At 36.1% G+C, this 57424-nt stretch carries 65 protein-coding genes and 1 riboswitch (2 of these 66 cut by a window edge); all 65 genes read right to left on the reverse strand.

The features are described from left to right. Positions 1 to 809, reverse strand: partial view of a flagellar biosynthesis protein FlhF gene (flhF, locus tag ACMW72_RS00825; protein ID WP_418366938.1) — the 5' portion only. The gene continues 316 nt to the left of window position 1, outside the view; the window shows 809 of its 1125 coding nt (coding positions 1-809); its start codon is at positions 807 to 809; its stop codon lies beyond the left edge, outside the window. Continuing rightward, positions 809 to 2788 carry a flagellar biosynthesis protein FlhA gene (gene flhA, locus ACMW72_RS00830; protein WP_418367371.1) on the reverse strand — a complete coding sequence of 660 codons (1980 nt, stop codon included), beginning with the start codon at positions 2786 to 2788 and terminating at the stop codon, positions 809 to 811. The genes flhF and flhA overlap by 1 nt, the downstream gene beginning before the upstream one ends. A gap of 72 nt (positions 2789 to 2860) precedes the next feature. Further along, positions 2861 to 3946: a flagellar biosynthesis protein FlhB gene (gene flhB, locus ACMW72_RS00835; RefSeq protein WP_418366939.1), complete on the reverse strand. Its 1086-nt coding sequence runs from the start codon at positions 3944 to 3946 to the stop codon at positions 2861 to 2863. A 1-nt stretch (position 3947) separates the two neighbouring features. Further along, complete coding sequence (gene fliR / locus ACMW72_RS00840) at positions 3948 to 4727, reverse strand: flagellar biosynthetic protein FliR (RefSeq protein WP_418366940.1); 780 nt, start codon at positions 4725 to 4727, stop codon at positions 3948 to 3950. 6 nt (positions 4728 to 4733) lie between these two features. After that, positions 4734 to 5003, reverse strand: a complete 270-nt coding sequence (fliQ, locus tag ACMW72_RS00845) for a flagellar biosynthesis protein FliQ (protein WP_418366941.1) — start codon at positions 5001 to 5003, stop codon at positions 4734 to 4736. Positions 5004 to 5015: 12 nt separating this feature from the next. Then, positions 5016 to 5777 (reverse strand): flagellar type III secretion system pore protein FliP, encoded by a 762-nt coding sequence (gene fliP / locus ACMW72_RS00850; RefSeq protein ID WP_418366942.1) that lies wholly within the window; start codon positions 5775 to 5777, stop codon positions 5016 to 5018. Next, the gene (locus ACMW72_RS00855) at positions 5770 to 6255 is read right to left on the reverse strand and encodes a flagellar biosynthetic protein FliO (protein ID WP_418366943.1); all 486 of its coding nucleotides are present in this window, start codon (positions 6253 to 6255) and stop codon (positions 5770 to 5772) included. The genes fliP and ACMW72_RS00855 overlap by 8 nt, the downstream gene beginning before the upstream one ends. Before the next feature lie 13 nt (positions 6256 to 6268). Next, positions 6269 to 6631, reverse strand: a complete 363-nt coding sequence (locus ACMW72_RS00860; protein ID WP_418366944.1) for a response regulator — start codon at positions 6629 to 6631, stop codon at positions 6269 to 6271. A gap of 23 nt (positions 6632 to 6654) precedes the next feature. After that, entirely contained in the window at positions 6655 to 7848 is a 1194-nt protein-coding gene (fliY, locus tag ACMW72_RS00865) for a flagellar motor switch phosphatase FliY (protein WP_418366945.1), read from the reverse strand. Continuing rightward, positions 7845 to 8837, reverse strand: a complete 993-nt coding sequence (gene fliM, locus ACMW72_RS00870; protein ID WP_418366946.1) for a flagellar motor switch protein FliM — start codon at positions 8835 to 8837, stop codon at positions 7845 to 7847. The genes fliY and fliM overlap by 4 nt, the downstream gene beginning before the upstream one ends. A gap of 30 nt (positions 8838 to 8867) precedes the next feature. Beyond that, positions 8868 to 9311 (reverse strand): flagellar basal body-associated FliL family protein, encoded by a 444-nt coding sequence (locus tag ACMW72_RS00875; RefSeq protein WP_418366947.1) that lies wholly within the window; start codon positions 9309 to 9311, stop codon positions 8868 to 8870. Positions 9312 to 9340: 29 nt separating this feature from the next. Continuing rightward, positions 9341 to 9535 (reverse strand): flagellar FlbD family protein, encoded by a 195-nt coding sequence (locus ACMW72_RS00880; RefSeq protein WP_418366948.1) that lies wholly within the window; start codon positions 9533 to 9535, stop codon positions 9341 to 9343. Positions 9536 to 9594: 59 nt separating this feature from the next. Next, positions 9595 to 10512 carry a flagellar hook-basal body complex protein gene (locus tag ACMW72_RS00885; RefSeq protein WP_418366949.1) on the reverse strand — a complete coding sequence of 306 codons (918 nt, stop codon included), beginning with the start codon at positions 10510 to 10512 and terminating at the stop codon, positions 9595 to 9597. Between the two features lie 73 nt (positions 10513 to 10585). Continuing rightward, positions 10586 to 10975 (reverse strand): TIGR02530 family flagellar biosynthesis protein, encoded by a 390-nt coding sequence (locus ACMW72_RS00890; RefSeq protein ID WP_418366950.1) that lies wholly within the window; start codon positions 10973 to 10975, stop codon positions 10586 to 10588. 3 nt (positions 10976 to 10978) lie between these two features. Beyond that, complete coding sequence (locus ACMW72_RS00895) at positions 10979 to 11407, reverse strand: flagellar hook capping FlgD N-terminal domain-containing protein (protein ID WP_418366951.1); 429 nt, start codon at positions 11405 to 11407, stop codon at positions 10979 to 10981. A gap of 11 nt (positions 11408 to 11418) precedes the next feature. Beyond that, positions 11419 to 12774, reverse strand: a complete 1356-nt coding sequence (locus ACMW72_RS00900) for a flagellar hook-length control protein FliK (RefSeq protein ID WP_418366952.1) — start codon at positions 12772 to 12774, stop codon at positions 11419 to 11421. 37 nt (positions 12775 to 12811) lie between these two features. Then, positions 12812 to 13426, reverse strand: coding sequence for a MotE family protein (locus ACMW72_RS00905; RefSeq protein WP_418366953.1), 615 nt, complete (start codon positions 13424 to 13426; stop codon positions 12812 to 12814). A gap of 11 nt (positions 13427 to 13437) precedes the next feature. Next, positions 13438 to 13875 carry a flagellar export protein FliJ gene (gene fliJ / locus ACMW72_RS00910; protein ID WP_418366954.1) on the reverse strand — a complete coding sequence of 146 codons (438 nt, stop codon included), beginning with the start codon at positions 13873 to 13875 and terminating at the stop codon, positions 13438 to 13440. A 4-nt stretch (positions 13876 to 13879) separates the two neighbouring features. Further along, positions 13880 to 15199, reverse strand: a complete 1320-nt coding sequence (fliI, locus tag ACMW72_RS00915) for a flagellar protein export ATPase FliI (RefSeq protein ID WP_418366955.1) — start codon at positions 15197 to 15199, stop codon at positions 13880 to 13882. After that, positions 15196 to 16005, reverse strand: coding sequence for a flagellar assembly protein FliH (gene fliH, locus ACMW72_RS00920; protein WP_418366956.1), 810 nt, complete (start codon positions 16003 to 16005; stop codon positions 15196 to 15198). The genes fliI and fliH overlap by 4 nt, the downstream gene beginning before the upstream one ends. Further along, positions 15998 to 17008, reverse strand: coding sequence for a flagellar motor switch protein FliG (gene fliG, locus ACMW72_RS00925; RefSeq protein ID WP_418367372.1), 1011 nt, complete (start codon positions 17006 to 17008; stop codon positions 15998 to 16000). Before fliG ends, fliH begins: the two co-directional genes overlap by 8 nt. Positions 17009 to 17020: 12 nt before the next feature. Then, positions 17021 to 18616, reverse strand: a complete 1596-nt coding sequence (gene fliF, locus ACMW72_RS00930) for a flagellar basal-body MS-ring/collar protein FliF (protein ID WP_418366957.1) — start codon at positions 18614 to 18616, stop codon at positions 17021 to 17023. 31 nt (positions 18617 to 18647) lie between these two features. Continuing rightward, the gene (gene fliE, locus ACMW72_RS00935) at positions 18648 to 18944 is read right to left on the reverse strand and encodes a flagellar hook-basal body complex protein FliE (RefSeq protein ID WP_418366958.1); all 297 of its coding nucleotides are present in this window, start codon (positions 18942 to 18944) and stop codon (positions 18648 to 18650) included. A gap of 13 nt (positions 18945 to 18957) precedes the next feature. Further along, entirely contained in the window at positions 18958 to 19407 is a 450-nt protein-coding gene (flgC, locus tag ACMW72_RS00940) for a flagellar basal body rod protein FlgC (RefSeq protein WP_418366959.1), read from the reverse strand. Positions 19408 to 19410: 3 nt separating this feature from the next. Continuing rightward, on the reverse strand, positions 19411 to 19821 hold the full coding sequence (gene flgB, locus ACMW72_RS00945) for a flagellar basal body rod protein FlgB (protein ID WP_418366960.1): 411 nt from the start codon (positions 19819 to 19821) through the stop codon (positions 19411 to 19413). A gap of 348 nt (positions 19822 to 20169) precedes the next feature. Beyond that, positions 20170 to 20949: a GTP-sensing pleiotropic transcriptional regulator CodY gene (gene codY / locus ACMW72_RS00950; RefSeq protein WP_418366961.1), complete on the reverse strand. Its 780-nt coding sequence runs from the start codon at positions 20947 to 20949 to the stop codon at positions 20170 to 20172. Positions 20950 to 20966: 17 nt separating this feature from the next. After that, positions 20967 to 22355 carry an ATP-dependent protease ATPase subunit HslU gene (hslU, locus tag ACMW72_RS00955; protein ID WP_418366962.1) on the reverse strand — a complete coding sequence of 463 codons (1389 nt, stop codon included), beginning with the start codon at positions 22353 to 22355 and terminating at the stop codon, positions 20967 to 20969. A 14-nt stretch (positions 22356 to 22369) separates the two neighbouring features. Next, positions 22370 to 22915: an ATP-dependent protease subunit HslV gene (gene hslV, locus ACMW72_RS00960; protein ID WP_418366963.1), complete on the reverse strand. Its 546-nt coding sequence runs from the start codon at positions 22913 to 22915 to the stop codon at positions 22370 to 22372. Between the two features lie 66 nt (positions 22916 to 22981). Then, positions 22982 to 23878, reverse strand: coding sequence for a tyrosine recombinase XerC (gene xerC, locus ACMW72_RS00965; protein WP_418366964.1), 897 nt, complete (start codon positions 23876 to 23878; stop codon positions 22982 to 22984). Between the two features lie 48 nt (positions 23879 to 23926). After that, positions 23927 to 25258, reverse strand: coding sequence for an FADH(2)-oxidizing methylenetetrahydrofolate--tRNA-(uracil(54)-C(5))-methyltransferase TrmFO (gene trmFO / locus ACMW72_RS00970; protein ID WP_418366965.1), 1332 nt, complete (start codon positions 25256 to 25258; stop codon positions 23927 to 23929). Positions 25259 to 25285: 27 nt separating this feature from the next. After that, positions 25286 to 27358: a type I DNA topoisomerase gene (topA, locus tag ACMW72_RS00975; protein WP_418366966.1), complete on the reverse strand. Its 2073-nt coding sequence runs from the start codon at positions 27356 to 27358 to the stop codon at positions 25286 to 25288. Positions 27359 to 27509: 151 nt separating this feature from the next. Next, the gene (gene dprA, locus ACMW72_RS00980) at positions 27510 to 28604 is read right to left on the reverse strand and encodes a DNA-processing protein DprA (protein WP_418366967.1); all 1095 of its coding nucleotides are present in this window, start codon (positions 28602 to 28604) and stop codon (positions 27510 to 27512) included. Positions 28605 to 28884: 280 nt separating this feature from the next. Next, positions 28885 to 29796: a succinate--CoA ligase subunit alpha gene (gene sucD, locus ACMW72_RS00985; protein WP_418366968.1), complete on the reverse strand. Its 912-nt coding sequence runs from the start codon at positions 29794 to 29796 to the stop codon at positions 28885 to 28887. Between the two features lie 18 nt (positions 29797 to 29814). Continuing rightward, on the reverse strand, positions 29815 to 30975 hold the full coding sequence (sucC, locus tag ACMW72_RS00990) for an ADP-forming succinate--CoA ligase subunit beta (protein ID WP_418366969.1): 1161 nt from the start codon (positions 30973 to 30975) through the stop codon (positions 29815 to 29817). Positions 30976 to 31141: 166 nt separating this feature from the next. Next, positions 31142 to 31318 carry a hypothetical protein gene (locus ACMW72_RS00995; RefSeq protein WP_418366970.1) on the reverse strand — a complete coding sequence of 59 codons (177 nt, stop codon included), beginning with the start codon at positions 31316 to 31318 and terminating at the stop codon, positions 31142 to 31144. Positions 31319 to 31427: 109 nt separating this feature from the next. Beyond that, positions 31428 to 32978: a YifB family Mg chelatase-like AAA ATPase gene (locus ACMW72_RS01000; protein WP_418366971.1), complete on the reverse strand. Its 1551-nt coding sequence runs from the start codon at positions 32976 to 32978 to the stop codon at positions 31428 to 31430. Between the two features lie 186 nt (positions 32979 to 33164). Next, entirely contained in the window at positions 33165 to 34175 is a 1011-nt protein-coding gene (locus ACMW72_RS01005; RefSeq protein ID WP_418366972.1) for an ABC transporter substrate-binding protein, read from the reverse strand. A 1-nt stretch (position 34176) separates the two neighbouring features. Next, a complete protein-coding gene (locus ACMW72_RS01010; RefSeq protein WP_418366973.1) occupies positions 34177 to 34944 on the reverse strand; it encodes an ABC transporter permease in 768 nt (255 codons plus the stop codon). Further along, entirely contained in the window at positions 34941 to 35588 is a 648-nt protein-coding gene (gene thiE, locus ACMW72_RS01015; protein WP_418366974.1) for a thiamine phosphate synthase, read from the reverse strand. The genes ACMW72_RS01010 and thiE overlap by 4 nt, the downstream gene beginning before the upstream one ends. Next, entirely contained in the window at positions 35585 to 36397 is an 813-nt protein-coding gene (thiM, locus tag ACMW72_RS01020; protein WP_418366975.1) for a hydroxyethylthiazole kinase, read from the reverse strand. The genes thiE and thiM overlap by 4 nt, the downstream gene beginning before the upstream one ends. After that, complete coding sequence (gene thiD / locus ACMW72_RS01025; RefSeq protein WP_418366976.1) at positions 36388 to 37206, reverse strand: bifunctional hydroxymethylpyrimidine kinase/phosphomethylpyrimidine kinase; 819 nt, start codon at positions 37204 to 37206, stop codon at positions 36388 to 36390. The genes thiM and thiD overlap by 10 nt, the downstream gene beginning before the upstream one ends. 106 nt (positions 37207 to 37312) lie before the next feature. Continuing rightward, a riboswitch (TPP riboswitch) is annotated at positions 37313 to 37422 on the reverse strand. Between the two features lie 146 nt (positions 37423 to 37568). Beyond that, complete coding sequence (locus ACMW72_RS01030; RefSeq protein ID WP_418366977.1) at positions 37569 to 37928, reverse strand: YraN family protein; 360 nt, start codon at positions 37926 to 37928, stop codon at positions 37569 to 37571. Positions 37929 to 37931: 3 nt separating this feature from the next. After that, a complete protein-coding gene (locus ACMW72_RS01035) occupies positions 37932 to 38207 on the reverse strand; it encodes an EscU/YscU/HrcU family type III secretion system export apparatus switch protein (protein ID WP_418366978.1) in 276 nt (91 codons plus the stop codon). Continuing rightward, positions 38204 to 39487, reverse strand: a complete 1284-nt coding sequence (locus tag ACMW72_RS01040; RefSeq protein WP_418366979.1) for a hypothetical protein — start codon at positions 39485 to 39487, stop codon at positions 38204 to 38206. Before ACMW72_RS01040 ends, ACMW72_RS01035 begins: the two co-directional genes overlap by 4 nt. Before the next feature lie 13 nt (positions 39488 to 39500). Then, positions 39501 to 40103 carry a ribonuclease HII gene (locus ACMW72_RS01045; RefSeq protein WP_418366980.1) on the reverse strand — a complete coding sequence of 201 codons (603 nt, stop codon included), beginning with the start codon at positions 40101 to 40103 and terminating at the stop codon, positions 39501 to 39503. A gap of 36 nt (positions 40104 to 40139) precedes the next feature. Beyond that, entirely contained in the window at positions 40140 to 41015 is an 876-nt protein-coding gene (ylqF, locus tag ACMW72_RS01050) for a ribosome biogenesis GTPase YlqF (RefSeq protein WP_418366981.1), read from the reverse strand. 52 nt (positions 41016 to 41067) lie between these two features. After that, positions 41068 to 41613 carry a signal peptidase I gene (lepB, locus tag ACMW72_RS01055; protein WP_418366982.1) on the reverse strand — a complete coding sequence of 182 codons (546 nt, stop codon included), beginning with the start codon at positions 41611 to 41613 and terminating at the stop codon, positions 41068 to 41070. Between the two features lie 70 nt (positions 41614 to 41683). After that, positions 41684 to 42031: a 50S ribosomal protein L19 gene (rplS, locus tag ACMW72_RS01060; RefSeq protein ID WP_418366983.1), complete on the reverse strand. Its 348-nt coding sequence runs from the start codon at positions 42029 to 42031 to the stop codon at positions 41684 to 41686. A gap of 112 nt (positions 42032 to 42143) precedes the next feature. Continuing rightward, on the reverse strand, positions 42144 to 42884 hold the full coding sequence (trmD, locus tag ACMW72_RS01065) for a tRNA (guanosine(37)-N1)-methyltransferase TrmD (protein WP_418366984.1): 741 nt from the start codon (positions 42882 to 42884) through the stop codon (positions 42144 to 42146). A gap of 11 nt (positions 42885 to 42895) precedes the next feature. Then, a complete protein-coding gene (gene rimM, locus ACMW72_RS01070) occupies positions 42896 to 43420 on the reverse strand; it encodes a ribosome maturation factor RimM (protein ID WP_418366985.1) in 525 nt (174 codons plus the stop codon). 97 nt (positions 43421 to 43517) lie between these two features. After that, positions 43518 to 43745 (reverse strand): KH domain-containing protein, encoded by a 228-nt coding sequence (locus ACMW72_RS01075; RefSeq protein ID WP_418366986.1) that lies wholly within the window; start codon positions 43743 to 43745, stop codon positions 43518 to 43520. A gap of 50 nt (positions 43746 to 43795) precedes the next feature. Next, entirely contained in the window at positions 43796 to 44068 is a 273-nt protein-coding gene (rpsP, locus tag ACMW72_RS01080) for a 30S ribosomal protein S16 (RefSeq protein WP_418366987.1), read from the reverse strand. Positions 44069 to 44082: 14 nt separating this feature from the next. Then, complete coding sequence (gene ffh, locus ACMW72_RS01085; RefSeq protein ID WP_418366988.1) at positions 44083 to 45426, reverse strand: signal recognition particle protein; 1344 nt, start codon at positions 45424 to 45426, stop codon at positions 44083 to 44085. 12 nt (positions 45427 to 45438) lie between these two features. Next, entirely contained in the window at positions 45439 to 45777 is a 339-nt protein-coding gene (locus ACMW72_RS01090) for a putative DNA-binding protein (RefSeq protein WP_418367373.1), read from the reverse strand. Between the two features lie 87 nt (positions 45778 to 45864). Further along, a complete protein-coding gene (gene ftsY, locus ACMW72_RS01095) occupies positions 45865 to 46848 on the reverse strand; it encodes a signal recognition particle-docking protein FtsY (protein WP_418366989.1) in 984 nt (327 codons plus the stop codon). 11 nt (positions 46849 to 46859) lie between these two features. Further along, complete coding sequence (smc, locus tag ACMW72_RS01100; RefSeq protein ID WP_418366990.1) at positions 46860 to 50429, reverse strand: chromosome segregation protein SMC; 3570 nt, start codon at positions 50427 to 50429, stop codon at positions 46860 to 46862. A gap of 196 nt (positions 50430 to 50625) precedes the next feature. Continuing rightward, positions 50626 to 51348 carry a ribonuclease III gene (gene rnc, locus ACMW72_RS01105; protein ID WP_418366991.1) on the reverse strand — a complete coding sequence of 241 codons (723 nt, stop codon included), beginning with the start codon at positions 51346 to 51348 and terminating at the stop codon, positions 50626 to 50628. A gap of 23 nt (positions 51349 to 51371) precedes the next feature. Beyond that, on the reverse strand, positions 51372 to 52613 hold the full coding sequence (gene fabF / locus ACMW72_RS01110; protein WP_418366992.1) for a beta-ketoacyl-ACP synthase II: 1242 nt from the start codon (positions 52611 to 52613) through the stop codon (positions 51372 to 51374). Positions 52614 to 52702: 89 nt separating this feature from the next. Then, positions 52703 to 52936: an acyl carrier protein gene (gene acpP / locus ACMW72_RS01115; protein ID WP_418366993.1), complete on the reverse strand. Its 234-nt coding sequence runs from the start codon at positions 52934 to 52936 to the stop codon at positions 52703 to 52705. A gap of 64 nt (positions 52937 to 53000) precedes the next feature. Continuing rightward, on the reverse strand, positions 53001 to 53744 hold the full coding sequence (fabG, locus tag ACMW72_RS01120; RefSeq protein ID WP_418366994.1) for a 3-oxoacyl-[acyl-carrier-protein] reductase: 744 nt from the start codon (positions 53742 to 53744) through the stop codon (positions 53001 to 53003). A 5-nt stretch (positions 53745 to 53749) separates the two neighbouring features. Then, positions 53750 to 54682, reverse strand: a complete 933-nt coding sequence (fabD, locus tag ACMW72_RS01125) for an ACP S-malonyltransferase (RefSeq protein WP_418366995.1) — start codon at positions 54680 to 54682, stop codon at positions 53750 to 53752. A 13-nt stretch (positions 54683 to 54695) separates the two neighbouring features. Continuing rightward, on the reverse strand, positions 54696 to 55694 hold the full coding sequence (locus tag ACMW72_RS01130; RefSeq protein WP_418366996.1) for a beta-ketoacyl-ACP synthase III: 999 nt from the start codon (positions 55692 to 55694) through the stop codon (positions 54696 to 54698). 12 nt (positions 55695 to 55706) lie between these two features. Beyond that, complete coding sequence (gene plsX / locus ACMW72_RS01135) at positions 55707 to 56699, reverse strand: phosphate acyltransferase PlsX (protein WP_418366997.1); 993 nt, start codon at positions 56697 to 56699, stop codon at positions 55707 to 55709. Further along, positions 56683 to 57297 carry a transcription factor FapR gene (gene fapR / locus ACMW72_RS01140; protein WP_418367374.1) on the reverse strand — a complete coding sequence of 205 codons (615 nt, stop codon included), beginning with the start codon at positions 57295 to 57297 and terminating at the stop codon, positions 56683 to 56685. The genes plsX and fapR overlap by 17 nt, the downstream gene beginning before the upstream one ends. A gap of 110 nt (positions 57298 to 57407) precedes the next feature. Beyond that, on the reverse strand, positions 57408 to 57424 hold the final stretch of the coding sequence (gene rpmF / locus ACMW72_RS01145) for a 50S ribosomal protein L32 (RefSeq protein WP_418366998.1). 157 nt of this gene lie beyond the right edge of the window; 17 of the gene's 174 nt are visible here — the last part of the coding sequence; its start codon lies beyond the right edge, outside the window — the gene reads right to left on this strand; it ends in the stop codon at positions 57408 to 57410.

Consider the following 57424-nt stretch of genomic DNA (forward strand, 5'->3'; position numbering starts at 1 on the left):
GAGATATACATTTCATTGTGATAATTTCGACCTGCTGTATCCATAAAAATGAGATCATAATCTCTCAATTTTTCTAAAGCTTTTATTGTATCTTGTGGTGAGAATACGACTTCAATGGGGGCATTTAAAATATTGGCATAGGTACGAAGTTGATCGACAGCAGCAATTCGATAGGTATCAGCCGTAATAAAAGCAATTTTCTTACGATATTTTAGCACACTCTCTGCTGCTAGTTTTGCAATGGTTGTCGTTTTTCCTACACCAGTTGGCCCAACGACATGAATGATCTTCGTTTGCGATTGTATTTCTTTTTTAACGCCATTCTTTCTTATCTTTTCAATCATTTTTTGTAATGTAGCTTCATAAATATGAGTTTTTTGATTATGTTCTCCTAACCCTTCAATCACTTCTGAAATAATTTCTCCGGCAATTTCTTCTTCAACCCCTTGATTAATGAGGCGTTGATAAACTTCTTTAACTTCAGTTGAATAGTTGAAATTTAGGCCATCTTTTTTTTGATTCATCATGAGTTGTACCATAAGTTTTTTAATTTCTTTAACATCTTGTATAATAGAATCAGACTGAGTTATAGCCGGAACAGATTCATTCGTTGTATGTGAGACTTGTGATCGTGATGGAGTTTGATCAACTGCAGCAATCACTTCAACTTTTTCCTTCCCAAAAAATCCTAAAAAACCTCCAACCTTGATCTTTTTTGTATGCAATATCATCGCATCCTGTCCTAACTCCATTTTAATCTGTTCCATTGCTTGAGGTAGTGTATTGGTTACATAACGCTTTACCCTCATTATAAGTTCACCACTCCTACACTTTGCACTTCAATATGAGGCTCCAATTCATTGTAAGACAAAATTGGAACTTCCGGCATGAAACGTTCAACGATTTGTCTAACATACATTCTAATCAGGGGAGATGTTAAAAGAATGGGTTGACTCCCTGTTTGTACCATTCGATTGATTTGCTCACTCAAATTCCGATAAATGATTTGAGAAGTAGAAGGATCTAGAGCTAAATAATTTCCCTGTTCAGTATGTTGAATGCTCTCGCTAATCTTCTTTTCTAAATCAGGTCCAATCGTAATCACTTTTAAAGGTTTACCATTTTCCACATATTGTAAAGTGATTTGTCTTGATAGAGCTTGTCTTACATACTCTGTTAGTAGGAATGGATCTTTCGTGTAACTAGCATAATCAGCTAACGTTTCAAATATCACTACAAGATTTCGGATGGAAACTTTTTCTTTTAGTAAATTCGCTAGGACCTTTTGAATTTCTCCAATTGATAGTAAGTTTGGTACCAATTCCTCGATAAGAGCAGGTTGGGACTCTTTCAAATGATCGACAAGTGCACGAACTTCTTGTCTACCCAATAATTCATAGGCATGTCGTTTGATAACTTCCGATAAATGAGTTGCCACTACAGATGGTGCATCAACAACGGTATAGCCTGCCAACTCCGCTCTTTCTCTCATCTCTTCATTTACCCATAAAGCAGGTAGTCCAAAAGCAGGTTCTTTCGTTTCAATCCCTGTAATCGAATCATCTTCCACTCCGTGACTCATCGCCAAATAATGATCCAGTAAAATCTCGCCTTCTGCTACTTGATTACCGCGGATTTTAATAATATACTGGTTTGGTTTAAGTTGAATATTATCACGAATTCGAATAACTGGAACCAATAATCCCAATTCCAGAGCAATTTGTCTGCGAATCATGATGACTCGATCTAACAAATCCCCACCTTGATTGGTATCAGCAAGAGGGATTAACCCATATCCAAACTCAAATTCTATAGGATCGACAGAGAGTAATTGCATGACATTCTCCGGGCTACGAACTTGTTCCATCTCTTTTTCTTCTTCTATTTGTTCGTTTTTCACTTGTTCTTTGATTTGATTTTGTTGCATTTTATATCCACCTATTGCCAAAACTCCTGCAATGGGAAAGGTCGTGACCGGAGAAATAAAAAAACCTAAAACCATAATCGCAGCAGCAACAATATATAGGAGTTTCGGATAAGAAAAAATTTGACTGGTTACATCCTCGCTTAAATTCCCCTCTGAAGCAGCTCTTGTTACAATAATTCCTGTTGCCGTTGAAATCATAAGTGCAGGGATTTGGCTTACCAAACCATCACCAATGGATAATAATGTAAATCTAGCAGCAGATTGGGCAATATCAAGATGGAAATAAACCATTCCAATAATAAAACCGCCTATTACGTTAATAATTAGAATAATAATTCCAGCAATCGCATCACCTTTTACGAATTTGCTCGCCCCATCCATCGCTCCATAGAAATCAGCTTCTCTTTCAATTCTTTTTCGTCTTTCCCTTGCCTCTTGTTCTGTAATCATTCCTGCATTTAAGTCTGCATCAATACTCATCTGCTTTCCAGGCATGGCATCAAGGGTAAAGCGGGCAGCTACTTCCGCTACCCGTTCCGAACCTTTTGTGATCACCACAAATTGAATAACAACAAGAATAATAAATACGATAAAACCGACAACAGGATTGCCACCTACAACAAACTGACCAAACGCCTCAATAACTTTACCAGCATCACCATGCGTTAAAATTGAACGAGTAGTCGAAACGTTTAAAGCAAGTCGAAATAAAGTGGTAATCAATAGCAAAGAAGGAAAAATAGAAAACTGAAGTGGTTCTTTTGTAAACATGGAAACCAACAGGATTGTTAGTGATAACGAGATATTCATAATAAGTAGCAAACTTAATAACCATGTAGGAAGAGGAACGACCATCATCATAATGATGAGTACAATTGTGATTGGTATTGCAAAATATCGTAACTCTTTCAACTCTATTCTCCTCCCTAATTTTTACTTGGCCATCCCCTTCATTTTGTAAACGTAAGCTAAGACTTCTGCCACTGCTTGATATAATTCTGTGGGAATAAAATCATCAATGTCCAATTGATAGTATAAAGTTCTAGCTAACCATCTATTTTCAACAATAGCAACACGATGTTCCTTTGCTATTTCTTTTATTTTCAACGCTAAATAATCCATACCTTTTGCAACAACTTTCGGAGCTTCCATCTCATTTGGTTTATACGAAATCGCAACGGCAAAATGAGTAGGGTTTGTAATTACAACATCTGCTTGAGGTATCATTTGCATCATTCTACTCATTGCCATTTTTCGTTGTCTTTCTTTTATCTTCCCTTTGATAAAAGGATCACCTTCTGTTTTCTTAAATTCTTCTTTTATTTCTTGTTTTGACATGCGTAAGTTTTTTTCATAATCATAACGTTGGTAAACATAATCGAGTATCGATAAGATGATAAGTAAGATGGATGATTTTAACCCGATTTCAAGAACCATTTTACCGATAAATGTAAGAATTTCGATAAGATCAAGACGATATAGACTTAACAATTTTTCTTTGTTAGCCCATAAAACAGAGTAAATAATATAACCAACCAGAACAATTTTAAAAATCGATTTCAATAAGTCTACAATTGCTTTTTTGGAAAAAATTCGTTTTGCTCCTTCTAATGGATTTAATCGATCCAATTTTATCTTTATGGGTTCATTTACAATTAGAAATCCTACTTGTAACGAATTCCCAACAACACCACCAATGACTGCAATAGCAAAAATCGGAAGAATGACAAAAACTAAATCCGACAGTATTCCTATAAATAATGGTCGTAGATTATCCACAGTAACTTCATATAAAAGATATTGCTGTAATATCTTTTTATAAAGTTTGATAAAATGTTGTGATAAAATAGGCCCATATAAATAAAATAATAGAAACGAAAAAAGAAAAATAAGAGCAGAAGGGAGTTCAGGGGTTTTGGCGACTTGCCCTTTTTTTCGAGCCTCCTTTTTCTTCTGAGGCGTTGCCTTTTCCGTTTTTTCCTCTGCAAAATATTGTAAATTCATTCGCAGTTGATTCATATTATGACCCCATTAAATCGAGCAATTGTCTCATCGAGATAAATATCTCTTCAAAGAGTTGCTTTAAAATATAGATGAACCCTGGTGCAATTAGAAGCAACATTAAGAAGGTTACAATGATTTTTATCGGTAATCCAACAACAAATATATTTAATTGTGGGACTGTTCTTGAAACGATTCCTAATGCCATATCACTTAAAAATATCGTTCCAATGATGGGTGCAGCCATCTTAAATGCGATAATAAACATCGATTGAAAAATATCTAACCCAAAACGATTCATAGAATCGTGGTGAATCTGAGATAGCCAGTCCTTGGCAATAGGGATTTTGTAGAAACTTGATACAATCCCATCAAGAAAAAGATGGTGCCCATCTAAGGTTAATAATAATAGAATGGCAAAGATATATTTAAAATTTCCCATGAGCGGACTTTGAATACCCGTTTGTGGATCAATGACATTTGCTATCGCAAACCCAATTTGCATATCAAGTAATGAACCTGCAACTTGAACAGCCATCAAAAGCATTTGACCGATCCATCCTAAGACAAGACCAACCAATATTTCACGAAAAAGATAAACCAAATAAGTTCCATCTAATGTTAAATCTGTTACATTTACCTTAATCACAGGTAAAATGATCAGCGATATAAAAAAAGCAATTCCTAGTTTATATAATATTGGTATTCCTTTTGAAGAAAAAACTGGTGCTGTTACAAAAAATGAAGTTATACGAATAAAGATTAATAAGAATAAATAAAAGGCTGATAGGGTAATCATGAAACATCATCCTATGAAATTGCCTAGTTGACTAAAAAGTGCCTGTGTAAATTCTACTAACCTAGAGAGCATCCATGGTCCAAAGAAAACAATCGCAAGCAAAATCGCAACAATCTTAGGAACAAAAGCTAGTGTTTGCTCTTGAATTTGTGTCGTTGCTTGAAAAACACTTACCAACAACCCGACTAATAAACCTAGCCCGATAATTGGAGCACTTACAATTAAAATCGTATAAATGGCATTTTCAAAGAGATGAAGGATAAAGTTTTGTGACATTTTTTAACACTCCTAATGGAAGCTTTCTAAAAGAGATTTCACGACTAAATACCAACCATCAACTAAGATAAATAATAAAATCTTAAAAGGTAATGAAATCATAACAGGTGGCAGCATCATCATTCCCATAGCCATTAAGATGCTGGATACCACCATATCAATAATTAAGAAAGGGATAAAAATCATAAAACCCATTTGAAATGCTGTTTTTAACTCACTAATCGCAAACGCTGGAACTAACACGCGAAGGGGCATTTGCTCCACATTTTTAGGCTTATCCATTTTGGCATAATTCAAGAATAATAGAATATCTTTTTCTCGCGTTTGTTTAATCATAAAATGCTTAAAAGGCTTAGCCGCTTCCTCAATGAACTGTTGTTGGTTTATTTTCCCATTCATGTAAGGCTGAATCGCATTCTGATTTACCTCGTTAAACGTTGGCCCCATCACAAACAACGTTAAAAATAAAGCTAGTCCAATAATGACTTGATTAGGTGGCATTTGTTGTGTCGCCAATGCATTTCTTACAAAAGATAGAACAATGACGATTCTAGTAAAACTTGTCATCAATATTAAAATTGCAGGTGCCAATGATAGAACAGTTAATAACAACAAAATCTGAAGGGATGTCATTACATCCTCAGGTTGATTGGATGTTCCTACTTTAAAATCAAATCCAGGTATAACGATATTGGATTCGGCATAAACGGTGGTTGGAATAATGATCGAAAAAATAAATAAGCCTAATAGTATATAACCTATTCTCTTATCCATCTAAATCCCTTTTCTCTATTTTCTCTAAAGATGAGTCTTTTGAAGTTTCAAGGATTTCTTGCAAAGATAGAGTTCGCTCATCCCTTAATTGTCTCATTTTTTGATTAAGGAATTCTTCGAATGAGTCTTTTTTATGGCTTCTGTTTACCTTCACCCTCTTGAACCAATCTATGAATCTATCATTTGTTAGGGATAAAGAAGACATTGCATCTTTTATTTGCATAAGTTCTTCCTGGCTATCAATGATATGTAATAAACGGACTTCTTGTCCAATACCTAAAACATAAATTTTTTGACCTATTTCTACTAATTGAATCGATTTATTTTGCCCTAATGGAATCCCTCCAAGATGTTGAAAAGCATTTGAACGGAGGAAGCCATTTTTTCGAGAGAGAAAACGAAACAAAAAGTAGATCATAACTAAGATGAGAGATAAAAAGAAAATTAGTTTAAAAAATTGCCACCCTAGATTCGTCATATCCATTTCATCCTTAACCAAGTGCTTTCGTAATCGCTTCAAGGACACGATCTGACTGAAATGGTTTTACAATAAAATCTTTTGCTCCTGCTTGAATTGCATCAATCACCATTGCCTGTTGTCCCATCGCTGAACACATAATCACTTTTGCATTCGGATCAATTTTTTTAATTTCTCTTAGAGCTGTTATTCCATCCATTTCAGGCATGGTGATATCTAAGGTTACTAAATCTGGTCGGAGTTCATTATACTTTTCCACAGCCTGTATTCCATCGCTTGCTTCACCAATAACTTCAAAGCCGTTTTTTGTTAAAATTTCCTTAATCATCATTCTCATAAACGCTGCATCATCAACAACTAAAATTTTTTTCCCCATATTGTTCTCTCTCCTTTCATGACTTATTGTAATTTGCGAATTCGATCAGATTGACTAATAATATCTGTGACCCTCACGCCAAAATTTTCATCAATGACAACCACTTCGCCTTTCGCAATTAACTTATTGTTTGCAAGAATATCCACAGGTTCTCCAGCTAATTTATCTAATTCAATGATTGAACCCTGTGCCAATTCTAAAATCTCTTTGATCATTTTTTTTGTTCTACCTAATTCTACTGTAATTTGTAAAGGAATATCCATCAAGATTTCTAAATTAGGATCTAAGTTTTTTACAGATTTTTGCGAATCAAAATCTGCAAATTGTGCAGTTTGTATTTTGGGATTCTGATTTACTTGCTCTTTATTCGTTACATTTCTAGAAGAATGATAATAGGTATCTCTTTTTTCATAATGATCCATCGGTTTTGATTGATATTCAATCTCTTTTGGACGATCAATCACATCATGATGATAAGAAGAATCGTAATCATTATTATTTTCTTGAAGATTATAACTCTTAGTAGGAGTTGTACTTGAAGTATCCGTTCCTAATAATTGACCAACCATCTTTTTTGCTAAATCAACTGTTGTTATTTGCATGATATTCGAATCAATTAACGTCCCTATACGCAGACGGAAGGAAACTTTAATAAGAATATCATCATTTGGAATATTTTCTTCCCCTTTTCCCTCGGTTAAATTAAGAATATCAATTCCTGGCGGTGAAATGTCAACTTTTGTATTAAAAATCGTGGACATCGACGTTGCAGATGAACCCATCATTTGGTTCATTGCTTCTTGAACAGCACTAATATCCATTTCCGTTAAGTTATCGTCTAAAACTTGACCACTTCCTCCCATCATCAAATCGGCAATAATCTTAGCATCTGATGACTTGATAACTAGAACGTTCGTTCCTTGTATACCATCTGTATATTGAACATACACTGCAACATATGGGGTTGGAAATTCATTAGCCAAATTTTTTCTTTCTATAACTGATACAGTAGGTGTAGTAATTTCCACTTTCGTTCCTAATAGTGTTGATAAAGCAGTAGAAGCACTACCAAAAGAGATATTTCCGATCTCTCCCAAAGCATCTTGTTCCATTGGAGTCAAATATTGATTTATGTCTACTGTAAAGTTTTCTTGCTCATCTATTGTTTGTCTTAATAATGCATCGATTTCATCTTGGGATAACATCTCATTACTCATTTTGATTCCCCCCCTTCCTCTATATTTTCTATGATTTGTACTGCTATCCTTCCCTTTAATAACCCTGGTTGTACATAGTATTTTGGTACATCACCAACTGAAGCGACTAATGGATCTTTTACATTTTTATCCAATTGTATCACATCTCCAACATTTAATTGTAAAAGGTCGGAAATTGTTATTTCAGTATGTCCTAATTCCACTTTAATGGGTAATGTTGTGTAATGAATTTTTTTCTGCAGATTTTTGACATCTTCTTGGTTCGCAATTTTTTTTTGTTTTGAAAACCAATGATGTGACGATAATTTTGGCATGATCGGTTCTAAAACAACATGCGGCAGACAAAGATTAATCATTCCTGAAGTATCTCCGATTTTCGTATTAAAAGAGATTACTGCCACAGTATCATTGGGTGAAACAATTTGCATAAACTGGGGATTCACTTCAATCATTTCTAAACGAGGGTTGATCTCGATTATGTTTTTCCATACCTCTTGAAAGTAATCCAAAGCTTTGCTAAACATACTTTCCATAATCATTGTATCAATTTCGGTTAAATTTCCAATCTTATCTGGGGAAAATCCAGGGCCTCCTAAAACCCGGTCTATCATCGTATAAGCAATATTAGGATTTACTTCCATTACCATTCTTCCTTCAAGAGGCATCGCTTCAAAAATGTTCAAAATCGTCATTTTTGGGATCGAACGAATGAATTCCTCATATGGTAACTGATCAACAGAAACGACCGTAAACTGGACAAAGGTTCTAAGTTGTGCCGAAAAATGGGTGGTTAAGAGACGAGCAAAATTTTCATGAATACGTGTTAAACTTCGTATTTGATCTTTGGAAAAACGAAGTGCCCTTTTGAAATCGTAAACTTTTACCTTTTTCTGTTCTTCTTCTTCTTTCAGTTCTTCTGCATTCATTTCTCCAGAAGTTAATGCTGCTAATAGTGCATCGATTTCACTTTGTGAAAGAATCTCGCTCATTCTGATTCACCTTCCCATTTATGCGACAAACTATTGTAAAAAGATTTGAGTAATATCAACTTGAACCACTTTACCCTCTAATAAAATCTTATTCAAACGAGAGATGAGTTCCGCCTTAAATTGATTAATTTTTTCCTCACTCGCAAAAGATTTGGCAGTTTGGTTTTTTAATAGCAAATTTACTTTATCTTGAATTTGGAACATTCGTTTTTCAGCCTCAACCTTTGCGTCTTTATTATCCATTTGTAAAGTCATTTCAAGCACAATTGCCGTAGAATCTCCTAAATTTGTACTAATTTTAGGCACTTTTACAGTCAATGATACAATTTCGTCAATGGATGGTGATTTCACTTGATTACCTTGTACAGTTCGTACATTTTGAAAGGTAAATTGATATAAAAGGAAAGCGACCATAGCCAGTATCGTAATTAAAACAATAATTAATGTCATATTAAATAATTTGTTTTTAAACAAATTGAACCCTCCGAGTATGTAAACTAATCTTACTCACATTGTATCGTATGAGTTTTACGAATAAAATCCTCAAAAAGTTGAATGATTTCATCTACTGTTTGCTTTACAATTAATTTTTTGCCAGTAGTTAATGTGACAATCGTATCTGGGGTGCTTTCTACTGATTCGATCAATAAGCCATTAATGACAAATTCAGTACCATCTAATCGGTTGACTTTAATCATTTCTTTTGCCCCCCTTAGCTGGTAATACTGGGGAGAAACCTCCCCAGTTTAACCAACTACTATCGTTTCAGATTAACTAGTTCTTGAAGGATTTCGTCTGAAGTTGTAATAATCCTCGTATTAGCTTGAAAACCCCGTTGAGCTACGATCATTTCTGAGAATTCATTGGTTAAATCAACATTAGACATTTCTAGGGTACCGGTACGAATGCTAGTTCCTAATTCAGTTGGGACATTAATATCGTCAGCTTGAGCATTTAAAGTTTCGATATATAAACTATTTCCAGCTTTTTCAAGACCACCAGGATTGGTGATTTTCACAAGGCCAACTTTTACAAATTCAGTTGGATTAGTGCTCGTTGGATCTTTGGCTAATTTTATAACCGAGCCATTAGCTAGTGTAAGATCAATACCGCCGTCAGAAGCGATATTATAGGCAACCACTTTTTCCATTTGCTTTGATGCATTTGTATCGTAAGCTTCCTCAGGAATTTGAATGTTTGTCGGAATTGTATTTCCATTTGCATCGATTATGGCTTTTCCAGTATTATCAACAACTACCCCTTGTACATAATAACCTTGTGGAGTTACTAAGTACCCATTATCATCTAGTGTAAAATTCCCTGCTCGAGTAAAATAGGTTGTATTATTGGGAGCATCTAATACTTGAAAGAATCCATCTCCATCAATTGCTAGATCAGTAAGCACATTTGTGGTCTGAAAACTCCCAGGAGTATGTAAGGTATCAATAGAACCAACCATCGAACCTAATCCCACTTGTTTAGGATTCATACCTCCTCTTTGTCCAGCTATTGGCTGCATTGCACCACCGATCTTTTGACTTAATATATCTTGGAACATAACACGCCCAGCTTTGAAGCCAACGGTATTTACGTTAGCAATATTGTTACTAATGACATCAAGTTTAACTTGAAAACCTTTCATACCAGAAATACCAGAATATAATGAACGTAGCATTATCAATTAACCCTCCCTTTAATATCACCGTATCAATCGTTCAACGGCGCGAGGCCTCCCTTTTGGGTCCAGCCTAAATAATGATCGCACTATCAATTTGCGTAAACACATGATCTTTCATCGATAGCTTATCAAGGGCAGTAACTACGACTCGCTTAGGAATATTTACAATAAAAGCAACATCATTCATTAAAATCATTGAGTCTTTTGATCCTTTACTTTCAGCCTTTTTTACAGCCTCATTTAACTGCTGTATCAGGTTTGCTTCTAATTTGATACCACGACTATCCATTCTTTGCAAGGCATGAGCACTAAACTTCAATTCTTTTTGTTGAGAAAGAATTTGGTTAGTCAGAATGTCTTGAAAGCGAGATTCTTGTTGATGATGAGCTTTTCCTGTATTTTGTAAACCAATGATTGATTTTGGAAAATAGACTTGACCGATATTAAAGGATTCGCTCATCGACTACACTCCTGACTCTATTTTATATAGTTCTTGGATGGGAACTTCCTGATCACCAATAAGGGCATAATACTCTTGATCCTTTAATAGTACGCTATTAATTTCTCCAAAATGTTCTGTCCCTTCTTGATCTTCCCAATAACCGATTTTCCCGATCAAACTGGATAATACACTTAATGAATGTTGTTGTGCGTTTAGTAATTCTTTAATTTCTGCTAATTCCGTGGTCATATTTGTGATTTGTTCTAAACTGCTAAACTGAGCCATTTGAGCAATAAAATCCTTATCTTGCAACGGCTGTAATGGATCTTGATTTTTTAGTTGAGCAATAAATATTTTGAGAAAATCATCTTTCCCCAAAATGTCTTTTCGTATATATGGTTGATTTGCTATTTTTACTGTTGTTGCACCCGTTGTCGTATAGGTATTCATCTGATCCCTCCTTATACGGTAATGTCGATACCTGAAATTTGATAAGGTACCCCATAAAAATCCTCTTTATCTTCCGAATGCCTATAATGAGACGTATCCCCTTGTTTTGAACGATAATACTGCTTAGAGGATTGGTTTTGCCCAGAAAAGTGAAATCCACTTCTCATATCCAGAAATAAGTTTGAAATAGAAGAGGACGGCGTATATTGCACTTCCATCCGATCTACCTGAATTCCTTGTTGAATAAGGGATTGACGTAATTGGTGAATTTGTCCTTCTATTAATTCTTTTGCTACAGCTGTATCCACATTAAATTGGGCAGAAATTTGTCCTTGATGATTGATAATTTTTACATCAATTTGTCCCAATTCTTTTGGATGAAGTTGAATTTTTACCTCAGAGATTCCACTAGGAAATGGTGAATGTTTTATGATCACTTTTCCCAACTCTGATGGAAAATCTTGATTGTATGAAATCGTGATTGGTTGATTACGAGATAAAATTAAATTCAACTTTAAATCGTTATTTAGAAACGAAGGAAAAGACGGACTTGGATTAAGATTTGTTTTAGATAAATTAGTTTCTAGTAATTGTCTGTTTTTTAAAAGGTATGATGTGTCACGATTTTCCTTATCAAATGACACAAATTGTAATTGCCCCTCTTCATTTAAATGTTGTTCGTTAATTGACTTGAAGGTTAATACATGTTGTTTGGCAAGATTCGTTTCAACTTGTGGTTTTGCAAAATGTACTTCAACTTGATCCGCCTGAATTCCTTGTTGAATAAGGGATTGACGTAATTGGTGAATTTGTCCTTCAATTAATTCTTTTGCTGCTTCTGTATCCACAATGAATTGAGCAGATATTTGACCTTGATGTACAATCATTTTCAAATCAAGTTGCCCTAACTCTTTTGGCACAAGTTGAATGTTCAATTTGTAAATTCCATCTTTTGTCATTGGAACCAGATTTTTAATCTCTTTGTTTGGTTCATTTAAATGGTGGTTGGTATTCACAAATTGCTTTGTCGGTAATAATATCGGTAATAATAGTTGAAGTGGTAACAAATCATACATTATATTGATTTGATCATTTTGCTTTCCTTTTTGGCTAGTTTCATAAACGGGATGACTAACCATACTTAAATCAAGGTTCTGTTCCGTTAATTGTGGTAATTTGACGTTTTCATTTAAGGATAGTGGCAATATTGGCACTTGAACTACCTGGTGCTGATTTTCAGTCGCTGTCATCATCTCTTCCAATAATAAGGAAAAGATGTGACCATTATCCTCGTTTCCATTCTTAAGGATGAGATGAGGGGAAGACGAATTAGAGCTATAACTCATGATTATAGATAGACCATTCATTTTTTTCACCTCCTTTCCCATTTTTAATATTTTAACATTACTGACTTGAAGCTAATCCTTTCAATTTAGTCGAAATACTAGCTGCTTTTTTGGGATCCATTTTTTCCAAAATAGAACTTTTACTCTCGACACTCATCTGATTAATGATATTTGCAGCCTCTTGTTCATCTAAATTGGATAGGATATTTGCTGCATTTTTAGGATTCATATTTTCATAAATTTTCCCTAGATCTGCCCATACTTGTTCTTGCTTTAACGTAGTATTTGTTTCAATTTGCTTCGTTACATCATTTAGTTGTTGTTTTAATTGAGCTAATTCCGTATCCTTTGTTTTTATATTTGATTCTAATTGTTTAATTTGGTTATTCTTCTGTTCGATAGTAGTTTTTAGTTCTTGAATGGTTTGTTCCCATTGAGCATTTTGATTAGGTGCATTATTCCCATTCAATTGAGGATTAACTTGTGAGTCGGGAATGATCTTCTCAATAACAGGTATTTGGTTTAAATAGGTTAATATTTTCCCTTTTACATCAAAATCTAAAAACCAAAGTAGTATGATCGATAATATGGTAATAAATAAAATTGGAATAATAACAATATAAAAGAACCATTCCAACTTGCTATAGTTTCTTTCAGCAGTTGGCTTCATCATTGTTCCCCTCTCTAATAATAAGACCGATAGGTGGCTAGTTCATCGATTTGCTTTTGTTCATCTCGTTTCGATTCTAGTAAATATTCTTGTAATCTTTTATCTTTATAATGATGCCAGATTTTTTCCTCTATTTTTGCTTCTTTTAATTCATCTTTCTTTTCTTGCAATTGATGTTCTTGCTTTTTAATCATTTCTTTTTGCTGATTGATTTGGGATCTTAGAAAAGCTAAGTAATCATAAACTTGTTGTAACTTAATAATTGTAATTCCTTTTTTTTGCTCATCAGATAATTGCTTCTCTATTTGTTGTTTATCAGAGAAAAGATCAGCTAGTTTTTTTTCTTCTTTCTGTAAATCGTTTAAGATTTTCGTATAACTCCATTCTACTAGCTCACGATTTTTTTCTTTTATATCGATGACCTTTTGTAAATGGAATTGAAATTTTTTCATCGATTTATATCTCCTTAAAGTCATGGATAAGTTGTTGAATCGTATCAGTAAAATTGGCTTTTTCATTGATTTTTTGTTGTGTAAAACTACGAATCTTAGGAATGTATTGAATAGCTTTATCAATCAAAGGATTTGACCCCGATTGGTAAGCCCCAATATGAATTAAGTCTTCAGCATCTTTGTATGTAGCAAGTAACATCTTAAAATTCTCACTTGCTTTCAGATGCTCTTCTGAAACAATATCTTTCATTAATCGACTAACACTACTTAACAGATCAATGGCAGGAAAATGTCCTTTTTGTGCTAATTTTCGATCCAGAACAATATGTCCGTCCAAAATCCCACGAACTGCATCTGCGATTGGTTCATTCATATCATCTGAATCAACTAATACTGTATATAATGCTGTAATGGTTCCATGTTGATTCGTTCCAGAACGTTCAAGTAAACGCGGCAACATGGCAAAAACAGATGGAGGGTATCCTTTCGTAGCAGGAGGTTCACCAATCGCTAGACCTACCTCTCTGCCGGCCATTGCAAAACGGGTCACTGAATCCATCATCAAATTCACATCTAACCCTTGATCGCGAAAATATTCTGCAATACTTGTAGCAATAATGGCTCCTTTAATCCGTACTAAAGCAGGTTGGTCAGAGGTTGCAACAACTACAACCGACTTTTTCATACCTTCTTCACCTAAATCTCGCTCTAAAAAATCCCTTACCTCTCTCCCTCGTTCACCAATCAATCCTATCACATTTACATCCGCAGAAGTATTTCTAGCGATCATTCCAAGTAGAGTACTTTTTCCTACTCCACTTCCTGCAAAGATGCCAATCCTTTGACCTTTACCAACTGTTAATAGACCATCAATTGCTCTGATTCCTAATGTAATCGGTTCTTGGATCCTTGGTCTTGTTAACGGATTAGGCGGCATCTGATTGGTTGAATAAGACTCTAATCCCCGAGGTAATGGTATATCATCTAATGGTTCTCCTAACCCATTTAATACTCTTCCTAATAAGGTTTGTCCCACCTTTATATATAATGGGAAACGTGTATTTACCACGTCACAACCAGGACCAATTGCCCCTAGTTCTCCTAAAGGCATTAATAAGACACGATTATTTTTAAAACCAACAACTTCTGCTTTTATTGGTTCATTCTTATTCATCGGGTAAATCAAGCAGACATCCCCGATTTTTGCATCAGGACCTTGGGATTCAACTGTTAATCCAATCACCTGAGATACTCTCCCGTACATTCGTATGGGATTCGATTGCTCTATTGCCTTTTTTAATTGGTCAAGATCAAATGGAATCATGATATTCTCCTATTTATTACTTCTAATAAGACTTGCTTAAGTTCTTCTAGTTGAGTATCAATTCTTGCATCTAAAGTTCCATAGGAAGTTTTGATGACTACTCCTAAATCTTTAATCGATGCATCAGGGAAAATGGATAGATCTACATTTCCGTTTAATTCCATTAGCAACTCTTCCCTCGCACTTTGTAAGTAGGCGAAATGGTTGGGATGAACATAGATGATGATTTTTTCAAATTCTTTTGTTTTCCTTAATGTATCTTGTGCAATGTTTTTTATAATTTCTGGATCGATTTCAATCTCTTTCAAAATAATTTTTTTTGCAATAGTAACTGCAAGTTCGATCATAGTTGGTTCTGCTTCTTGAATAATTTGTTCCTTCAAAGAATAAGCCTCTTGCAAGATTTGGGACGCTTGTTGTAATTGATTTTGGTATTCTAGGTTTGCTTTCTCCATTCCCTTTTGAAACCCTTTATCAAAACCAGTTTGATATCCACGTTTTGATGCCTCTTCTTCAATTTGTTGCAACTCAATCTTTTTCTGATCCCACCACGATTGAATCTCTTTTTCGGTATTTCGTTTGATTTGTTCTGCATCTTTTTTGGCCTGTTCAATGATCTTAATCGCAGTTTCTTCAGCATCCTGAAGTATTTGCCTTGATTGACCTGAATCGACTTCAGCTAACATCGTCTGACCAGTTGCTGCTTTTTGCGTTTTAACATTTTGTTGAGAAACAATTAATGTGTGGGTAATAGTTTTTACTTCTTTCACATCATGTTCCTTGACAGATTTAAAAATTCTAGACAATGATATCATCGCCTCCACCACGAGCGATAATTATTTCACCTGCTTCTTCAAGGCGTCTAATGATAGCAACAATTCTTGATTGTGCTTCTTCTACATCTCGCAAGCGAACTGGTCCCATATATTCCATCTCTTCTTTAAAAGTTTCAACCATTCGTTTGGACATATTCCTGAAAATCGCTTCACGAACATCTTCACTAGCAATCTTTAGTGCTAATTGGAGATCATTGTTATCTACATCTCGAATCACTCGTTGAATAGAACGATTATCCAATTTGACAATATCTTCAAAGACAAACATTCTCTTCTTAATTTCGTTTGCTAATTCTGGATGATCCATCTCTAACGCATCTAAAATGGTTCGTTCCGTTCCTCGATCTACTCCATTAAGAATTTGAACAATACTTTCTATTCCACCAGTGTTTGTAAAATCTTGTTGCACCGTTGTCGATAATTTTTGTTCAAGCGCTCGTTCTACTTTGTGGATGACATCTGGAGTCGTCCCATCCATCAAAGCTATCCTTCTGGCAACATCAACTTGTTTGTCAGGTGGTAATTCTGACAAAATCATCGCGGCTTGATCTGGCTGTAGATATGATAAAACAAGTGCGATCGTCTGTGGATGTTCATTTTGAATGAAGTGCAAGATTTGATTTGGGTCAGATTTTCTAGCAAAATCAAATGGCCGAACTTGAAGAGAAGCTGTTAAACGGTTAATCACATCGATGGCTTTTTGTTGACCTAAGGCTTTCTCCAAGATTTCTTTTGCATACTCAATTCCACCTTGTGATATATAATCTTGCGCTACAGCCATTTGATGAAACTCATTTAATACTCTTTCTTTTTCCACACTATCAATCTTTCGCATATTTGCGATTTCTAAAGTAAGTAATTCTATTTCATCTTCACGCAAATGTTTAAATACCTGAGCTGAGACTTCAGGACCTAAGGTGATTAAAAGGATTGCTGCTTTTTGTTTCCCTGTTAATTCTTGAAACCTAACCAGGAAAAATCCCTCCTACTCGTCTGATAACCAAGTGCGAATTAATTTTACAAATTCATCTGGTTTCTTAGATGCTAATTTTTGTAATTCCTTACTAATCATCATCTCTTCAGTCATGTTTGGAGTAAAATCGATTTCTGGTACTTTTATTTCCATAGGTTGTGTCTCTTCTTCAACACTTTCGTCCTGTTTCTTTCTCCTTCTACTAACCAATGTATATCCTATTCCACCTACTGCAAAGACAGATAAACCAATAAGCCCATAAAGTAAATATGGATTCATACCACTTGAATTTTGTGCATTTTGTACTTGATTTGTAACGCTTTGAAAAGGATGAGCGATAACTGCAATTTTTTGATCAACCGTCGTGGGATCTGTAACTTTTTGTTGATCATTTAAGGCTGCTAATAAAATCGGTCGAATTAGATTTTTAATCGCTTCCTTGGTCTGACCTGTTTTCGAATTAGGATCATTATCCTCTGGCATATTAAGAGCAACATTAATACTGAGATCCTCAAGACGGTAAGGACTACTCACTATTTCTTTTGTAATCTCATTCACTTCATAATTGATTCTTTCCTCATTATGTTCGTAGTTTCCGTTATTATTTGTATTGGCTTGATAACCAGGTATTTGGGTATTTCCAGTACCAACTATTCCACCTGCAAAATTCCCATCACCTGTTGAAGATTCCTGAATTCTTTCTATACTTCTAGCAATTCCTTTACCATCTACTACAGGCTCTTTTAAATTTTCAACCGTTTTTTGCTGATCGAAATTCATTTTTGCAAAAACAGTCACAATCGCCTGATTAGGTCCTAAAACAGTGTTTAATACTCTTTCTAATTCCTTTTTTAAATCTTGTTGAAACTGAGCTTGGATTTTGCGTTGTTGATCAAAAGCCGTTATATTCGTAGAATTGTTATTTTGTGCATAATCAATATATTCTAAGGGTTCACTATATTGATTCACAATCGTAATATTTTCTATAGGTAAATTCGGAACACTCTTTGATATCAAATTATACATACTCTTAATTTGATTTTGATTTAATTCTATTCCTGGTTCAATATTGACAATAACAGATGCTGTTGCTTTTTGTTCATCTTCGGAATAAAAAACTTTTTCTTTTGGCAAAGTAATCATCACATAGGCATCTTTAATCCCTTGAATCCCATTTACAATCATGTCCCGAATTCCTTCTTCAATTGCACCTCGTTCCAATACTTGAAATTGGGAATCGGTCATTCCAAATGATGCGTTATCCCAAAATTTACTATAAATATTACCATTTCCTAAAACATCTTCTTGCGCTAATGTCACCTTTATTTTTGCCGCCTGTGATTCAGGGACAGAGATATTTGTCCCGTCTGCACTTAAACGGTAAGGAATCCCCATTTCTTCCAATTTCTTAATAATTAATCCTGCTTGTTTTTCGTTAACACCCACAAATGCAAGCTCAAATTTCGTACGAGTGAATAGATATGTAAAAATTGAGATCGATATTAGAAAAATGAAAAATGTAAGAATTAATAAGATTTTTTGGCGCTTTTCTAGAGGTTTCCACAAATTGATCATTCTTTCAGTATATTTATGAAGTAATTCATTCACTACTTAATCTCTCCTCGCTCACCAGAAGCTATTAAACTTGCATTCTCATAATTTCCTGGTAAGCTTCCACGATTTTATTCCTCACTTGCACAGTTAATTGCAATCCTAAACTGGCTTTCTCTGTCGCAATCATCACATGATGCAAGTCTTGTACATCCCCTATAGAAACTTTTTTGACTAAATCACTCGCTGTTTTGATATCTGTTTCCACTTGATTTAATGCATCTTTTAATATTTTTGAAAATGGTGTTACAATGTTTTTGGAGGATATGATTTTGTCTGTGGTTTGATTATTCATATTAATCAGTGGATTAATTCCATTTACCATTCTTTATCACTCCTTATCTACCAATTTCTAGTGCTTTTGTTAACATGGATTTTGTCGCATTTAGCGCTGTGACATTCGCTTCATATGCTCTTGTTGCCGAAATCATATCTACCATTTCTTTTAATAGATCAACATTAGGATAAAGCACAAATCCATTTTCATCTGCATCGGGGTGATTAGGTTGGTAGACTCTTTTATACGGGGTTGGATCATTAATAATTTTTGTAACTCGAACCCCTTCTGTAATGGATGAACCTAAATACCGACTTAATACTTGATTAAAGCTGTCCTGAGAGTAAGGTTCCATTACAACCATTTTTCTTGTATAAGGTTGCCACTTTCCATTTACCAGTTGTCCTCTTGTGGTTTCCACATTGGCAATATTGGAGGAGATGACATCCATTCTCAATCGTTGAGCGGTTAATGCAGATGCACTAATATCCATAGTTGAAAATAACTTCATTGTTTATCGTCTCCCTTCATTAATCACAAGACGTAACATGGAAAACTCTTTGTTTATTAATTGCGACAACGTATTGTACCAGATGTTATTCTCAGCTAATTTTGTCATTTCAAAATCAATATCTACGTTGTTCCCATTATTCAGCATTGAGGTGCGATTATCGGTAATAATTCTGTGCTGATAAGAATTCGACTGTGAAGTAATTTGAAAATGACTAGGATGAGTTCGATATCCTTTAAATGAAAAGTTATTAACGTTTGATTGTTCTTGTTTTAATATATCAGCAAAAGAAATATCTTTTGTTTTGTATCCAGGCGTTTCTATATTTGCAATATTACTCGTTATCAATCGCTGCCTTAAAGATGAAACGTCCATTGCACGTTCTAATGATTGTATCGATTGAAAAAGATTCATTATTAGATCCTCCTTTTTAGTTCAGGAGATTTGATATCAAGTAAATATATTTCCATATCGTGATACAAAATTCCTGCGTGTTTCGACATTTTTCTTTTAATCTTTTGTAAAAAATAGATTAAGTATGTATAAAAATGTCACAAATTAGATCATAACAAAGAAAAGTAAAATCAAACAGTCCTATATATCCTAATAAAAATATTTTATTTGGTATTTTTAGGTAATAATGCCTAGTATTTAAGAACTATTGGAGATATAGCAGTCAGAAGTTAAAAGATAAAGTAGCAAGAAAAGTTATTTTCGATAAAAAAAGACCTAACCTGACTTTGGCTAGGTCTTAAAACAGGATTAAGTTGTTCTTAGTTTCTCTAGTTCAGATAATAATTTTTCATTTAGTACTTTAATATAGGTACCTTTCATTCCAAGAGAGCGGGACTCAATCACACCTGCGCTTTCAAGTTTTCTTAGAGCGTTAACAATGACAGAGCGTGTAATTCCTACACGATCAGCAATTTTACTTGCAACAAGTAGACCTTCTTTTCCATCTAATTCTTCAAAGATATGTTCTACTGCTTCTAATTCACTATAAGAAAGGGATCCAATTGCCATTTGGACAACCGCTTTGCTTCTTACTTCCTCTTCCATCGCTTCAGATCGTTCTCTTAATATCTCCATTGCGATTACAGTGGCCCCATACTCAGCTAGGATTAAATCCTCATCGACAAATTGCTTGTTTAAGCGACCAAGAACGAGTGTACCTAATCGATCCCCACCTCCTATGATAGGTACTATAGCGGTGTAACTGTTTTTAAAAATATCCTTCATCTCAATGGGAAATGAGGATAACGGATTCTCAACCTCAATGTTTGAGACCGTTTCATCTTGCTTCAAAAGAAGTGAGTTATACTCTTCTGGAAATTGCCTTTTTCTTAACATTTCGGAGATGCGTTCATTGTCAATCTCTTGAGCAATCGCTACACCTAGCATTTTCCCTTTACGACTAACTACAAAAATGTTGGCTTCAATCACATCGCTAAGAACTTCTGCCATTTCATTGAAATTTACTGCATGACCAGCAGTTTTTTGTAATAGTTTATTAATTCTTCGAATTTTTGTTAATAAATCCATCTTAGTCCTCCTACCTTCTATAAAATATATTGTGATAAATCTATATTTTGAATAATATTTGTTAATTTTTCTCTTACATATTCAGGCGTAATCGATATTTTTTCAAGATGTATATCAGGAGCTTCGAATAATAAATCCTCTAATAATTTTTCTAACATCGTATGAAGTCTTCGAGCTCCAATATTATCCGTTGTTTGGTTCACTTCAGCAGCCAATTTGGCGATTTCATATATTGCTTCTTCTGTAAATTCAATTTGAATATTTTCTGTAGCCAAAAGTGCCTCATACTGTTTGATTAACGCGTTTTTAGGTTCTGTTAATATTTGTACAAAATCTTCTACTGTTAAAGACTGAAGTTCTACACGAATGGGAAAACGTCCCTGTAATTCAGGTATAAGATCAGAGGGTTTTGACATATGAAAGGCTCCAGCAGCAATAAAAAGAATATAATCTGTTTTAACAGGACCATATTTGGTCATTACTGTTGAGCCTTCTACAATCGGGAGAATATCACGTTGTACTCCTTCTCTAGAAACATCAGGTCCTCTTTCTTTTCCTGCAATTTTATCGATTTCATCAATAAAAATGATTCCCGATTGTTCCGCTCTTTGAATGGATTCTTGAATCACTTCATCCATATCAATTAGTTTTTGCGCTTCTTCTTGAATTAAAATCTTTCTGGCCTCTTTTATTGGGAGTTTTCTTTTTTTTGTTTTTTTCGGAACAAGGTTACCAAGGATATCTTGCATATTGATTCCCATATGTTCCATACTTGACCCAGTAAAAATCTCTAACATAGAAGGTACATTATCTTCTACTTCTATTTCAACGATTTCATCTTCCAATTGACCATTTAATAGTTGAAAACGAACACTTCTTCTTTTTTGGGCAAGTTCTTCTTCTACATGTTGATCATCCGTATTTTGCTGGGTCTGTCCTCCAAACAGCATTTCAAGAGGATTCTTCAGATTTTTGTTTTTTTTCTTGGTAGGTATGAGAAGGTCAACCAACCTTTCATTTGCCAATTCTTCTGCCTTATCTTTTACTTGTTCCGTTTTTTCGTTTTTTACCATTCGAATCGCTGTTTCGACTAAATCTCTTACCATCGACTCCACATCGCGGCCAACATAGCCCACTTCTGTAAATTTGGTAGCTTCTACTTTGATAAATGGAGCACCAACGAGTTTCGCTAATCGACGAGCGATTTCCGTTTTACCAACACCAGTAGGTCCAATCATTAAGATATTTTTTGGAATGATTTCTTCGCGAAGAGATTCATCTAGTAAACTTCGGCGATAACGATTTCGTAAAGCTATAGCTACTGCACGTTTTGCCTGTTTTTGACCAACAATATATTTATCCAATTCTTCAACGATTTGTCTCGGAGTTAACGTTTGTCCTGTCATCTTGTTTCCCCCCCTCACCCAATCTCTTCTATTACAATTTGATCATTTGTATATACACAAATTTCTGCTGCAATTTGAAGTGCTTGTAAAGCGATCTCTTTTGCCGTCATTTGCGGTGCATTTCGCTTTAAAGCTCTTCCAGCAGCTAAAGCATAACTTCCTCCTGAACCAATGGCCAAAATTCCATCATCTGGTTCAATCACTTCGCCATTACCCGAAATGAGTAAAAGATGGTCTTTATCCATCACAATTAACATCGCCTCTAAACGACGTAATATTTTATCCATTCGCCATTCTTTCGCCAGTTCTACCGCTGCTCTGGATAAGTTTCCGTGAAACTCTTCCAGTTTCGCTTCGAATTTTTCAAATAAGGTAAAAGCATCAGCAACAGAACCAGCAAAGCCGGCAATAACTTTACCATGATAGAGACGTCTTACTTTCTTTGCTGAATGTTTCATAATCATGCTATTACCAAAAGTAACTTGGCCGTCCCCTGCCATGGCAGATTTCCCATTATGCTGTACAGCAAAAATCGTTGTCGCATGAAAGGTTTGAGACACACCTTATCCTCCTTTATTTCCAAAAAAATAAATCTATATTCAGAATTTTATATTTTTTATATAAAATTAAGCTCTTGGATGAAAATTTTTATAAATCGTTTGCAATCTATCTTTTGTTACATGTGTATAAATTTGAGTTGTTGATATATTTACATGCCCTAATAGTTCTTGAACAGCTCTTAAATCCGCTCCAGCATTTAACAAATGGGTAGCAAAAGTATGGCGAATTGTATGAGGACTGACCTTTTTTACAGTAGACAAATACCGAACATATTTATCGATCAATCGCCGAACGCTTCGATCTGACAGTCGCTTCCCATATCGATTTAAAAATAACGCCTTTTCATGAGATAGTGGATTTAATTTTGTTCGAGCGTTATTTATGTAATCTTTTAAGGCCTTAATCGCATAAGTTCCTAAAGGTACGTAACGTTCCTTTGCCCCTTTGCCAAAAACTAGAGCGTTTCCAGTCATAAGATCTATAGAATCAAGATCCAGTGAGACTAGTTCGTTAACCCTCATGCCGCTTGCATATAACGTTTCGAGAATGGCACGATCTCGTAAACCAATGGGACTAGATCGATCAGGAAGTCGTAACAATTCTTCTATTTCTTCTGGATACAAAAACTGAGGGAGCTTTTTTTCAATTTTTGGTGTTGAAACCATCTGAAAAGGATTCGTTTGTATATAGTTTTCTCTTGTTAAAAATCGATAAAATGCGCGAAGACTTGACATTTTTCTTGAAATCGTCTTTCGAGTATATTCCATTTTATTTAATAATGCAAGATAACCTCTGACATGAAGATACTCTACTTTTTCATAAGAAGTTAAACCGAGTGAAGCCATATAGAGACGAAAATCTTTGATATCCCTTATATAATTTTTTAGGGTATGAGGTGAAGCATTTTTTTCGATTTGAAGATATCCTTGGAACTCAATCAAGTATGGATCATACGGCTCCATCTATTCATCACCTATTTTCAGACCAAAAATAATATTACCACAGTATAATTAATTGTGACAGCCCAAATTGTGTACGTATTGTGAAAAATTCTGAATTATATTTAACGATCTTTGTGAAATTTGTAAATTCTTTTCATTTTTGTTTTTAATTTTTTGTGGCAACGGTGGAAGCAAGCCGAAGTTTGCATTCATCGGTTGAAAATGTTTTGGGTCAGCTGTTGTGATATAATGGGCCATGCTTCCCAATACCGTTTCTCTTGGAAAAACAACAGGATCTTTTCCTTTATAGATCAAAGCTGCATTAATACCTGCAATTAATCCCGATGCAGCAGATTCAACATAACCTTCTACGCCTGTCATTTGACCAGCAAAAAAAAGATCATCACGTTTTTTAAATTGGTACGTTGGTCTCAATACTTTTGGTGAATTGATAAACGTATTGCGATGCATGACTCCATAGCGAACAATTTCTGCATTCTCAAGTCCTGGAATCATACGAATGATTCTTTTTTGTTCTCCCCATTTCAAATGGGTTTGAAAACCTACTATATTATATAATGTTCCTTCCTCATTATCTTGTCGTAACTGAACAACGGCATATGGCTGTTTTCCTGTTCTTGGATCGATTAAGCCAACAGGTTTCATGGGCCCAAAGAGCAAAGTTTGTCTACCTCTTTTCCCCATAACTTCAACAGGCATACAGCCCTCAAAATAAATCTCTTTTTCAAAATTCTTCAATTCTGTCGTCTCCGCCTTTATTAGTTCATCGTAAAAAAGGTTAAACTCTTCTTCTGTCATCGGACAATTAATATATGCGGCTTCCCCTTTATCATAACGAGAAGCAATAAAGACTTTACTAAAATCAATACTGTCTTTTTCAATAATTGGGGCTGCTGCATCATAAAAATAAAGATATTCTTCACCAATTAATGCTAAAATTTTTTCTGCTAACGCATCAGAAGTTAATGGGCCCGTTGCAATAACCGTTAATCCATCAAAGATCTCAGTTACTTCTTGATGTACAACCTCTATAAGGGGATGATTTTTGATTGTATTTGTGATGGTCTGAGAAAATAGACTTCGATCAACGGCTAGAGCACCACCTGCTGGAATCGAATGACGATCAGCTGTACCGATAACGATGGAGTCAAACTTTCTCATTTCTTCTTTTAATAGCCCTACGGCATTTGTAAGGCTATTTGAACGAAGAGAATTACTACAAACTAATTCTGCGAATTGTTCCGTATGATGAGCAGGTGAACTTTTCACTGGCCTCATCTCGTATAAACGGACAGGCACCCCACATTTTGCGATTTGCCAAGCTGCTTCACTTCCAGCAAGCCCTGCTCCTACTACATTGATTGGTTTTTGTTCTGTCATATTGATAATGCCTCCATATTCCTACAATTATTGGATCGTCTCTTTGTAATTACAATAGGTACATTCATTTACTGTCTCTTTCTTCGATTTTTTTTCAATCATTAATCTCCCGCATTTGGGACAGGGGCGTGTTGCTGGTTTATCAAAGGAAATAAAATCGCAATTTGGATAATTGCTACAACCATAGAATACTCTTTTTTTCCCTTTCCGTTCGACAATCTCTCCTCCACATTTTGGACATGAGACATGAAGACTTTTTACGATTGGTTTTGTATTTCTACATTCGGGAAATCCTGAACACGCTAAAAATTTGCCATAGCGTCCCATTTTATAAACCATAGGTCGGCCACATTTCTCACAAACCTCATCCGCTAGTTCATCTTTAATCTCTACCTCTTCCATCTCTTTTTCTGCATAATTCAATCGTTTTTCAAAGTCCTCATAAAAATGACGGATAACATTGACCCACTCTAAACGACCTTCTTCGATTTGGTCAAGATTATCTTCCATTTGCGCAGTAAATTCTACATCAAGTATCTCAGGAAAAAACTCCTTCATCAGTTCAATGACAAGAACTCCTAATTCCGTTGGTATAAATTTTTTATCTTCTAATTTCACATAACCACGTTTTTGAATGGTATCGATGGTTGGAGCATAAGTACTTGGTCTCCCTATGCCTAATTCTTCCATTGTCTTAACCAATCTTGCTTCCGTATAACGTGGAGGAGGTTGGGTAAAATGTTGTTCAGGTTCAATCTTGTGAAGTTTTACCTCTTCCTGTTCTTCAAGGGGTGGTAAGATTTTGTCCTCTTCCTTTTTATTGTCATCGTTTCCCTCAATATATAGTCTCATAAAGCCTGGAAACTTTACCTTACTACCCGTCGAACGAAAGATCGCTTTCTTGTCTCCAACCATCATATCAACGGTCATCGTGTCTAGTATCGCTTGTGCCATTTGACTAGCAACAAAACGTTCCCATATTAATCGATATAGACGGTATTGATCCCTTGATAAATAACTTTTAATCGAATCAGGTGTTCGAAACACAGAAGTGGGCCGAATGGCCTCATGAGCATCTTGAGTTTTATTTCCCTTTTTCTCTGTTTTTGTTACATTGGAAACATATTCACTTCCATAGTGATCTAAAATATATTGTTTTGCTTCATCCCGAGCTGTTTGTGCGACTCTTGTTGAGTCAGTTCGCATATAAGTTATAAGACCAACAATTCCTTCTTTTCCAAGCTCAATTCCCTCGTAAAGCTGCTGAGCCACTTGCATGGTCTTAGCTGCTTTAAAATTCAGCTTTCTTGCTGCCTCTTGCTGAAGGGAACTTGTAATAAATGCAGGTGCTGGATTTCTCCTTCGCTCACTTTTTTTTATCTCAGAAATGATGATCGGTTGGTCTTTGATATTCGCTAATAACTCATCAACTTCTTCTTTTGATTGAAGTTGTATTTTCTTACCGTCGTATCCATAAAATTTTGCTTCAAATCGCTCTCCCTTACTCTCTAGATGAAGGGTTACCGTCCAAAATTCTTCAGCAACAAAATTTTGAATTTCTTTTTCGCGGTCATAGATTAATTTTACAGCTACGGATTGAACACGACCTGCACTTAGTCCTTTCTTTACTTTTTTCCATAGTATAGGACTAATTTTATAACCAACTAAACGATCTAATACCCTTCTTGCTTGTTGGGCATCAACAAGGTTGTAATTGATGGTTCTCGGGTGTTTAAAAGCTTCCTGAATTGCGTTTTTGGTGATTTCATGGAATACGACCCTACATTTTTCTTTTTCGTCGATATTTAATGCTCGCTGCAGATGCCATGCAATCGCCTCCCCTTCACGGTCAGGGTCAGCAGCAAGATAAACTTTTTTTACTTTTTTTGAAGCTTCTTTTAATTCTTTTAGAATATTTCCCTTCCCGCGAATGGTAATGTATTTGGGTGAAAAATTGTTTTCTATGTCAACACCTAATTGGCTTTTTGGCAAATCAATCACATGCCCCATAGAGGCTTTTACAACATATTTTCTTCCTAAATATTTTCCAATTGTTTTTGCCTTTGCTGGTGATTCAACAATTACTAATGTGTCAGCCAAGAACCTTCCTCCCCTCTTTAAACACAATCCAAGTCAATTTTGGTCAATTTTGTTAAACATTCTTTATTATTAAATAGTAGACTTCTATTTGTCAAATTATTCAATACAAATTTATGACTTGTTCATACATATAAAATACATTCTATCCTTTTTATGTCTTCTTCCTATAATAACTTCCAGGTAATTGTTTAACGAATCCTTTTAATTGTAATGAGAGTAAACATTCATAGACTTCAGAAAGGGGTAGTTTTGACCGTAACACGATTTCATCAATATGAATTTTATCTGTAATTAGAGTGAAAATTTTTTCTTCTTTTTTTGTTATTTCTATTTTTTCCGTTTTTTTTAGCTGTTTCTTTTTAAGATTTAAATAGGGAAATTCTTGATTTACATCCTCTGCTGTTTGAATCAGTTTTGCACCTTGTTGAATTAAAGAATTGGTTCCAAGACTTTGTTTGGATATAATCGGACCGGGTATAGCAAAAACTTCCCTTGATTGATCAAGAGCGTGCTTAACAGTAATAAGAGATCCACTTTTCAATGAAGCTTCAACGACAATCGTTCCATAGGTAAGTCCACTAATAATCCGATTTCTTTGGGGAAAGAAACCGGGAAAAGGGGGTGTTCCTGGCGGATATTCTGATACAATTAAACCATTATTTTGTATTCTTTTATATAAGCGCTGATGTTCTTTAGGATAAATGACATCGATTCCACTTCCTAATACAGCAATGGTGCCACCATGGTTCTCCAATGCTGCTTCGTGGGCTACTTTATCAATTCCTCTTGCCATTCCGCTGACGACAGTCCAACCAGACAATGTTAATTCTTTTGCCATTTTTTCCGTAACTGTAATTCCATATGCAGTCGGATTTCTTGTCCCCACAATCGCAATAGAAGGTTCATAAAATAGATCTAAGTTACCCATATAATACAAAACCCAAGGTGGTTGAGCGATTTCCTTTAATAAGGGGGGATAATTTTCATCAGACATCGTTAAAATTCGAATTCCTTCTCTTTCCCACTGCTTTATTTGTTGTTGAAATTGCTCCATGTTCTCTTTTGTTAGATTCCCAATGATCCGCTCTGCACTTGTTAAATCGATTCCTACCATCATCGATAATTCAAGGGGGGAAAAATTAAAAAGAGAATGAAACGATTCAAGAGTTGTTTTAAGCCTTTCTATCGTTTTCCAACCAATCCCCTTAATGGAATGTAAAAAGATGAATAATTCCCTCTCCTCCATCAACAACACCATCCAACTTTTTTATATCTATTAAATTCATGAATTTTTTAACTACTTTTTCAAGTTTGCCAAAAAATACCTTGTCTGTAAAGTAAAATTTTCATACAAACACAGCATAAAAATAGGTTTGTATATTCCAACGCGCTTTGTTGTTTGTGTATTTCTTTTGAATAGAATAAGTAAGAAATACACTCCCAAAAGTCGCTGCTTATGGAATATACAAACCTAAATTATCTTGGCTTGAAAAAATAAGGGAGTTGATCTCCCTTCTTCAAAAAAATTATTGATCTTTTTTTGTGATGCACTTTTCAAGTAATCCCTTTTCTTTTAGAAGATCAACAAGAGTTGAACCGATTTCCGCAGGTGTAGGAGCAATACGAACCCCTGCTTCTTTTAATTTGGCTACTTTTTCTTTTGCTGTACCTTTTCCACCGGAAATAATCGCTCCGGCATGCCCCATTCTTTTTCCTTTGGGAGCGGTTTGTCCGCCAATAAAACCAACAACAGGTTTTGTCATATTTTCTTTAATCCATTCTGCTGCTTCTTCTTCCGCAGTTCCGCCTATTTCTCCAATTAGAATCACAGCGTAGGTATCTGGATCCTCATTAAACATTTTTAAAACATCGATGAAGTTGGTGCCATTTACAGGGTCTCCACCAATTCCAACTGCAGTGGATTGGCCAATTCCATAAGATGTTAACTGATGTACCGCTTCATAAGTTAATGTTCCACTTCGAGAGACAATTCCTACATGACCCGGCAAATGAATATATCCAGGCATGATCCCAATTTTACACTCGCCTGGGGTTATAACTCCCGGGCAGTTTGGACCAATGAGTCGTGTTTTCTTTCCTTCCATGTATTTCTTCACTTTTACCATGTCTAAAACAGGAATTCCTTCTGTGATACAAACGACAAGATCTAGTTCTGCATCCACAGCTTCCATAATCGCATCAGCAGCAAAAGCTGGAGGAACATAAATGACAGATGCAGTTGCTCCTGTTTTCTCTACAGCTTCTTTCACCGTATCATAAACAGGTAAACCTAATACTGTAGTTCCTCCTTTTCCTGGAGTAACCCCAGCTACCACTTGCGTTCCATATTCTAACGCTTGTTGGGTATGAAACATACCTGTGGAACCAGTAATTCCTTGAGTAATGACTTTTGTATCCTTATTAATTAAAATACTCATTGTATTTTCCCCGCCTTCCTATTTCACTAGTTCTACAATTTTTTTCGCACCATCGGCCATTGAATCAGCAGTAACGATATTAAGTCCCGACTTATTAAGAATTTCTTTCCCTAATTCCACATTCGTACCTTCAAGCCGAACAACTAATGGTCGATCTAATCCCATTTCCTTTACGGCGGTTACAATACCGTTAGCAATAATATCGCATTTCATTATGCCACCAAAAATATTAACAAAAATCCCCTCTACTTTTGGATCAGAAAGAATGATTTTGAAAGCCTCTTTTACTTTTTCCGTGGTTGCCCCACCACCAACGTCCAAGAAATTCGCTGGTTCTCCACCATAATATTTAATGATATCCATTGTGGCCATTGCTAGACCCGCTCCGTTAACCATACATCCGATATTTCCATCTAAAGCGATATAACTTAAATCATAACGAGATGCTTCCACTTCTTTTGGATCCTCTTCATCAAGGTCACGAAGTTCCTTAATATCAGGATGACGATAAAGAGCATTAGAATCAAAATTGATTTTGGCGTCTAAAGCAAGAACATTCCCTTCTTCAGTAACAACTAATGGATTAATTTCCGCAATAGAAGCATCCTTTTCTACAAAGACTTGATATAAGCCTAACATAAATTGAACAGCTTTATTGACCAAGTGAGAAGGTATATTGATCGCAAACGCTAATTTCCGCGCTTGGAATGGCAATAACCCAACCGCTGGATCAATCACTTCTTTAAAGATTTTTTCTGGAGTTTTAGCCGCTACCTCTTCGATTTCTGTGCCCCCTTCTTCCGAAGCCATCATGACCACACGACTTGTGGCACGATCAACAACCATACCAACATAATATTCTTTTTGTATTTTGCTCCCTTCTTCAATAAGTAAACGCTTCACTTCTTTTCCTTTAGGACCTGTCTGGTGTGTGACTAAGGTTTTTCCTAAAAGTTCTTTTGCATATTCACGAACTTCATTTAAATTTTTGGCAATTTTCACACCACCAGCTTTTCCTCGCCCACCAGCATGAATTTGCGCTTTTACAACAACAACATCCGAATTAAGGCTTTTTGCTACATTTACAGCCTCTTCAACAGTAAATGCTACTTTTCCATTTGGAACAGCAACTCCATATTTTCTTAGAATTTCCTTTGCTTGATACTCGTGGATATTCATTTTCTAGCCTCCTACAAAACTTTCTTTTGCTACATAGAAAGAAGGTTGCAAAATAATATGTATTTTCTATTTTATTGTAATAAATCATACACAAAATTTGAATAATTAATTTAAATTCGACAATAATTTTTATTTCAAATGATGATTATTTGTTTACATAATAAAGTTATGGTTGAGTTTGATAAACCATGATGACTACATATTCTACATTTCCAGGTGCAACGACATTGCTATGAAACTTCATATCAACGACATTCACATCTTTTTGTTCCCTTAACCACATATTGATTAATTCCTCTAATAGATTCAGTTGATTCGCTTGTAGAATTTTCACTTGATACATCGCTAATTTCTCCTTTTTGTATGAATTTTTATATTCACTTCCAAGACTCTATTTTCTATTGTACCGAAAAAAAAGAGATGAAACAAAATACACACAATATAAGTGTTAACTATTCCTTTCGATCTAAGACTCGATAATTTATCGCTTCTGCCAAATGTGCAACTTTAATCTTTTCGCTTTCTTCCAAATCAGCAATGGTTCTGGATATTTTTAAGATTCGACTTAACGAACGACCACTTAACCCAAATTGGTTAAATGATTGTTTTAATAAGTCTTCTGCTTCTTGTTCTAACTGGCAGAACTGTTTCACTTGTTTTGCATTCATTTCCGAGTTAAACTGAATTCTTTCGTTTTCAAATCGCCGTTTTTGCATCATTCTAGCCTTTTCAATAGATTCTCTCATCATTTGTGATGACTTACCTTCTTTTTCTTCCCTTAATGTTTCAATATTCACCCAAGGCACTTCAATATGGATATCAATTCGATCTAACAATGGACCCGATAATCTAGAGCGATACCGCTTAACCTCAAGGGGAGTGCATTGACATTCATGTCCTGGAACTTCAGCCCCATAGTATCCACATTTACAAGGATTCATCGCTCCAACTAACATCACCTCAGCGGGAAAAACATAAGCAGCTCTTGCACGGCTAATCGTTACTTTTCCATCTTCCAAAGGTTGCCGCATGCTCTCTAAAGTATGACGGGAAAATTCAGGTAATTCGTCTAAGAAGAGAACGCCACGATGGGCTAAACTTATTTCGCCTGGTTTAGGGCTTGAACCACCACCAATTAAACCTGCAGAAGAAATGGAATGATGAGGTTGACGAAACGGACGTTTTGACATTAATTTTCCCCTTTCACCAAATTCCCCTGCCACACTGTAAATCTTTGTTACCTCTAACATCTCATCCCAAGTTAAAGGAGGTAAAACGGAAGGAATTCTTTTTGCAAGCATGCTTTTCCCCGAACCAGGTGGACCAATCATCAGTAGGTTATGCATACCAGCAACAGCAACTTCAATTGCTCGTTTCACTTGAACATGCCCTTTCACATCAATAAAATCTTCCACCTCGTAATCTATAAAACTGTTAAATTTGTTATATTCACTGTTTTCATCATTAGATGACGGATATCTGTTCCCAGTCAAAAATTCGATTACATCTTTTAGATGAGAAAACCCAAATACTTCGATTCCATGTACAAGTCGTGCTTCATCAACGTTCTGCTTTGGCAAAATCAATCTCTCTATATTTTTCTGCTTTGCCTCAATTGCCATCGGTAAGATTCCATTTATTCCATGGATTGAACCATCTAATGATAATTCACCGATAAATAACGTTTTTTCTAAATTCTTCTCGCTATCTCTTATGTCTATTTGTTCGCTTGCCATCAAAATTCCTATTGCCATCGGCAGATCAAATCCTGAGCCTTCTTTTTTCATATCGGCAGGGGCTAAGTTGATCGTAATTCTTTTTATGGGGAAATGGTATCCAGAATTTTTGATCGCCGCTCTTACTCGATCTTTTGATTCCCGAATTGAAGAATCAGGTAACCCCACGATTTGAAATTGGGGCAAACCATTTGCCAAATCAACTTCGATCTCGACTAAGAAACCGTCAATTCCTAAAATCGAAGAACCTAAAACTTTTGCATACATCCCTCTTTTCTCTCCCTTCCTTCTTTATATGAATTCTTGAAAATGATAAAAAATCCTTTATGATTTCTAATTTTTCAGATTTTAAAGAACAAACAAGGGTCTAAACATGAATGATTTAGATCTTGCCATTGTGGATTATTTCCTCAAAAGAAAACCACTAGCCAACTTGGCTAGTGGGCATTTTTCCTAATTAACAAATGATACAAACATCGACTCTACAGAATGCTTACTGTTAATTAATTGATAATCATATAACCATTGTTGCACTTTTTCCCATTGTTCTTTACTTTGCCAACCGAATTCGTGGCCTTGTACCTTCATGAATGGAAGAAGTTTTTGTAAACTTTGCGTTTCTACATCAGGATCTAGAGGAAATTCCTTTTTTTGTTGTTTCAACAAGATTTCTAAACTAACTTTTGGGTTTTTCCTGACTTCTTCTTGTCCCTTTTGTGCTGCCTTCCAAAATTTTTGAATCAGATCTGATTTTTGTTTCCATCCTTCCTGACTTGTTACCAACATTAATTCAGAATAATTGGGTACACCATAATCCGTTGGATAAAATTCTTTGACTTTAAAACCTTCCTTATTTAAAAGAATCTCTTCATGGTTAAGGAAACCGCCGCTAATCGCATTTACCTTCCTTGTACTTAATGCAGGCATTAGATCCCAACCCACATCAACCATCTTAATTTTTTGCGGGTCTCCTCCAGCGTGTTTGATCATTGTTTTCACAAGGGCCTCATTCATGGGAATGGAAGGATAACCGATCGTTTTTCCTTCTAGATCTTTTGGAGATTGAATATTGCTGTCTTTCGGCACTAACAATACATTTAACGGATGGTTTACAATCGATGCCACAGCAACAACTGGAATCCCTTTATCAATTGCCGAGATGATTTCCGGTTGATAGCTTAATGCCATATCCACTTGATGGGCAGCAACTAAACGTAATGGGTCGTTTGTCTCGGCTGGCATCACAAATTCTACATCAATTCCTTGTTCTTTAAAATATCCCTTTTCTTTTGCCACATATAAGAAACTATGTACCGCATTTGGGTACCAATCCAGCATTAATTTTAGCTTTTGTAATTCTTTTGGCGATTCTTTACTTGGATTTACGTTAGTACTGCATCCTGCGACAAAAATAATCATCAAAATAAGTAAAACCAATCGTTTAAAACGAAATCGCGAAATCATCCTAAATCTTCCTTTCCTTTGGTAAATATTTTCTGAAGAATTTTTTTTCAATCAACTGGATGAACCCATGAAAAAATAACCCTAATAACGCAAGGTTAACTACAGCCGCAAATGAGGAGTCAGCTTGGAGATTAGCAGACATTCGTCGGCTATAGTATCCTAATCCTGAATCACTTCCTAACCATTCTCCTAGCGTAGCACCTACAATACTAAAAACAGCAGCCATTTTGATACCAGACAGGATAAAAGGTATCGCATGAGGAATCTCGATTTTAAAAAAAATCTGTTTTTTTGTTGCTCCATAGGATTGAAGCAACGAAAGCATTCCTTGGTCGACCGACTTTAGACCTTGAAATACATTCATACTTACAGGGAAAAAACTAATAAGAAAGATGATAAAGATTTTGGCAAAAAGCCCATAACCAAACCACATAATGACAATGGGTGAAAGTACAATGATTGGAATAGTTTGGGAAATGATCATCCAAGGATAAAGGGTTTGCTCAATGTTTAGCGAAATGTGCATCATAAAGGCAATAATAAACCCTAGTAATACAGAAATGATCAGTCCAAGTAAACTCTCCATAAAGGTGACTGGTAAATGAATAAGAAACAATTGTTCTTTCTCTTTCCATAATGCTTTAAGAATCTGAATTGGCGTCGGTAAGATAAATGAAGGAATGGATATGATAGTAGGTAATATTTGCCAAATAATGATAACCATGATAAAAAATAATGTTGATTTCTGGTTACGTTGTAAATGCTTCATTTAATTCTATATCCTTCCTTGGTTCTCCTCCATTCCTCAATTAATTCTTTTGCACTTAGAAATGGATTTGCTGATCGAGTAATAGCAGAGACAACCGCAATTCCATCAGCTCCAGACCTCACCAGATCAGGAATATGTTCTTTTTGAATGCCACCAATTGCGATGATTGGAATGGACACATTCTGACGAATGGAATCAAGTCCCTCTAGACCGATTGTTTTTGCATCCTGTTTTGTTGCTGTTGAATAAATTGCACCAACGCCCAAATAATCTGCTCCAGCCTTTTCTGCTTCGATTGCTTCTTCAACTGTTCTAGCTGAAATTCCGATTTTAAATGTAGGAGGGGTTATTTTTTTGATTTCCTCTATTGGAAGGTCATCTTGGCCTACATGAATGCCGTCCGCTTCTAAGATTTGGGCCAAATCCAATCGATCATTTACAAAGAACTGCGCATTGTATTCTTTGGTCAATTGGCGAATTTCACGTCCAAATTCAATGATTTCTTTCATGTTCCCCTTCTTTTCTCTTAATTGTACGGTTTTGACCCCTGCTTCTAAAGCTTGTTTTATAACTTCTATTGGCGAAAGAACACAATCATCTCTACCAATAACCAAATATACAGATAATGGTGCTATTTCGATCATACAATATTCACCCACTCGATTTTGGCTTTTTGATCGATCTCATTTAGATCCAATTGATGTATTTCATCCATCAATTGAACAGCAAATGAACCAGGTCCTTTAGCATGAATGGCTGCTCTTTCTGCTGCGATTCCGTAATAGGTTAAAGCAGCGACTGTTGCAATAAAGGGATCTTCCTCTGCGGCAATGGTCGCGCCAATCAATGCCGTTACTAAACAGCCTGTACCGGTTACTTCACTTAGAAGAGGGTGGCCATTAGCGATCACAGCCATTTGCTCTCCGTCAGTTACAATATCTTCCTTTCCTGTAACAGCAGCAACAACATGATACTTCTTTGCAACTTTTGTTGCAATCGCAAACCGGTCTCCTTCCCCATTATCACCAGAATCAACCCCTTTAATTACCCAAGGGATATCCGCTAAACGTGCCATCTCAGCAGTATTTCCACGAATGACAGTTGGTTTGAATTGTTCGAGCATATTAAATATAGTGTTTGTTCTATAGGATGTCGCACCGACACCAACAGGATCAAGTATGATCGGAACGCCTACTTGATTTGCTTTTTTTCCTGCTAGAATCATCGCTTCTACCATCTCTGAAGTAATGGTCCCTATATTAATCACTAATCCATTCGATACACTTACCATTTCTTCTACTTCCTCAGGTGCATTGGCCATAATTGGAGATGCACCATAAGCAATTGTACCGTTTGCGGTGAAATTGGTTACCACAAGGTTTGTTAAATGGTGAATTAGTGGTTTTTTCTCCCTTACTTTTTTTACTGCTTGCTTTACTCTTTCTAATTCCATAATTCTAATCCCTTTCTCTTCATATATGCAAAATGGTTAGTTGGTCCATGTCCTGAACCGATTGCTAATTGATCAGCCTCTTCAATTGCTGCTTGAATAAATTCTTTTGCGATTTGGATGGCAGTGTATAATTCTCTCCCTTTTGCAAGTTCTGCTGCAATCGCCGATGAAAAAGTACAACCAGTTCCGTGTGTATTCTTCGTAGCGATCCTTTTTCCATCTAATAATGAAAAATTCTTACCATCATAAAAAAGATCTACCGCTTCATTTTCTAAGTGGCCACCTTTGACAATGACAGCTTGGGGCCCATAGGAAAGCAATTGTTCAGCAGCTAATTTCATCTCTTCAATGGAGTTGATTTTCATACCGGTTAAGACTTCTGCTTCTGGAATATTGGGAGTAATCACTGTAGCAAGAGGGAATAATACGTGTTTGATCTCTTCTTTCGCATCGTCTGACAGTAAAGGACTTCCTCCCTTTGCAACCATGACAGGATCAAGGACGATCGGTATATTTCGATAGGTATTCAGAATCTTTCCAACGACTTGGACAATTCCCTTCGATGATAACATTCCGATTTTGATGGCATCTGTCCCGATATCTGATAAAACAGCGTTGAGTTGTTTTTCTACACCTTCTATCGGAATGTCATAAATACCAAAGACTCCCATTGTGTTTTGAGCTGTTACAGAAGTGATTACACTCATACCATATACGCCTAATGTAGTAAAGGTTTTAAGATCAGCTTGGATTCCAGCTCCACCGCCACTATCTGAACCGGCAATGGTTAACGCCCGATAAATCTTCATCAACTACTCCTCCTTTTTTATTACTGCGAAGTTGGTCGAAAGAAATCTGCGCTGATAAAGAAAAAATCCTTCGCAATGCAGGCGAAGGACTATTTTCAAAGAATCCAAAAGAATCAATGATGTTCCCTTCGCAGGCATTACCCTGATCAGGTTTTAAGGGTCAGGTGCTTAATAGCCCTTTCTCAGCCCCTAACAGAAGCTCCCCTTTAATTTCCTTTTCAATGTTATAACCATTATATTTCGTTTCTCCTTGGACGACAAGAGTTGAATCCATAAGAATACACTTGAATCAAAAGAAAAACCGTCTGAAACCGTCGAAAATGAGAAAAAAAAGAAGGGTTTTGCGATGGCCCGGGAAATGGTTAATGGATAATATTTTTGATATGTTGAATTTGATATTTTCCTTCTATTTTATCAATGGAAATGAGATCAAAACGAACGTTGCGATTCCACCATTTTTTGCTTGTTAAAAAAGCTTCTGCAGTATATAGAAGTTTTTGTTGTTTTCTATGATGAATCGATTCACTTGCTTTACCAAAATCAGAAGTACTTTTTGTCCGTACCTCAACAAAAACCACCGTTTCCTGATCTAACATGATAAGGTCTAATTCACCATAACGGGTTCGCCAATTCTGTGCAATGAGAATATATCCTTGATTAAGTAGATATTCTTTTGCCTTTTCTTCTCCCCATTTTCCTAAAACTTTTCGCTGATGGGTCATTTTTTATCCCCTTTTTGCCATTTTTTCTCCTTGATAAACAAGGGCAAAAACCTCTGCGATAATGGGATATAACTCAGGTGGAATCTGTGAATTCAGTTCTAGTTGGTACAAAAGTTGAACCAGGGATTTGTCTTCATAGATCATGACGTCGTGAACTTTCGCTTTTTCGATGATTTTTTCTGCGATATAACCCTCTCCCTTTGCCACAACACGGGGAGCTTGGTTTTGATTTGGATCATAGTTTAGTGCAACTGCCTTTTTCTTTTGGGGTCTTTTCATATCCGAAGATCCACTCCTTGGTATGGGGTTGGGGATGATAAAAAAGACTCTTTCCCCTTTAATTCTTTCAAGGACCGAATTTGTATTCCCGATGTTTTGTAACCTTCTCTCTTAATAAATTCCTCAAATCGACTGCCAATCGTTTTTATAATCTCGTGAATGGATGGATGATCATTATACAGCCAAACAATCATTTGTCTTTGCAGGAGGTGGATATGAATGATTGTATCCCCTAGGTTTGGAAATTGAAAAAGAAAAACAAGTCTCACATCGTTCATATCGATGGTTTGGTTTCCTTTTTTCTTCGAGTGAATTTGAACATAAATGGGTTCTTCTGAAAAACGGATAAAATTGGGAAATTGTAAAAACAAATGGGTAAAGTGATTGGTATCTGGTTGCAAGGTTAATTGCTGTCCATGTAAGTGGAATACCAATGATTCCAAAGTAGATGTTAACGGATCTGGTAACTTATCTTTCATTCCTAGAAGACTTTGCAGATGTTGCTTTAATGTTGGATAAGAGTTGGAATTAGCCCCTATGTATTCAAGATATTTTTTAATGGATAAAAGTAGATCCTTCCCCTCTATTTTTTCGTTGGGAAAAGAATATGATCTTAGAACATCATCAATTTGTTCAACTATCTCTTTTAGAGATGTAGATGTATCTTCGAAAATACCCCTTTGGTCTTGAAAATGTTTGATTTCATTTTTTATTTGTTGCCGGAGTATAGATAATCTCTTAGGCAAATCTTGCCCATCAAAAAACTCGACAAGAGAACGGATATGGGAAGCCGTTATCGGTAGATCTAAATCATTTAAGATGTCTACTGCATGTATTACATCCGTCATATTTTCTTTTGTCTTTTGCAAATATTGTTCAATGGCAAGAATCGTTTCTTTTTTAACGGGAATTTGTTTTTCAATGAGTGAGAAAATGAGGTTTCGATTTTGTGAACTATTTTTTAATTGGAGAGTTTTTAATAAATCATCAATGGGCAAAGAATGGTCTTTTGGGTTTGTTGGGTTTGATATATGGATTAATTTTAGTTTCGTGATTTCATGATCCCTAGCTGTAACCATAAACCATGCTTTTTGCCCTTTTTTGAGGGGAACCTCATTTTTAGCAATCAATCTTATCCCACGAATCGAAACCACAGCTAATTGTTCATTGATTAATTCAAGTACCTGCCCTTTGATGATTTGCCCGGTTTTTAATTGTAAGGATTTGATGTTCTGTGGGTCTGACTTGATCAAATTTTGTAGTAGGGATTGAACTTCCATTCAGTTCCTCCTATTAAAATAAAGTAGGTTGCAAGATATTCGTAAGAAAGCTTTTTCTATGTAAAGGGGTTGGTCCATAAAATTGAATCATTTCCCTATGTAACTTCGTGGCATACCCTTTATGCTGTTTGATTCCATACTGGGGATAAAGTTGATCCCATTCTTCACACAAACGATCCCTAGTTACCTTAGCAATGATAGAAGCAGCTGCAATAGATTGGCTAATGGCATCTCCTTTAATCAGTGAGATTTGAGGAATGTCAAGATCGATTTCTTCAGCATCAATCAGTAACATTTCCGGTTGTACTGCCATTTGTAACACTGCATTTTTCATCGCCAATCTTGCCGCCTGTTTTATATTGATCTTATCGATCGTCTCCACATCAACTCGTGAAATTCCAATCGCAACCGCTTTTTCTTGAATGATCTGATAAAGTTCTTCCCTTTTTTTGGGCGTTAGTTTTTTTGAATCATTGATCCCTTCAATTTCCAAATCAACGGGCAAAATCACACTTGCAGCTACCACATCCCCAAATAAACATCCTCTGCCTACTTCATCAATACCCGCAATGTAACGAATTCCCCTTTGCCATAATTCTCTCTCTTGTGTTAACATCGATTTCTCCTCATTTCTAAAAGCGAAATTTTAGATTCAGATTGTATTTGTATTTGGCTTCGGCTCAATGGTAGGCCTTTCTAAAGAATATGGTCCTAACTTTCCTGTCCGTAATTCCCTAACGATCATTTCAGCTGTTCGGTCAAAGTCAATCTCGCCACCTGATATTAAAAAACCTCTCAACTTGCCAATTTGTTTAATCATTTCTACAGGATCATCATGCAATTCTCCTAATTGATATCTTTCCTTTAATCGATCTGGATAATATTTTGCAAAATATTTAATCACAAACAAAGCAATCTCATCAAAATGTAAGATTTCATCTTTAATCGCACCAGTCACTGCTAATCGTAAGCCTACTTCTTGGTCTTCAAATCTAGGCCATAAAATTCCAGGCGTATCTAATAGTTCTAAGCTTGTCCCCACTTTAATCCATTGCTGACCTTTTGTCACTCCTGGCTTATCGCCAATTCTTGCAACAATGCGACCTGCTAAACGATTAATTAATGAAGATTTACCTACATTAGGAATACCAAGAATCATCGCACGAATGGCCCTTTTATTAATCCCTTTTCGCATTAAGGCCTCTTTTTTTTCAGCAACCAACTCTTCGCTAGCAGTGATCATCGATTTTATACCTTTACCAGTCGTCGAACTAATGGGCAAAGCTCGAATCCCTTGTTTTTTAAAAAATTCCACCCATTCATTTGTGATGATCGAATCTGCTAAATCACTTTTATTTAAAAGGATTAATCTTGGTTTTCCCTTAACCATTTCATCAATCATTGGATTTCGGCTTGATAAGGGAATCCTTGCATCCAGTAATTCCATTACCAAATCAACCAATTTTACCTTTTCGATAATCTGTCTCTTTGCTTTGGCCATATGACCTGGAAACCATTGAATCATCAAAAATTTCACCACCTTATCTAAAGGTAAAAGAAAAAACGATCTTATTCATTGTTCAATGTTCCAATATTGAAATGCGTGAGAAAGGCCAAATAATAATACTTGCCTTCCCGACTACTCTTGAGATGGGTATAGGACCAAGTTCGCGACTATCAGTACTATTATTCCTATTATCGCCAAGAACAAAAACCGTGTCTGCTGGAACCGTAATTGGCCCAAAATCCTTAGTCAACAACAAGCCTTTAGAATGCCATTCTTCTTGCTCTTTAGCTAAATAAGGTTCATCAACCACTTTTCCATTTACATATAACTGGTCATTTTTATATTCAATTGTCTCGCCAGGTAAACCGATAACCCGCTTAATATAATCCTCGTTTTCAGTAGCATGGAAGACGACAATATCACCTCGTTTAGGCGGATGGATTTGATAAACAATCTTATTCATAATTAAACGTTCATTATTATGTAATGTGGGTTCCATTGATGATCCACTAACTACGACGACTGCAAACAAAAAGGTATGTATCAAGAAAGCAAGAATTCCAGCAATTACTAAAGACTTGATCCATTCATAAATTTCTTGAAATAATTTTGTTCTCATCTTTCGTTACCCCTTGTTTCATTATATGTGAAAAAGGGACCTGTTTTACCAAGCCCCTTCTACCCTATCCTTAATAAGTACCTCTTTCTTTAATACGTGCAGCTTTACCGCTTAGTTTACGTAGATAATATAATTTTGCACGGCGCACTTTACCACGACGAACCACTTCAATTTTATCAATCTTTGGTGAATGTAATGGGAATGTACGCTCTACACCAATGCCATAAGATACTTTACGAACTGTAAAGGTGGCACTAACGTTTGAACCACGGCGCTTAATCACTACACCTTCAAAAACCTGAATTCTCTCACGCTGTCCTTCAATAACTTTAACATGAACACGAACTGTATCTCCAGGACGGAATTCAGGTAAATCCGTGCGTAATTGTTCTTTTGCAACTTGCTCAACTAAATTCATTGTTGATTCCCTCCTTCCACACAGACGTTCATAACTGGATCTTGACCCATTAGCGGAACGCCGTAATCAACAAATGCTATTTTAGCATAATTGATTTGTAAATACAACATAGCTATTTTTGATTTTCTATTTCTTTTATTATCTCCTCTAATAAATCTTTTTCTTCTTGAGTGAATGATGTTTCAGCTAACAGATCAGGTCTACGTAAAAGTGTCCTTTTTAAAGCCTCTTTTTTTCTCCATCTCTCAATCTTTCGATGATGACCAGATAGTAAAACCTCTGGAACTCTATAGCCGCGAAATTCCTCAGGACGAGTATATTGGGGATACTCCAGTAAACCAGTACTAAAAGAATCCGTTTTTGCTGATCCTTCGTTTCCTAAAACACCAGGCAATAGACGAACAACACTATCGATGATCACCATCGCTGCTAATTCGCCACCTGTAAGGACATAATCACCGATTGAAAGTTCATCTGTCGCTAAATGGTCACGAATACGCTCATCAAATCCTTCATAATGACCACACAGAAAAATCAAATGTTTTTCTTTACTTAATTCTTCAGCCTTTTTTTGCGAAAATCTCTCACCTTGGGGGGTAAGCATGATGATTCTTGCCTTATCATACCCAGGAATCGCTTCAACTGCAGAAAAAATCGGCTCCGGCTTTAATACCATACCATGCCCACCACCATATGGATAATCATCAACCGTTTTATGTTTATTCGTGGAATAATCACGAAAATTTATGGTTGATATGACAACCGCTCCTTTTTCTTGTGCCTTTTTTAAGATACTTGATTGTAAAACTCCGTCAAACATTTCAGGAAATAATGTTAAGATATCAATTTTCATACTTTCACCTTTTATGATAGTAAACCTTCCATTATTTCAATAACGATTTTTTTATTTATAACATCAACATCTTTCACAATATCATCGATATATGGAATGTAAAACTCTTTTTTTGACCTTTTTCCTCTTACAACCCAGACATCGTTTGCTCCAGGTCTTAAAATCTCAGTCACTTTTCCAATTTCTTCACCATCTGTTGTCACCACAATGCAACCAATAATTTGATGATAATAATATTCTCCTTCTTCCAAATTCCCTTGTTGATCTTTTGTTATCCATAAATAATAACCGCGAAACTTTTCTACTTGATTAATATTATCAAATTCTTTAAATTTCAAAAGATATATATTCTTGTAAGGTCGAGCTTTTTCTACCGTAAAACGATATTCAGCGGGATTTTCTTCTTTCCCTACATAGAGTTGATTGTCCTCTTGAAAGCGTTGTTCTGGAAAATCTGTATGGAGATAAACTTTCAATTCTCCTTTAATCCCAAAAGTATTTACAATCTTTCCAACTTTAATATATTGGATTTCCATTTGTTTCCTCCTATTTTCTTTTATTCGTTTGCCTATTGTTACAATACCCAATTTACGTAGTATGAAAAAAGGTGAGGTTTTCTCCCCCACCTTTTCCTTAGATGATTTCTATCATCACCCGTTTGTTCTCTTTTACACCTGCGGCACTAACAATTGTTCGAATCGCTTTAGCAATACGACCCTGTTTTCCGATAATTTTGCCCATATCTTCAGGAGCAACGGATAATTCGTATACGACGGATCGTTCCCCAGTAATTTCGTTAACGCGAACTTGATCAGGATGATCGACAAGTGCCTTTGCAAGTACTTCGACTAGTTCTTTCATAATAGCCCTCCTCAAACAATTTTGCATCTGCTGCAATATTGTTTGGACGTTTATTTACCTTGTCTTAATTCGTGAAACTTCGCTAAAATACCAGCTTTACTTAAAAGATTACGTACAGTATCAGATGGTTTCGCACCGATTTGTAACCATTTTAAAGCCTTTTCTTCATCAATGTTAATTTGAGCTGGTTGGGTTAATGGATTATAAGTACCAATTTCTTCAATAAAACGTCCATCACGAGGAGAACGGGAATCAGCTACAACCAAACGATAAAATGGAGCTTTTTTTGCACCCATACGCTTTAAACGAATACGTACTGCCATGTTGTTCACCTCCTTTACATAAATGGAAACTTGAATCCTTTCTTCCTTTTTCCCTTTTTCGTTAGGGAAGAAAACTGTTTCATCATTTTGCGCATATCTTCAAATTGTTTTAATAGGCGATTCACCTCTTGGATACTTGTCCCACTTCCTTTTGCTATTCTTTTACGACGACTCGAATTAATGATTTCTGGATGAGCTTTCTCCTCTTTTGTCATCGAACGGATAATGGCTTCAACATGACTTAATTGTTTATCGTCTATTTTTAGGTCTTTCATCCCTTTTATCTTGTTCATACCAGGAATCATGCCTAACAATTCATCTAAAGGCCCCATTTTCTTTATTTGTTCTAACTGATCAAGAAAATCATCGAATGTAAATTCTGCTTTACGTATTTTTTTCTCTAGTTCTCGGGCCTTCTCTTCGTCCACAGCAGCTTGAGCTTTTTCAATGAATGTGAGTACATCGCCCATCCCTAAGATACGCGATGCCATTCGATCTGGGTAAAAAGGTTCTAAAGAATCTAACTTCTCCCCTGTACCAATGAATTTAATCGGACAACCCGTTACTGCCTTAACGGAAATCGCTGCTCCACCTCGAGTATCTCCATCCAATTTTGTAAGAATGACACCCGTTAATTGGAGGCGCTCATTGAATGTTTGGGCTACATTAACCGCATCTTGACCTGTCATCGCATCGACGACAAGCAAAATCTCATGAGGATGAATTTTATCCCGAATCTGAGTTAATTCATCCATCAAAGCTTCATCAATATGGAGGCGTCCAGCAGTATCAATAATGACAACATCTCGGTGTTGTTCCTTTGCATATTGAATGGCATTGATCGCAATTTCCACCGGGGACACCTCATCACCCATACTAAAAACAGGCACTTGAAGCTGATCACCTAGAACTTGTAATTGTTTAATCGCAGCAGGGCGATAGATATCCGCAGCAACTAGGAGTGGTTGTTTATTTTGCTTTAATAAATATTTGGCTAATTTGCCAGTATGGGTGGTTTTACCTGCTCCTTGTAAACCCACCATCAAAATGATTGTCGGCGGCTTTGGAGCAATATTCAGTTTACTCTGGCTTCCACCCATTAACTCTGTTAATTCTTCATTCACAACTTTTATTACTTGTTGTCCAGGGGTTAAACTTTTTAGTACCTCCTGTCCTACTGCTCGCTCTTTTACACGGGAGATGAAATCTTTGACGACTTTGAAGTTCACATCGGCTTCTAACAAAGCCAGTCGAACTTCACGCATCGTTTGATTTACATCTTCTTCTGTCACTTTCCCTTTTCCGCGTAACTTATTAAACGCTTCTTGCAGTCGGCCAGCTAATCCTTCAAACGCCATTCTGACCGCCTCCTAATCAATTTGCCTTAACAACTCAATCTTGGCTTGAATCTCATTACATGTTTTATCTTGCCTTTGTTTAAGAATCAATTGAATCTCATCCAAAATTACTTTTCTTTGTTGATATTTTGCGAGTAGTTGCAACTTTTCTTCATATTCTTCCAAAGATTGTTCTGCTCGTTTAATGTGTTCGTAAACAGCTTGTCTGCTAATTCCAAACGCCTCGGCGATTTCACCAAATGAATAATTATCTTGAAAATAGAGTTCCATATATTGTCGTTGCTTTTCTGTTAGCAGATCTTGATAAAAATCATATAGTAAATTTAATCTTGTGGTCTTTTCCAACAAAATGAAACCACCACCTTCGCGTAAAGGGAAACGCCTTTACAGTTCTATATCATAGCGAGATAAAAATAAAATGTCAAGTATTTTTTCCTGTCACTCTTTTTCTTCTAAAAACTCTTGTGCAAAAATGGCATGGACAAATTGCTCAGGATCAAAAACTTGTAAATCATCGATTTTCTCACCAAGTCCAACTAATTTCACCGGAATATTTAATTCGTGATGAATCGCAATCACAATGCCGCCTTTTGCAGTACCGTCCAACTTCGTAAGAACTAATCCCGTTACACCTGCTGTTTCTTTAAATAGTTTTGCTTGTTGCAAAGCGTTTTGTCCTGTTGTTGCATCCAAAACCAATAAGACCTCATGTGGCGCTTCTGGAATCTCTCTTTTAAGCACACGATAAATTTTATTCAATTCATTCATGAGATTGACTTTGTTGTGCAATCTTCCTGCGGTATCACATAGTAGGACGTCAAATCCTCTTGATTTGGCTGCTTGCAAGGCATCATAAATGACAGCAGCTGGGTCAGCTCCTGCTTGATGTTTAATGATATCAACTCCCACTCGCTCTGCCCATACTTCCAATTGTTCAATCGCACCTGCACGGAAAGTGTCGCCTGCAGCCAAAAGAACTTTTTTTCCTTCTGATTTTAGCTTATGAGCTAATTTCCCAATAGTCGTCGTTTTCCCTACACCATTTACTCCTACAAATAGGATCACGGTTAATTCGTTTTCCTGTAAATTGATTTCATAAGACTGGCCAGTGTTTAATAGCTCGACGATTTTCTCAATTAAAATCGGTTTTAATTTTTCAGGATCTTCAATCTTTCTTACTTTTACCTCATTTCGTAATTCTTCCATTAAATCTAAAACGGTCCGAACACCGACATCGGCACTAATTAAAATTTCTTCAAGTTCTTCATAAAATTCTTCATCAATTTTTTTCTTTCGAACAAATAAATCTTCAACTTTTTCAAAAAACGCACCTCTTGTCTTTGATAACCCTTCCTTAAATTTATTTGTCACTTCTTCTGTTTTTGCAGCAATACTCTCTTTTAATTTTTTAAAGAAACCCATGACGATCCTCCTTATGCAGGTTGCATTTCTTCTATTTTTTCTAATTTAACAGAAACCAAACGGGAAACTCCTGACTCTTGCATTGTTACACCATAAAGAACATCTGCTTCTTCCATTGTTCCCTTTCGATGTGTGACGACGATAAATTGGGTATCATTTGCGTATTCACGCAGGTATTTGGCAAATCGCGTAACATTGGCTTCGTCTAAAGCTGCTTCAACTTCGTCTAAAACACAAAAAGGAACTGGCTTTATTCGCAGAATAGCAAAAAGTAATGTAATGGCTGTTAAAGCCTTTTCCCCACCAGATAATAAAGCAAGGTTTTGTAATTTCTTCCCTGGCGGTTGTGCCACGATTTCGATTCCAGTTTCAAGCAAATGATCTGGTTCCGTTAATAAGAGATCTGCTCTTCCACCCCCAAACAATTTAACAAAGATCATTTGAAATTGTTCGCGGATAGCATCAAAGTGTTCTTTAAAACGTTTGTTCATCTCTTGGTCTATTTCAGCAATCACTTGGTAGAGTGTTTGTTTTGCTTCAACTAAATCTTGTTTTTGCGAAGTTAAAAACTGATATCTTGCAAAAATGCGTTCATATTCTTCAATTGCTCCAAGATTTACTTCTCCTAATTGTTGAACTTGCTCTTTTAATTCTTTCACTTCTTGCTTGATTTGTTCGATGTTTTCAACATGTGAAATTTGAGTTTTTGCCCATTCATAACTCATTTCATATTCTTTTGCAAGTTGAGCGAGTAAATTCTCTAATTCTACATCAAGACGATTTAATTTCACTTCTAATTGATGAAGCTCTTTTTCAATCATTTTTTGCTTCTTTCGCCATTCTTTTACATTTATTTCTTCAGTTTCCATCTCTTGCAAAACTTTAAGTCGATTTTTTCTTTTATCGTTTAGTATCTTTTGACTTTCTTCTTTTTGAGTGCGAAGTGCTTTAATTTCTTGAATCAAAATGTCTTCTTGTTTTTGTTCATCGATCAATCCTTCTTCTAACTCAACAAGCATTTGTTGGTTTTGTTCAATGGTTTGCAACAATTCATCGTGTTCAGTTTGCAAACGCCCCACAAGATGGACGACACCATCTTTTTGTTGTTGTAAACGAGCCAATTCAATCTTTAATTTGGTAATTTTCTGATTCGTTTCATTTTTCGTCGATTCATCTTGCTGACGAATCGACTCTGCAGCTTCGATTTTCTTTTTCAGTTCTTTTTCTTGTTGATTGTCAGCTTCTAGATTTTTTTTCAGTTGTTCTTCTTTGACCAACAACTGATTCCTTTCCAACTTCGTATCTTCAATTTCCTGTAGCAAAACATGTATCCTAGTTTGAATATTTTTCAACTCATAGGTATATTGATTCCATTTTGTCTTTAATTCTTGCTCTTTATTTCGATGCTCTTCACCACTTAAACGAATTGCTTCGATTTTCTCTTGGATCGAATGCTCCTGAAGTTTTAATTTTTCTAGTAAAACGGTTTGCTGGACTAGATCCTCCTCTATCCTTTTTATCTGTGTAGATAATGTCTCAATTTCCCGCTGCCTACCCAACAGGTTCGTACTCTTATTTTGAATGCTTCCACCTGTCATTGACCCACCAGCATTAACGACATCCCCATCTAGGGTAACGACACGATAATGGTACCCCATCACTTGAGCAATTTCTCCTGCCGTTTTTAGATCGCTAGCAACCACGATTTGTCCTAATAAATACTCCATGATGGATTTATAGTGGGATTTGGTTTGAATGAGGTCAACAGCAACACCAATAAAACCTTTCATTCCCTCTATTTTTTTTAGCTCTGAAGGATAAATTCTTTTTCCTTTGATGACATTAAGGGGTAAAAAAGTTGCCCTTCCTAACTTTCTGTCTTTTAAGTAGTTAATTGCATTTCTGCCTGTAGCCTCATTTTCTACCACAATGAACTGTAATGCCCCACCTAGAGCGATTTCAATGGCGGTTTCAAATTGTTTTTGAACATGAATAATTTCTGCAATCGCCCCGTGAATACCATTCATTTGACCTTTTTCTCTCAGTTTAAGGATTTCTTTTACCCCATGTTGAAAACCTGAAAAATCCCCTTGCATTTCCATTAGAACTTGTTGTCTTGAGCGCAATGATTCTAATTTTTGCTGGGATTGTTGAATTTCTTTTTGTTTGTTCCCAATCTGCTCTGCTATCGTTCGTTTTTGAGAAATCGCCTCTTGATATTCCTGTGATAATCTATCAATTTCATTTGTAACAACATCAAGTTCTTTCTTCACTTTCTCTATTTTATCCTGAGTTTGTACTTGTTCCTTTTCAAGGGAATTGAGTTCTGATTGCAATTTTTCTAAACGATATTGGAGATGATCTTTCAAGCTTTGAAGATGCCTTAATTCATTGCGAAGAGAAGCCATATGATTTAACAGTTCAAAATATTCATCTTTTAAATGCTCAAGTTGCTCATGATAATGGTTTAATAATTGTTCCAACGATGCTTGTTCTTGCGCAAGGATTTGCGTTAGAGACTCAATTTCTTGATTTACTTCTTCTAAGCGTTTCTTTTGCTCTTCCCATTGAGCGGTTAGATCTAACTTTTTCCTTTGGAGAATTTTCATATTTTCGATCGTTTGACTTTGCAGACTTTTTTGGTTTTTTGTCCTTTCTCTTACTACTTCCCGTTTTCCCTCTGTTTTTTCTAATTCTTCACTTACGTTTAGTATTTTTTGGTGAAGCTCTTCAATTTCCCTCTCTAATTGACCTGCTAACAAGCGTTTTTCTTCAATGACAGCATTGTATTGACTAACCTTTGTACTTATTTCCAACTGTTCTTTTATCAATTGTTTTTTTTGCTTTTCTGCTTCTTGCCATTCTTGATGAAGTTTTTCAATATCATGGACATAGATTTGAACATTTTTTTCCTTTAATTTCTTTGTCAGTTCTTTATACTGTTTCGCTATTGTTGCCTGCTTTTTAAGAGGGTCAAGTTGATCTTCTAGTTCAATGATTAAATCATCGATACGAAGTAAGTTTTGTTCTGTCTCTTCTAGTTTTTTTTGTGCCTCCTTCTTTCTCGTTTTATATTTCACAATCCCAGCAGCCTCTTCAAAAATACCTCGTCTTTCTTCAGGTTTGGAATTGATTATTTCTTCAATACGCCCTTGACCGATAATGGAATATGCTTCTTTTCCTAAGCCAGTATCCATGAATAAATCTGTAATGTCCTTTAAACGACAAGGTTGTTTATTTATAAAATATTCACTCTCACCAGATCGATAGACTCTCCTTGTTACCGTCACTTCACTATAATCCACTTTTAGTGCCCGATCTATATTATTTAACGTAATCGACACTTCACAATAGTTCAAAGGTTTTCTCGTATCACTTCCAGCAAAGATTATATCTTCCATTTTGTTCCCGCGAAGGGTTTTTGCACTTTGTTCCCCTAAAACCCAACGAATCGCATCGGTTATATTACTTTTACCACTACCATTTGGTCCAACTACTGCTGTGATTCCAGGTACAAATTCTAATTCCGTTCGATCAGCAAATGACTTAAAACCTGTTAGTTCAATGCTTTTAAGATGCATATCATATAGTCCTCTCCTTAAAAAAACTCAAGAGTACAATTTTTATTTTATCACATCACATAGGAGAATACTTGGTTAAAATAGGTTTGTATATTCCAATGCGCTTTGTTGTCTGTGTCTCCCAAAAGGGAGCCATTGCTCCAAAGCCTATACTTTCTAAGTATGTAAAGAAAAGAAAAGCCTCCATTTTTGAGGCTTATTCTTCTTGATTTAAAATATGAATGTTTTTATTCACACCTAGTTGTATTAAGGCTTGATTTGCAGCTCGTTGTTCAGCTTCTTTTTTACTTTTTCCAACTCCATGGCCATAAGTTTTGTCATTAATTTTTACTTCTGAATGAAACTCCCGATCATGAGCAGGGCCCGTTTCACTTACAATTTCATAGTGGATGTGGCCAAGATTTTGGTGTTGAACGTACTCTTGTAATTGACTCTTATAATCATGGATCTGAAAAAAGTCACCATGTTCCACTTTGGGAAAAACATATTTTGCTAAAAATTGACGGACCGTATCTAAACCTTGATCAAGATATAATGCTCCAATAAATGATTCAAATACATCGGCTAAAAGTGCGGGGCGTTGTCTTCCTCCAGATATTTCTTCACCTTTTCCTAATAAAATATAATCGCCAAAATTCAAAGATTCAGCAAATTCAACCAACGAAGGCTCACAAACGATTGCAGCACGGAGTTTCGTCATCTGTCCTTCTTTCATTTGTGGAAACATATGAAAGATATAATCAGATACAGTTAATTCTAAAACCGCATCCCCCAAATATTCCAACCTCTCATTATCTTTTAAATGACGATGTCGATGTTCATTTACATAAGATGAGTGGGTAAAAGCCTGCTTCAATAGATTTATATTACGAAATTGAATACCTAAATTCTTTTGAAGCAGGAAAAAATCAACCGCCACTTTATTCACCACCCAATCATTGTCTATTCTTCGTACTTCTTCATGATTATTGTTGCATTATGTCCACCAAATCCCAAAGAATTGGACAAAGCAATCCGTATATTTTGCTCCCGGTATTGATTGGGAACATAATCTAAATCACAATCTGGATCTGGCGTTTCTAAGTTGATCGTGGGAGGAATTTTTCCTGTTTTTAATGCTAGAGCAAGAGCAATTCCTTCAACTGCTCCAGCAGCTCCAAGGAGATGCCCTGTTACCGATTTGGTTGAACTAATTGCCAAACGATAGGCGTGTTCGCCAAAAGTCGATTTAATTGCTAACGTTTCGAATTTGTCGTTTAATTCCGTAGAAGTACCATGAGCATTAATGTAATCTACATCTTCAGGTTTTATACCCGCTTTTTGAATCGCCATCTTCATCGCTCTTGCGGCACCTTCACCATTTGGGGCAGGGCTGGTTAAATGATAAGCATCTCCAGTAGCACCATAACCAATGATTTCGGCATAGATTTTAGCCCCTCGTTTTTTAGCATGTTCTAAAGACTCAAGAATTAATATTCCAGCTCCTTCACTCATCACAAATCCATCGCGATCTTTATCAAAGGGTCGGCTTGCTTTTTTGGGTACGTCATTGCGAGTAGATAATGCTTTCAATGATGCAAATCCAGCAACGGCTAAAGGTGTGATCGTCGATTCTGTTCCACCAGTAATCATCACATCTGCATCTCCACGGCGGATGATTTCAAATGCATCACCAATGGCATGTGTTCCTGTTGCACATGCAGAAACTGGAGCACTATTCGGACCTTTTGCACCAATTAAAATGGAAACTTGACCTGAAGCCATATTGCTAATTAGCATGGGAATGAAAAAGGGGGAAACGCGTTTTGGTCCTTTTTCTAATAAAATTTTATGTTGTTCCTCAATTGTATGAAGACCACCAATACCTGAACCAATATATACTCCTACTCGATGGGCATTCTCTTCATTAATTTCAAGCCCTGAATCGTTTAGCGCCATCTTTGCTGCAGCAATGGCAAAAAGGGTAAAGCGGTCCATTCTTTTTACTTCTTTTTTATCCACCCATTCTTCTGGATAAAAATTCTTCACTTCCCCAGCGATTTTTACAGGAAAATCGGATGTATCAAATTGAGTAATATAATCAATCCCTGACTTTCCTTCTAATAAAGCATTCCAGAATTCATTTAAATGATTTCCTACCGGTGAAATGACTCCCATTCCTGTAACAACAACTCTGCTTTTCATGTTAACTTAACACCCCTAAAAAGTGAAAAAATGATCGTAATTAAGTGAAGAGAAAGTCCCGAAATAACGGGACTTTTAAAACTTTAAACTTACTGATGAGCTTTAATATAGTCAACAACTTCCCCAACCGTGGAGATTTTTTCAGCATCCTCATCAGAAATCTCAAGTTCAAATTCATCTTCTAATTCCATCACTAATTCTACAATATCCAAAGAATCAGCACCTAGATCTTCCTTAAATCTGGAATCTAGAGTAATCTCTTCTTCATCAACCCCTAAACGGTCAACAATAATCTTTTTTACACGATCAAAAATGTCTGCCATTCCTCGTCACCTCCTCCCTCGTATTATACGAAAATCAACCATAAAAAACTAGTATATGAAAAAACTAGTACATCACCATACCACCGTCAACATGAATAATTTGTCCTGTCATGTAATCTGCATCATCTGAAACCAAGAATTTTACTACTTTTGCTACGTCTTTTGGCTTACCAAAACGGGCTAATGGGATTTGGGCTAAAAGGCTATCTTGTATCTCCGATGATAATTTTGCCGTCATATCTGTTTCAATAAAACCTGGAGCTACGGCATTTACAGTAATGTTTCTTGAAGCAAATTCTCTCGCTAACGTTTTTGTTAGACCAATAACTCCGGCTTTAGCGGAAACATAATTCGCTTGACCAATATTCCCTAGGATCCCAACGACTGAAGTAATATTGACGATTCTGCCTGATCTTTGTTTCATCATTGGTCGACTAACCGCTTTGCTGGTTAAAAATACGCTTTTTAAATTGGTATTAATCACCTGATCCCAATCTTCTTCTTTCATACGTATGATTAAATTATCCTTTGTAATTCCAGCATTGTTCACTAAAATGTCAATTTTGCCAAAATATTGTAGCGCTTTATCAATTAGGGAATTGACTTCTTCGCTATTGGAGACATCTGCTTTTACTAAAAGACACTGTCTACCTAATTGTTCAATTTGACTAGCAACCTCTTCAGCTGCTTGCTGGCTTTGATGATAATTAAGAACGATATCTGCCCCTGCTTCTGCTAATGTTAACGCAATCTCTCTCCCAATTCCTTTTGATCCTCCAGTGACAATTGCCGTTTTGTTAGTAAGCATCTTGTTCATCTCCATCCCTTCTGAAACTGATCAAAAGATTCTAGATCTTCGATCGAGTAGGTTGTTACATTTCGATTGATTTTCTTTACTAATCCAGTTAATACCTTGGATGGCCCTACCTCAATAAAAGTATCTACCCCTTGATGAATCATCCATTCGATACTTTCTGACCATAAAACAGGAGATACTACTTGCTCAATTAAGTTAGATTTAATACGCATCGGCTCAGTTTCAGCTAGGGCTGTGACATTCATGACAACTGGGGTTTGTGGTTCTTTTATCTTAAGATTAGCTACAAGGGGTTGTAATCGATCCCTTGCTGGTTTCATTAAACGGGAATGAAATGGCCCACTTACAGATAAAGGAATAATCCGCCTTGCCCCTTTTTCTTTTGCTCTCTGAGATGCAAGTTCCACTCCTCGCTTTGTACCAGAAATAACGATTTGCCCCGGTGAGTTCATATTTGCTAATTCAACAACATGTCCTTCTTCTGTGACTTTGTGGCAAACCATTTCTAATTCTTCTCGATCCATTCCCATCACTGCAGCCATTGTCCCTTCTCCATGTGGTACAGCTTCCTCCATAAAAAGTCCCCGTTTTTCTACTAATTTTAGCGCTTCTTCATAGGGAATACTTTCAGCTGCTGTTAATGCAGTATACTCACCTAAACTATGACCAGCCATAAAATCGGCCATAATCCCTAGTTTCTTTACAACTTCCCAAATAGCTAAACTTGTTACATAAATGGCTGGCTGGGTATACATGGTAATTCTTAATTGATCTTCTGGCCCATCAAAGCAAAGTTTTGATAACGGGAAGCCTAGAATTACATCGGCTTTTTCGTAAACTTCTTTTGCTTCTTGAAATTCTTGATAGAATTGATGGCCCATCCCAACATATTGGGAGCCTTGACCAGGAAATAATATCGCTGTTTTCATATTGCTCATCCCCTTATTCTTGACCATACCATTTTAAAAGTGCAGCACCCCAAGTTAAACCTGCACCAAAACCGACAAGGAGTACATGATCCCCTTTTTTGATTCGCTGCTCGCGAATAGCCTCATCTAAAGCAACAGGAATCGATGCAGAGGACATATTACCATATCGATCCAAATTCACAACAACCTTGCTTTCGTCTAATCCTAATCTTTCTCTCGCAAAATTGATAATACGCAGATTTGCTTGGTGAGGGACAAGAAAATCTACTTCTTCCTTTGTCATACCAGCCTTTTCAATCACGTTAAGCGATGCTTGCTCCATTGTTTTTACCGCAAATTTAAACACTTCTGAACCGGACATTTGGATAAAATGTAATCCTTGTTCAACGGTTTCACAAGAAGCAGGCATTCTTGAGCCGCCTGCAGGTAATTTTAACAAGTTTCCACCTGAACCGTCTGATCCTAATTCAAAGGATAAGAAACCATATCCTTCTTCCACTCTTCCTAAAACGGCAGCTCCAGCTCCATCGCCAAAAAGCACACAAGTATTTCTATCCTTCCAATCGGTGATTTTCGATAAAACTTCTACTCCGATAACCAATACATGTTGATAAGTTCCATTTTGGATAAATTGGGCTCCTGTAGCTAAAGCATACAAAAAGCCTGAACATGCCGCTGCTAAATCGAAAGCTGCAGCACGGGAAGCACCTAAACGATCTTGAAGGATATTTGCCGTCGATGGAAAAGCAGAATCAGGTGTAACGGTTGCAACAATGATCAAATCTAAATCTTCTGCACTTAGATTTGCACTTTCTAATGCTTTTTTTGCAGCTTCATACGCAAGATCAGAAGAAGCCTGTTCCTTTGCAGCAATTCTTCTTTCCTTAATTCCTGTTCTTGTTGAGATCCATTCATCACTTGTTTCTACCATTTTTTCAAGGTCAAAATTCGTTAATACTTTTTCAGGTACATATGCACCTGTTCCAATAATCCCTACAGAGTAATTCCCCATTTATTTTCCCTCCTATTTATCACATTCAACCGCATTTGCTATTTTTTCTAAAACCCCATTCACCAGAAATAATCGAGCCTGAAAAATTGCATTCATAATCGCTTTGGCATCTGAAGAACCATGAGCTTTAATAAATGCCCCATCTACTCCTAATAAAGGAGCTCCACCAATTTCTGTATAATCCATTTGTTTTTTGAGATTCTGCAAACTCGGCTTCAATAAAAGTGCAGCAAATTTCGTGATTGCATTTTTTGTAAACTCTTTTTTTAATACCCCAAAGATGGATTGAGCCAATCCTTCGGTTAATTTTAATAAGACGTTACCAGAAAAACCATCGGTGATGAGCACATCGCAAACACCATTTGGAACATCTCTTGCTTCTACATTCCCTACAAAATTAATTGGCATCTCCTTTAATAACGGATACGTCGATTTCATTAATTCATTTCCTTTGGTCTCTTCTGTTCCAACATTAAGAAGGCCAATACGTGGATTTTTGATCCCTAACACTTGTTCAACATAAATTTTTCCCATTTTCGTATATTGAACTAAATGTTCTGCTTTTGGATCCATATTTGCGCCTACATCTAAGACAAGTAAACTGTTTTCTCCCAGTGTTGGAAGAACAGGTGCTAAAGCTGGACGTTCAATACCAGGAATGCGCCCTGCAACAAGCAAACCTGCCGCCATAAATGCGCCAGTATTTCCTGCAGTAATCACTGCGTCCGCTTCTTTATTCTTGACCATTTGTGCAGCAACGACCAAGGAAGAATCTTTTTTTCTTCGAACGGCCCTTACAGGCTCATCTTCTGTTTTAATTACTTCTTCTGCATGGTGGATCGTGATATTGCTTGGAATTGGATCTTTTATATATTTTTTTATTTCTTCCGATCTACCTACTAGGATAATTTGTATATCGGAAAATTTATTTGCGGCTGCTATTGCCCCTTCAACTGTACTTTTTGGCGCCAAATCCCCACCCATTGCATCAAGTGCGATCTTCATGTTGTGCCTCCTGATTATTTGTAGATTTTTTTAATTCCTTTGATCGATAAACCAAGAATGTCCCTTTAAATACCGTTTCATTCCCAACCGTTGTCCTTACTTCGATTTCACTAAATTCATGATTCGATTGAGTGACTTTTGCTTTTGCAACTAAGCGCTCATGTAAATAAACCGGGCGCAAAAAACGAATATCAGCTTTTGCGGTTAAGGCAATTTCTTCATTAATTAAAGCCACAGCTAAAGAATTGGCTTGAGCAAATATGTAATGTCCTCTTGCAATTTTTGTTTTTTTGAACACTTGATCTTCTTTAACCTCTAAAATCGAAATACCATAATGATCTAATTCTAAGTCGATAACTTCACCGATCACTTCATCTAACTTTAATGATTTAATATGGTCAAAGTTTTTCGTGGCCATTGTTTTCATTCGTTCTCTAAGTTCTGGAATTCCTAATTCCATTCGATCTAAGCGAATCGTTTGAATGCTCACTTCAAACTTTTTTGCCAGTTCCTCATCGGTAATAAAAGGATTGGTTTCGATTGTATGTAAAAGAGCTGCTTGTCTCTTTTTTTTAGTTAACCGTGCGATGTTAACCACCACCTTAGTTTATCACCTATTTTTAGTATCAGGTACTAATAGTATAGTAAAAAAAAAAAGTTTGCGCAAGAAAAAAAGAGCAAGAACTATTGTTCCTGCTACTTTTTTACCTATTTACTGATCACTT

This window comes from Tepidibacillus sp. LV47 (assembly GCF_048381575.1).
In the GTDB taxonomy this organism is placed as follows: Bacteria; Bacillota; Bacilli; order Tepidibacillales; family Tepidibacillaceae; genus Tepidibacillus.

What these genes read in the sequence shown, in the direction of transcription:
- hslU (WP_418366962.1), bottom strand. Translation starts at nt 22,355, where the DNA reads ATGACAGGACAAACGTTAACTCCGAGACAAATCGTTGAAGAATTGGAT.
- ACMW72_RS00885 (WP_418366949.1), bottom strand. Translation starts at nt 10,512, where the DNA reads ATGCTACGTTCATTATATTCTGGTATTTCTGGTATGAAAGGTTTTCAA.
- ftsY (WP_418366989.1), bottom strand. Translation starts at nt 46,848, where the DNA reads ATGGGTTTCTTTAAAAAATTAAAAGAGAGTATTGCTGCAAAAACAGAA.
- fliR (WP_418366940.1), bottom strand. Translation starts at nt 4,727, where the DNA reads ATGATTACCCTATCAGCCTTTTATTTATTCTTATTAATCTTTATTCGT.
- flgB (WP_418366960.1), bottom strand. Translation starts at nt 19,821, where the DNA reads ATGAATCTTTTTCAATCGATACAATCATTAGAACGTGCAATGGACGTT.
- ACMW72_RS00880 (WP_418366948.1), bottom strand. Translation starts at nt 9,535, where the DNA reads ATGATTAAAGTCAACCGATTAGATGGTACTGAATTTGTCATTAATGGC.
- ACMW72_RS00995 (WP_418366970.1), bottom strand. Translation starts at nt 31,318, where the DNA reads ATGTATCAAGTGAAAATTCTACAAGCGAATCAACTGAATCTATTAGAG.
- ACMW72_RS00860 (WP_418366944.1), bottom strand. Translation starts at nt 6,631, where the DNA reads ATGGGGAAAAAAATTTTAGTTGTTGATGATGCAGCGTTTATGAGAATG.
- ACMW72_RS01035 (WP_418366978.1), bottom strand. Translation starts at nt 38,207, where the DNA reads ATGAAAAGACCCCAAAAGAAAAAGGCAGTTGCACTAAACTATGATCCA.
- flhB (WP_418366939.1), bottom strand. Translation starts at nt 3,946, where the DNA reads ATGAATCAACTGCGAATGAATTTACAATATTTTGCAGAGGAAAAAACG.
- thiE (WP_418366974.1), bottom strand. Translation starts at nt 35,588, where the DNA reads ATGATCGAAATAGCACCATTATCTGTATATTTGGTTATTGGTAGAGAT.
- flgC (WP_418366959.1), bottom strand. Translation starts at nt 19,407, where the DNA reads ATGAAGTTATTTTCAACTATGGATATTAGTGCATCTGCATTAACCGCT.
- sucC (WP_418366969.1), bottom strand. Translation starts at nt 30,975, where the DNA reads ATGAATATCCACGAGTATCAAGCAAAGGAAATTCTAAGAAAATATGGA.
- ffh (WP_418366988.1), bottom strand. Translation starts at nt 45,426, where the DNA reads ATGGCGTTTGAAGGATTAGCTGGCCGACTGCAAGAAGCGTTTAATAAG.
- fliJ (WP_418366954.1), bottom strand. Translation starts at nt 13,875, where the DNA reads ATGAAAAAATTTCAATTCCATTTACAAAAGGTCATCGATATAAAAGAA.
- plsX (WP_418366997.1), bottom strand. Translation starts at nt 56,699, where the DNA reads ATGAAGATCGCACTTGATGCAATGGGTGGGGATTTGGCGCCAAAAAGT.
- fabF (WP_418366992.1), bottom strand. Translation starts at nt 52,613, where the DNA reads ATGAAAAGCAGAGTTGTTGTTACAGGAATGGGAGTCATTTCACCGGTA.
- trmFO (WP_418366965.1), bottom strand. Translation starts at nt 25,258, where the DNA reads ATGACAGAACAAAAACCAATCAATGTAGTAGGAGCAGGGCTTGCTGGA.
- ACMW72_RS01030 (WP_418366977.1), bottom strand. Translation starts at nt 37,928, where the DNA reads ATGACCCATCAGCGAAAAGTTTTAGGAAAATGGGGAGAAGAAAAGGCA.
- fabD (WP_418366995.1), bottom strand. Translation starts at nt 54,682, where the DNA reads ATGAAAACAGCGATATTATTTCCTGGTCAAGGCTCCCAATATGTTGGG.
- fliP (WP_418366942.1), bottom strand. Translation starts at nt 5,777, where the DNA reads ATGGATAAGAGAATAGGTTATATACTATTAGGCTTATTTATTTTTTCG.
- ACMW72_RS01000 (WP_418366971.1), bottom strand. Translation starts at nt 32,978, where the DNA reads ATGTATGCAAAAGTTTTAGGTTCTTCGATTTTAGGAATTGACGGTTTC.
- thiD (WP_418366976.1), bottom strand. Translation starts at nt 37,206, where the DNA reads ATGAAGATTTATCGGGCGTTAACCATTGCCGGTTCAGATAGTGGCGGT.
- smc (WP_418366990.1), bottom strand. Translation starts at nt 50,429, where the DNA reads ATGCATCTTAAAAGCATTGAACTAACAGGTTTTAAGTCATTTGCTGAT.
- fliQ (WP_418366941.1), bottom strand. Translation starts at nt 5,003, where the DNA reads ATGTCACAAAACTTTATCCTTCATCTCTTTGAAAATGCCATTTATACG.
- ACMW72_RS01010 (WP_418366973.1), bottom strand. Translation starts at nt 34,944, where the DNA reads ATGAAGCATTTACAACGTAACCAGAAATCAACATTATTTTTTATCATG.
- ACMW72_RS00895 (WP_418366951.1), bottom strand. Translation starts at nt 11,407, where the DNA reads ATGAATACCTATACGACAACGGGTGCAACAACAGTAAAAATAGCAAAT.
- ACMW72_RS00890 (WP_418366950.1), bottom strand. Translation starts at nt 10,975, where the DNA reads ATGAGCGAATCCTTTAATATCGGTCAAGTCTATTTTCCAAAATCAATC.
- ACMW72_RS01045 (WP_418366980.1), bottom strand. Translation starts at nt 40,103, where the DNA reads ATGTTAACACAAGAGAGAGAATTATGGCAAAGGGGAATTCGTTACATT.
- acpP (WP_418366993.1), bottom strand. Translation starts at nt 52,936, where the DNA reads ATGGCAGACATTTTTGATCGTGTAAAAAAGATTATTGTTGACCGTTTA.
- thiM (WP_418366975.1), bottom strand. Translation starts at nt 36,397, where the DNA reads ATGGAATTAGAAAGAGTAAAGCAAGCAGTAAAAAAAGTAAGGGAGAAA.
- fliM (WP_418366946.1), bottom strand. Translation starts at nt 8,837, where the DNA reads ATGAGCGAGATTCTTTCACAAAGTGAAATCGATGCACTATTAGCAGCA.
- lepB (WP_418366982.1), bottom strand. Translation starts at nt 41,613, where the DNA reads ATGAGAACAAAATTATTTCAAGAAATTTATGAATGGATCAAGTCTTTA.
- sucD (WP_418366968.1), bottom strand. Translation starts at nt 29,796, where the DNA reads ATGAGTATTTTAATTAATAAGGATACAAAAGTCATTACTCAAGGAATT.
- ACMW72_RS00900 (WP_418366952.1), bottom strand. Translation starts at nt 12,774, where the DNA reads ATGAATGGTCTATCTATAATCATGAGTTATAGCTCTAATTCGTCTTCC.
- ACMW72_RS01075 (WP_418366986.1), bottom strand. Translation starts at nt 43,745, where the DNA reads ATGAAAGAACTAGTCGAAGTACTTGCAAAGGCACTTGTCGATCATCCT.
- trmD (WP_418366984.1), bottom strand. Translation starts at nt 42,884, where the DNA reads ATGAAAATTGATATCTTAACATTATTTCCTGAAATGTTTGACGGAGTT.
- flhA (WP_418367371.1), bottom strand. Translation starts at nt 2,788, where the DNA reads ATGATGATGGTCGTTCCTCTTCCTACATGGTTATTAAGTTTGCTACTT.
- ACMW72_RS01130 (WP_418366996.1), bottom strand. Translation starts at nt 55,694, where the DNA reads ATGGGGAATTACTCTGTAGGGATTATTGGAACAGGTGCATATGTACCT.
- ACMW72_RS01040 (WP_418366979.1), bottom strand. Translation starts at nt 39,487, where the DNA reads ATGGAAGTTCAATCCCTACTACAAAATTTGATCAAGTCAGACCCACAG.
- fliI (WP_418366955.1), bottom strand. Translation starts at nt 15,199, where the DNA reads ATGATTCCATTTGATCTTGACCAATTAAAAAAGGCAATAGAGCAATCG.
- codY (WP_418366961.1), bottom strand. Translation starts at nt 20,949, where the DNA reads ATGGATTTATTAACAAAAATTCGAAGAATTAATAAACTATTACAAAAA.
- ACMW72_RS00855 (WP_418366943.1), bottom strand. Translation starts at nt 6,255, where the DNA reads ATGACGAATCTAGGGTGGCAATTTTTTAAACTAATTTTCTTTTTATCT.
- dprA (WP_418366967.1), bottom strand. Translation starts at nt 28,604, where the DNA reads ATGGAGGAGAGGGAATTATTCATCTTTTTACATTCCATTAAGGGGATT.
- rplS (WP_418366983.1), bottom strand. Translation starts at nt 42,031, where the DNA reads ATGAATTTAGTTGAGCAAGTTGCAAAAGAACAATTACGCACGGATTTA.
- ACMW72_RS00905 (WP_418366953.1), bottom strand. Translation starts at nt 13,426, where the DNA reads ATGATGAAGCCAACTGCTGAAAGAAACTATAGCAAGTTGGAATGGTTC.
- rpsP (WP_418366987.1), bottom strand. Translation starts at nt 44,068, where the DNA reads ATGGCAGTACGTATTCGTTTAAAGCGTATGGGTGCAAAAAAAGCTCCA.
- fliE (WP_418366958.1), bottom strand. Translation starts at nt 18,944, where the DNA reads ATGGTAAATGGAATTAATCCACTGATTAATATGAATAATCAAACCACA.
- fabG (WP_418366994.1), bottom strand. Translation starts at nt 53,744, where the DNA reads ATGCTTACTAACAAAACGGCAATTGTCACTGGAGGATCAAAAGGAATT.
- ACMW72_RS01005 (WP_418366972.1), bottom strand. Translation starts at nt 34,175, where the DNA reads ATGATTTCGCGATTTCGTTTTAAACGATTGGTTTTACTTATTTTGATG.
- xerC (WP_418366964.1), bottom strand. Translation starts at nt 23,878, where the DNA reads ATGGAGCCGTATGATCCATACTTGATTGAGTTCCAAGGATATCTTCAA.
- rimM (WP_418366985.1), bottom strand. Translation starts at nt 43,420, where the DNA reads ATGGAAATCCAATATATTAAAGTTGGAAAGATTGTAAATACTTTTGGG.
- fliY (WP_418366945.1), bottom strand. Translation starts at nt 7,848, where the DNA reads ATGAGTAATGAGATGTTATCCCAAGATGAAATCGATGCATTATTAAGA.